Origin of the sequence: Streptomyces sp. NPDC001406, assembly GCF_042895285.1 — a bacterium.
Classification (GTDB): Bacteria; Actinomycetota; Actinomycetes; order Streptomycetales; family Streptomycetaceae; genus Streptomyces.
Window position 1 is genome coordinate 1 of the sequence record NZ_JBIAWG010000002.1, and the last position, 56,950, is coordinate 56,950.

Below are 56,950 nucleotides of genomic sequence, written 5' to 3' on the forward strand. Positions count from 1 at the left end.
AAACGCCCGGTTACATTCCGAACCCGGAAGCTAAGCCTCACAGCGCCGATGGTACTGCAGGGGGGACCCTGTGGGAGAGTAGGACACCGCCGAACTAATTTTGAAAGGGTCGGTCCCCGAACTTCGGTTCGGGGACCGACCCTTTTCTGGTATGCGTAACTTGACGTTCACGTTCCGGCCGGAGCATCCACAGCATGGGTACTGCTGCAATGCTCAGGGCCGCCGGCGTCGGAGTCGGTGACGAGGTCGTCGTGCCGGCCTTCGGGAACGTGGAAGTCGCCGAGGCCGTGACGCTGGCCGGCGCGCTCCCGGTGTTCGCCGACATAGACCCGGTGACGTACTGCCTGGACGTGTCGGCCGTCGAAGCGGCCATAACTCCCCGCTCCGCGGCCGTTGTTGTCGTCCACCGCTTCGGACGGCGGGCCGACATCGCGCGGTTGCACGGTGTCGGGCAGCGGCACGGGCTCCTGGTGCTGGAGCAGGGGGAGTCCGAGGCGCCGTACGACGAGATCGCGCAGCGCAGGGAGCGTGCCGCGTTCCTGGACGGCAAGCTGCGGGGCGTATGGACCCCCGACGGCGGTGACGGACACACGTACCAGCAGTACGTCGTGCGGGTGCCCGGGAACGGGCGGCCGGACCGTGACGCCTTCGCGCGCGCCGTGCGGGCCAAGGGAGTTGAATGCCGGGTGCCGGTCAAGACGCCCGTGCACCGGCTGCCGGAGTACCGGCGGTGTGTGTCGCTGCCGGAGACCGAGCGGGCCGCGGACGAGACGCTGGCGCTGCCCGTGGACGCGTCGTTGACGAAGCGGGAAATGCAGCGGGTCGTATCCGCGTGCAATGCCCTCGGGGGACTTCTTCAGCCCGCCTTCTGACGATCACTGAACGGGTTTGGGAACACGGCTCTGTTCGGGGTATGATCTATTCCGTTGCCGCGAGGGAAACCTCAAAAGGTGACAGGCCCCTATAGCTCAGTCGGCAGAGCGTCTCCATGGTAAGGAGAAGGTCAACGGTTCGATTCCGTTTGGGGGCTCAGCCAAAAGGTCCCGCCCACATGGGCGGGGCCTTTTTCATGCCCCGGTGCGGCCCTGGTCCTAGTCCACGTGGAGGCCGGGTACCCGCATCGCCAGGATTGCCATGTCGTCGGACGGGGCGTCGGAGGCGAAGCGCTCCACCGCGCGCATGATGCGTGCCGCGACCGCTCCCGCCGTGAGGCCGGTGCACGTGGTGAGGACGTCGGCGAGGCCGTCGTCGCCCAGCATGCGGCTGCCCTCGCGGCGCTCAGTGACACCGTCCGTGACGCAGAGCAGGACATCTCCCGGGTCGAGGGTGACCGTCTGCTCGTACAGCTCCAGGTCCTCGATGACACCGAGCAGTGGCTGGGGTTCGGCCGCGGCCTCCACCGTGCCGTCCTGGCGCAGGCGCAGCGGCAGCGGGTGGCCGGCGCAGACGACCTTCAGTTCCGCGCTGCCGTCCTCCTGGGGGCGCATCTCGCCGTACAGGAGCGTCAGGAAGCGGCTGCGGGCGCCCTCGTCGAGGATCGCGGAGTTCAGGCGCTCCAGGACGGCCGGGCCGCTGAGGCCCTCGCGGGCCAGCAGGCGCAGGGCGTGCCGGGCCAGGCCCGTCACCGCCGCCGCGTTGGGGCCCGTACCGCAGACGTCGCCGATGGCGAAGCCGTAGGCGCCGTCGCGGATCGGGAAGACGTCGTAGAAGTCACCACCGACCTCGTTGCCCTCGCCGGCCGCGCGGTAGATGACCTCGACCTCGACGCCCTCGATGGTCGGGAGTCCCGGTGGCAGGAGGCTGCGCTGGAGGGACTGGCTGATGGCCGTGCGCTCCGAGTAGAGGCGGGCGTTGTCCAGGGCCAGGGCGGCCCGGCGGGACAAGTCCTCTGCCAGTTCCAGGATTTCCTGGCGGAAGTGTTCGTCGGTCGGCTTGCCGAGCGTCAGCATGCCGATGACGCGGTTGCGGGCGACGAGCGGCAGGACGACCGTCTCGCCGCCGACCGCGGAGGCCGTCGCGAGGGTCGGGCCGATGCCCGAGGCGACCTGGTGGGTCGGGCCGCCGGTCAGGCCGAGGCTGCGCATCGAGCTGCGCAGGGCGGCTTCGTGGGCGGCCTCGCCGGGAGCCGTCCAGACGCGGGCACCGGGCGTGGGTACCGGGTCGGGCGGGGAAATCTTGGAGAGCAACGACTTGATGCCGTCGATGAGTTCCTCGTCCTCGTGCAGGACGTACGACAGATACGGCTCGGAAGCCTGGTCGGCGATGGTGTAGACGGCGCACCAGGTGGCGAGGGTGGGGACCGTCATCTGGGCCATCAGGGCCAGGGTCTGGTCGCGGTCCAGGGTTCCGGCGAGCAGGTCGGAGGCCTCGACGAGGAAGCTGAGCGAGCCGCGGCGCAGGCGCTCCAGCTCGCCGAGGCGGGCCGATTCGACGGCCAGGGCGATGCGGTCGGCGGCGAACTGGAGGCGCAGCGCCTCCTCGTTGGAGTATCTGCTGGGGGCCTCGGCCGCGACGCCGAGGGAGCCGGTCAGACGGCCCTCGACCTTCAGTGGAACCGTGACGACCGAGCGCATGCCCGTGGCGTTCAGCAACGGGACGGCGCCCGGTACGGCCGCCAGGTCGTCGTGTACGGCCGGCATCCGGGCGGAGCCGTAGCGGCCGGGGCCGGCCTCGACGGGGACTCGGGCGAAGCGCTGGCGGGCGGAGGGCAGGCCGGTGGAGGCGCGGACCTCCAGCTCCGTTTCGTCGTCCGTGGCCAGCAGGAGGAACGCGGAGTCGCCGTCGAGCATGTCCCGGGCGCGCTCCACCGTGCGCTGGAGGAGGCCGTCGAGGTCGTCCGGGGCGGGGGAGCCGATGAACACCTCGAAGGGGTCGGTGCTCTGTCCATCGGAGGAGGCGGGCGCGTCGGAGGCCGGGACGCGCAACGGCGTCTGGAGGACCGCGCGTTCGTGGTCCCGTACCAGGAGGCAGACCGTGGAGGGCTCGCCGCCGGTGTCGCGGACGCGGAGGTGGGAGGCGTACACCGGCGTCACCCGGCCGTCCGCGCCCCGGATTCCGTAACTGCCCTCCCAGCGCGAGAGTTGGAGCGCCTCCGCGATGCCGGTGCCGGTGCCCGGGGTGTGCGGCCAGGCCGCGAGGTCGGTGAGCGGCCTGCCGGTGACCTGGTCGGCAGGATGGCCGAAAAGTTCCTCGGCGTCCTCGTTCCAGGCGCTGACGGAGCCCTTGCGGTCGATCTGGACGACCGCGACGCGGACCCTGCCGTCGGCGAGCGGGAGGAGGTCGGCGGGGAGGGACGGGCCCGCGGCCCGGGTGCCCAGCGGGCGCTCCGGGAGGTCGAGTTGGAACCAGACGTTCTTGTGGGTGGGCGTGTACTCCACGCCCCAGCGGCCGGCCAGGGCGGCGCAGAGCTGCAGGCCCCGGCCGCCCTCGCGGTCGGGGCTGCCCATGTTGACGGCCGAGCTCTGGAGCGGGACCTCGCGTTCCGGGTAGCGGTCGGCCACTTCGATGCGTACGCCGTCCTCGCTGCGCAGGCACAGGACGTCGGCGTGGGTGCCCGCGTGCACCACGGCATTGGTCACCAACTCGCTGGTGAGGACCACGGCGTCGTCGACGATGTCGGCGAATCCCCATCCCTGGAGGGTGTCGCGGACGAAGGACCGGGCGGTCGCGACCGACCGTCCGACGGGCTCGAAGTTGGCGGCCGCGCGCGCGGTGATCACAGAACTCCTCGACCGGTTGTCGATGTGGTGGGCGCCGTGTCCGACCTGCTCGTGCCGCTGGTGCGGCATCTGCGTGCCCGTCGGACGCGGCTCCGGGGACTGTCCCCCGGGGATCACTCCCGTGGTCATGGTCTGCGGCCGCCCCTCCGATGCGCGCTCGTTCTCGTGCCACCGCCCAGGCCGGACGGACCGGTGCGGCTGGACAGCCGCATGCAAGGTTACTTACCTTCGCCGTCCGATCGGATGCCGGTCGTCGGTGTTTACGCCCTCAGAGTGTGCGGACGATGTGCGAAGCTGCCGAACTGTTATGGCCGGGTTCAGCAGGGGTGAAACACTGGGCAAGCTTCTGGTGAAGGTCCGGCCAGACTGAGTGTGTTCCGTGTACGGAGGGCAGCAGCCCCTGGTGTGGCCGGAACACATCTGGCAGAAATACGCAGCAGTAACCGGTACGCCGAGGTAACCGGTACACCGAGCAGAAGTGCCCGAGCACGGCAGTAACGGTCGACCCCTGCGGGAGGGACACAGTGGAGTCTGGCGAAGCGACGCGTGGAACGAAGACGCGCGCGAAAGGCGGACAGTCCCTGAGCAAGCAGCGCAACGGGACGACGGTGGTGGACACGGCTGCCCTGAACCGTCTGCTGGTCGCTCTCGTCGCGATGCGTGACGGGAATTTCCGCAAGCGGCTCACGGTGTCCGGTGACGGCGTGATGTCGGAGATCGCCGCGGTTTTCAACGAGGTCGCCGACCGCAACCTGCATTTGACGGGTGAGGTGTCGCGCGTGCGGCGCATGGTCGGACGTGAGGGAAAACTCACGGAGCGGCTGGAGACGGGGGCCTGTGAGGGCTCCTGGGCGGCCGCCATCGACGCCTCCAACGCGCTCGTGGACGATCTCGTACGGCCCGTCTCCGAGGTCGGCCGGGTGCTGACGGCGGTGGCAGAGGGCGATCTGTCGCCGCGGATGGAGCTGCGGACGCAGGCGCCGGACGGGACCGGGCATCCGCTGCGCGGTGAGTTCCTCAGGGTCGGGCGGACCGTCAACAATCTGGTCGACCAGCTGTCGACGTTCACCGACGAGGTCACGCGTGTGGCCAGTGAGGTCGGCACCGAGGGCAAGCTGGGCGGTCAGGCCCGGGTGCGCGGTATGTCCGGTTCGTGGAAGGACCTGACGGAATCCGTCAACACGATGGCGAACCGGCTGACCGCGCAGGTCCGCGACATCGCCCTGGTGACCACCGCGGTCGCCCGGGGTGATCTGTCACGCAAGGTCACCGTCCATGTGGCCGGCGAGATGCTGGAGCTCAAGAACACCGTCAACACGATGGTGGAGCAGCTGTCCTCCTTCTCCTCCGAGGTGACGCGGGTCGCGCGCGAGGTCGGCACCGAGGGCATTCTGGGCGGTCAGGCGCAGGTGCCCGGGGTGGCCGGTGTGTGGAAGGAGCTCACCGACTCCGTCAACACGATGGCGGGCAACCTCACCGCCCAGGTGCGCGGAATCGCCCAGGTCACCACGGCCGTCGCCAGCGGTGACCTGTCGCAGAAGGTGACCGTCCCGGCACGTGGCGAGGTCGCTCAGCTCGCCGAGACGATCAACCAGATGACCGAGACGCTGCGGATCTTCGCGGACGAGGTCACGCGCGTGGCCAACGAGGTCGGTGCCGAGGGACGGCTCGGCGGTCAGGCCAATGTGCCGGGTGCCGCGGGCACCTGGAAGGACCTGACGGACTCCGTCAACACGGTCTTCCGGAACCTGACCACGCAGGTGCGGGACATCGCCGCCGTGACGACGGCGGTTGCCAGTGGTGATCTGTCGCAGAAGGTCACGGTCGACGTGGCCGGCGAGATGCTGGAGCTGAAGAACACCGTCAACGGGATGGTCGACCAGCTGTCGTCGTTCGGTGCCGAGGTCACGCGCGTGGCGCGGGAGGTCGGTGTCGAGGGTGAGCTGGGCGGTCAGGCGCAGGTGCCGGGCGCGGCCGGTACCTGGAAGGACTTGACGGACTCCGTCAACACTGCATTCCGCAACCTCACCGGCCAGGTCCGCAATATCGCCCAGGTGACCACGGCGGTGGCCAACGGTGATCTGTCGCAGAAGGTCACGGTCGACGTCTCCGGCGAGATGCTCCAGCTGAAGAACACCGTGAACACGATGGTGGACCAGCTGTCGAGCTTCGCCGACCAGGTCACGCGCATGGCCCGGGACGTGGGCACGGAGGGCCGGCTGGGCGGTCAGGCCCGGGTGGACGGCGTCTCGGGCACATGGAAGGAGTTGACCGACTCCGTCAACTTCATGGCGGGGAATTTGACCTCGCAGGTGCGGCAGATCGCCCAGGTGACGACGGCGGTGGCCCGGGGCGACCTGTCCCAGAAGATCGACGTCGACGCGCGCGGCGAGATCCTCGAGCTGAAGAACACGATCAACACGATGGTCGACCAGCTCTCCGCCTTCGCCGACCAGGTGACCAAGGTGGCCCGCGAGGTGGGCACGGACGGCCGTCTCGGCGGGCAGGCGCAGGTGCCCGGTGTGGCCGGTGTGTGGCGTGACCTGACGGACTCCGTGAACGGCATGGCGGGCAACCTCACCGCCCAGGTGCGCAACATCGCCCAGGTCGCGACGGCGGTGGCCCGGGGTGACCTCTCCCAGAAGATCACCGTGGACGCGCGCGGGGAGATCCTGGAGCTCAAGAACACCCTGAACACGATGGTCGACCAGCTGTCGTCGTTCGCCCAGGAGGTCACGCGGGTGGCCCGCGAGGTGGGTACCGAGGGCATCCTGGGCGGTCAGGCCGAGGTGCAGGGGGTCGCGGGCACCTGGAAGGACCTCACGCAGTCCGTGAACTTCATGGCGAACAACCTGACCATCCAGGTCCGCAACATCGCCGAGGTCACGACCGCGGTCGCCAAGGGCGACCTGTCCAAGAAGATCACTGTTGACGCGAAGGGCGAGATCCTTGAGCTCGTCACGACGGTCAACACCATGGTTGATCAGCTGTCCAGTTTCGCCGAGCAGGTGACCCGGGTGGCCCGTGAGGTGGGCACGGAGGGCATCCTGGGCGGTCAGGCGCACGTTCCGGGTGTCACGGGCATCTGGAAGGACCTCAGCAACAACGTGAACCTGATGGCCAACAACCTGACCATGCAGGTGCGCAACATCTCCCAGGTCTCGGCGGCCGTCGCCAACGGCGATCTGACGCGGCAGGTGACGATCGAGGCGCGGGGCGAGGTGGCCCAGCTCGCCGACACCATCAACACCATGGTCAAGACGCTGAGTTCGTTCGCGGACCAGGTCACCAAGGTGGCCCGTGAGGTGGGCACGGACGGCATCCTCGGCGGTCAGGCGCATGTGCCGGGTGTGGCGGGCACCTGGAAGGACCTCACCGAGTCGGTGAACCAGATGGCGTCCAACCTGACCGGTCAGGTGCGCAACATCGCCATGGTGACCACGGCCATCGCCAAGGGCGACTTGACGAAGAAGATCGACATTGACGCCCGTGGTGAGATCCTCGAACTCAAGACGACGATCAACACCATGGTTGATCAGCTGTCCAGCTTCGCCGAGGAGGTCACTCGGGTCGCCCGCGAGGTGGGCACGGAGGGACAGCTCGGCGGCCAGGCACGGGTGCGTGACGTGGACGGCACCTGGCGCGACCTCACCGAGTCCGTGAACGAGATGGCCGGAAACCTGACCCGGCAGGTGCGCGCCATCGCGCGCGTGGCGACCGCGGTGACCCGCGGCGACCTGAATCTGAAGATCGACGTGGACGCGTCCGGCGAGATCCAGGAGCTGCAGGACTACATCAACAAGATGATCGCCAACCTGCGCGACACCACCATCGCCAACAAGGAGCAGGACTGGCTCAAGGGCAACCTCGCCCGCATCTCCGCGCTGATGCAGGGCCGCCGCGACCTGGACGACGTGGCCTCGCTGATCATGAGCGAGCTGACCCCGGTGGTCTCCGCGCAGCACGGCGCGTTCTTCCTCGCCATGCCGCTGGTCGACGGCAAGGACCCGAGTACGGAGGGCGAGGACGCGTACGAGTTGCGCATGCTCGGTTCGTACGGCTACTCGATGGGCTCCATGCCGACGTCGTTCCGGCCCGGTGAGGCGCTGATCGGGACGGCCGCCCAGGAGAAACGCACGATCCTGGTGGAGAACGCGCCCAGCGGCTATCTGAAGATCTCCTCCGGGCTCGGCGAGGCCCCGCCCGCACAGGTGATCGTGCTGCCGGTGCTGTTCGAGGGCAAGGTGCTCGGCGTCATCGAACTGGCCTCCTTCACGCCGTTCACGCAGATCCAGAAGGACTTCCTCAACCAGATCGCCGAGATGATCGCGACCAGCGTCAACACCATCTCCGTCAACACCAAGACGGAGGTGCTGCTGAAGCAGTCGCAGGAGCTGACCGAGCAACTGAGGGAGCGGTCGGCCGAGTTGGAGAACCGGCAGAAGGCGCTCCAGTCGTCCAACGCCGAACTGGAGGAGAAGGCCGAGCTGCTGGCCCAGCAGAACCGCGACATCGAGGTGAAGAACACCGAGATCGAGGAGGCGCGGCAGGTCCTGGAGGAGCGCGCGGAGCAGCTCGCCGTGTCGATGCGCTACAAGAGCGAGTTCCTCGCCAACATGTCGCACGAGCTGCGTACGCCGCTCAACTCGCTGCTGATTCTGGCCAAGTTGCTCGCCGACAACGCCGAGGGCAACCTCTCCCCGAAGCAGGTCGAGTTTGCCGAAACGATCCACGGCGCCGGCTCCGACCTGCTCCAGCTGATCAACGACATCCTCGATCTGTCGAAGGTCGAGGCGGGCAAGATGGACGTCTCCCCGACGCGTATCGCGCTGGTCCAGCTCGTCGACTACGTGGAGGCCACCTTCCGGCCGCTGACCGCCGAGAAGGGCCTGGATCTGTCCGTGCGGGTGTCGCCGGAGCTGCCGGCCACGCTGCACACCGACGAACAGCGCCTCCTGCAGGTGCTGCGCAACCTGCTGTCCAATGCGGTGAAGTTCACCGACTCCGGGTCGGTGGAGCTGGTGATCCGGCCGGCCGGCGCGGGTGTGCCGATGGCGATCCGGGAGCAGCTGCTGGAGGCGGGGTCGGTCAACGACCCGGACGCGGAGCTGATCGCGTTCTCCGTGACCGACACCGGTATCGGAATCGCGGCGAGCAAGATGCGGGTGATCTTCGAGGCCTTCAAGCAGGCGGACGGCACGACCAGCCGCAAGTACGGTGGCACGGGCCTCGGGCTGTCGATCTCGCGGGAGATCGCACAGCTGCTCGGTGGTGAGATCCATGCGCAGAGCGAGCCGGGACGAGGTTCGACGTTCACGCTGTATTTGCCGCTGCACCCGAGCGAACTGCCGCCGCAGGGCTATCAGCAGCCGGTGCCCGCGCTGGAGACGGGCGACCTGGTCGCCTCCGCGGCGCAGCTGGCCGAGTTGGCCCATGCGGACGTCGAGACGCCGGCCGAGGTGAAGTCGTACCAGGAGACGCAGAACGGCGCCGCCGCCCTCTTCCGGCGCCGCCGGCGGGGCGCTCCGGGGGCCGAGGAGCGGACGGAGGCGTGGACGGTCGGCGATCAGCTCGCGGCGCCCAAGGCGCACCGCGTGGTGCGGTTCGGCGGCGAGAAGGTGCTGATCGTCGACGACGACATCCGCAATGTGTTCGCGCTCACCAGTGTTCTGGAGCAGCACGGCCTGTCCGTGCTGTACGCCGAGAACGGCCGCGAGGGCATCGAGGTACTGGAGCAGCACGACGACGTGGCGGTCGTGCTGATGGACATCATGATGCCCGAGATGGACGGGTACGCGACGACCACGGCGATCCGCAGGATGCCGCAGTTCGCCGGGCTGCCGATCATCGCGCTGACCGCGAAGGCCATGAAGGGCGACCGGGAGAAGGCAATCGAGTCGGGTGCATCCGATTATGTGACGAAGCCGGTCGATCCCGACCACCTGCTGGCGGTGATGCGGCAGTGGATGCGAGAGGAGTGACGGGGGCGCGCGGGCTCGGGGCGAACGCTGTGGGAACCTTCGGTGTACGAGCGGAGTTGTTGACTCAGGGTGGCCGAACCCGTGTAGAAGTGCGAGATTCGGGGAACCTTCTGGTCTCCCGCTGCGTTTCTGCTACGTGCACAGTGACATCGCGGTGACAGGGTGTGGCGACGGTCGGGGTGCGGCTACGATGACCGGCACAAGGACGGGCGGCGATAGGGAGTCGTCCCCTGGGGCGGCGCCCGGTGTACCGCCGGGGCGAGGAGGGCGGGCCATGGTGCAGAAGGCCAAGATCCTCCTGGTCGATGACCGGCCGGAGAATCTGCTGGCGCTGGAGGCCATCCTCTCTGCGCTCGATCAGACGCTGGTGCGGGCATCGTCCGGGGAGGAAGCGCTCAAAGCACTGCTCACGGACGACTTCGCGGTCATTCTGTTGGACGTTCAGATGCCGGGCATGGACGGTTTCGAGACCGCCGCGCACATCAAGCGGCGGGAGCGGACCCGGGACATCCCGATCATCTTCCTCACCGCGATCAACCACGGCCCGCACCACACCTTCCGCGGATACGCGGCGGGCGCGGTCGACTACATCTCCAAGCCGTTCGACCCATGGGTGCTGCGCGCGAAGGTGTCCGTGTTCGTCGAGCTGTACATGAAGAACTGCCAGCTGCGGGAGCAGGCGGCGCTGCTGCGGCTCCAGTTGGAGGGCGGCGGCAAGGGCGCGGTCGGCGCCGGCAAGGAGTCGGCGGGGCTGCTCGCCGAACTTTCCGCGCGTCTCGCTGCCGTCGAGGAGCAGGCCGAGGCGCTGTCCAAGCAGCTGGACGACGACTCCGCGGACGCGGCCGCGGTGGCCACTGCGGCCCATCTCGAACGCAAACTCACCGGGTTGCGCCGCGCACTCGACGCCCTGGAACCGGGCACGGGCACCGGTGCCCCCTCGGTCCCCACGCAGAACTGACGCCCGCCTCGGCCGCAGTTGCGCATGAGGGCGCGTCAGTTTTGCGCCCCGGAAAGGGCGACACGATCGGGTGAAGCACCCGGCACGCGTGTCCACTGTCGTCTCCACCGGTAATCTCACTTCCATGGCCTCACGTCCCTCCGCAGCCAAGAAGCAGCCAGCCAAGAAGGCGGCCGCTCCCGCGAAGGCACCGGCGAAGAAGGCCGCCGCGAAGAAGGCCGCGGCGAAGAAGTCGGCCCCGCCGCCGAAGCCGGCGCCGAGCCCCACCGGGGGCATCTACCGGCTCGTGCGCGCCCTCTGGCTCGGGCTCGCGCATGCCGTGGGCGCCGTCTTCCGCGGCATAGGGCAGGGCGCGAGGAACCTCGACCCGGCGCACCGCAAGGACGGCGTGGCACTCCTGCTGTTCGGCATCGCGCTGATCGTCGCCGCCGGCACCTGGGCCGATCTGCGCGGTCCCGTCGGCGACCTCGTCGAGATCCTGGTGACCGGCGCCTTCGGGCGTCTCGACCTGCTCGTGCCGATACTGCTCGCGGTCATCGCGGTGCGCTTCGTCCGCCACCCCGAGAAGCCCGAGGCCAACGGCCGCATCGTGATCGGCCTGTCCGCGCTCGTCATCGGCGTGCTCGGCCAGGTCCACATCGCCTGCGGTTCACCCGCACGCAGTGACGGCATGCAGGCGATAAGGGATGCCGGTGGCCTCATCGGCTGGGGCGCGGCGACCCCGCTGACGTACACGATGAGCAAGGTCCTCGCCGTACCGCTGCTGGTCCTGCTCACGGTCTTCGGGCTGCTCGTCGTCACCGCCACCCCGGTCAACGCCATCCCGCAGCGGCTGCGGGCCCTCGGCGTGCGGCTCGGTGTCGTACACGATCCCGTGGAGGACGACCTCACCGAGGACGACGAGCGCTACGAAGACCAGTGGCGCGAGTCGCTGCCCGCGCGCCCCCGCAGGCGCCGGAGCGCCCCCCAGGACTACGACCCCGACGGCGCCGAGCACGAGGCCCTCGCCAAGCGCCGCGGCCGCCCCAGGCGTTCCGCGGTGCCGCAGCCCGCGATGGACCGGCAGCTGGACGCCGTGGACATCGCCGCGGCGGCCGCCGCCGACCTCGACGGCGCCGTGCTGCACGGCATGCCGCCCTCTCCACTGGTGGCCGACCTCACCCAGGGCGTGAGCATCGGCGACCGCGAGGACACGACACCGACACCGACCCCCACCCCCGTCCCGGCCCCGGCGCGGCGGCCCCGGCAGGAGAAGCTCGCGGTCGAGCAGGCCGTACCCGACCTGACCAAGGCGGCCCCCGAGGAGGCGCGCGACCTGCCGCCGCGCGCCGAGCAGCTCCAGCTGTCCGGCGACATCACCTACTCCCTGCCCTCGCTCGACCTCCTCGCCCGCGGCGGACCCGGCAAGGCGCGCAGCGCCGCCAACGACGCGGTCGTCGACTCCCTGCGCCAGGTCTTCGCCGAGTTCAAGGTGGACGCCGACGTCACGGGCTTCACGCGCGGACCGACGGTCACCCGTTACGAGGTCACGCTCGGCCCCGCGGTGAAGGTCGAGCGGATCACCGCGCTCACCAAGAACATCGCGTACGCCGTCGCCAGCCCGGACGTGCGGATCATCAGTCCGATCCCCGGCAAGTCGGCGGTCGGCATCGAGATCCCGAACACCGACCGGGAGATGGTCAACCTCGGTGACGTGCTGCGCCTGGCGGACGCGTCCGAGGACGACCACCCGATGCTGGTCGCGCTCGGCAAGGACGTCGAGGGCGGCTATGTCACCGCCAACCTCGCGAAGATGCCGCACATCCTGGTCGCCGGAGCCACCGGTTCCGGTAAGTCCTCGTGCATCAACTGTCTGATCACGTCCGTCATGGTCCGCGCGACCCCCGAGGACGTCCGGATGGTCCTCGTCGACCCCAAGCGCGTCGAACTGACCGCCTACGAGGGCATTCCGCACCTGATCACGCCGATCATCACCAACCCGAAGCGGGCCGCCGAGGCGCTCCAGTGGGTCGTACGGGAGATGGACCTCAGGTATGACGACCTGGCCGCGTTCGGCTTCCGGCACATCGACGACTTCAACGAGGCGATCCGCAACGGCAAGGTGAAGCTGCCCGAGGGCAGTGAACGGGAACTCCAGCCGTACCCGTACCTGCTGGTGATTGTCGACGAGCTCGCCGACCTGATGATGGTCGCGCCGCGGGACGTCGAGGACGCGATCGTGCGTATCACGCAGCTCGCGCGCGCTGCCGGTATCCACCTGGTGCTGGCCACGCAGCGCCCCTCGGTCGACGTCGTCACCGGTCTGATCAAGGCCAACGTGCCCTCGCGGCTCGCCTTCGCGACCTCGTCCCTGGCCGACTCCCGCGTCATCCTCGACCAGCCCGGCGCCGAGAAGCTCATCGGCAAGGGCGACGGTCTGTTCCTGCCGATGGGCGCGAACAAACCGACCCGTATGCAGGGTGCGTTCGTGACCGAGGAAGAGGTCGCCGTCGTCGTCCAGCACTGCAAGGACCAGATGGCGCCGGTCTTCCGGGACGACGTCACCGTGGGCACCAAGCAGAAGAAGGAGATCGACGAGGACATCGGCGACGACCTCGACCTGCTGTGCCAGGCGGCCGAACTGGTGGTCACCACGCAGTTCGGCTCGACGTCCATGCTCCAGCGCAAGCTGCGCGTCGGCTTCGCCAAGGCCGGGCGGCTGATGGACCTGATGGAGTCCCGGAACATCGTCGGACCCAGCGAGGGCTCCAAGGCGCGCGACGTTCTGGTGAAGCCCGATGAGCTGGACGGCGTCCTCGCTGTGATACGCGGGGAGTCTGAAGGGTAGGGATATGTCCGCCCGGCGGAACGGTTGGAGCCGGGTGGAGACACGGTCGTGATCCACCCGTTAGTGATCCGCGGGCAACCGTTTCCCTGCAACGTACGTCAAGTTGAGCGAAAGGACAGGCGCGGGTACCACACTGGGTTCGTGCCTGGCCCGTCATCGGGATGACCGGCCATACCGATGGCGTACAAAGTCATACCGCCCGGTTGCCTCACCCTTTCGTACCCCCCCTAGACTGAACCTCCAGCACAGGTGGCTAAAACGCTCGAAAGGCGCCCCCGTGTCCATCGGCAACTCCCCTGAAGACGAGCGTCCGTTCCACGACGTATCCGAGGAAGCCCGCACCTCGGTCGGGCGCGCCCTCCAGCAGGCGCGCATCGCGGCCGGGCTCACCGTCGACGACGTCAGCAGTGCCACTCGCGTCCGTATCGCCATCGTGCATGCCATCGAGGCCGACGACTTCGTTCCCTGTGGCGGAGACGTCTACGCCCGCGGGCACATCCGGACCCTGGCCAGGGCCGTGCACATCAACCCGGCCCCGTTGATCGAGCAGTACGACGCCGAGCACGGCGGGCGTCCCGCGCCGACCCCGGCCGCCCCGCTGTTCGAGGCGGAACGTATCCGCCCCGAGCGTCGCGGACCGAACTGGACCGCGGCGATGGTCGCCGCGATCGTCGTCGTGATCGGCTTCGTCGGCTTCACCGTGTTCAAGGGCGGCGACGACGGCAGCAACGCCAAGGACGAGGTGGCCCAGGGCGCCTCGCCGACGGCCGACAAGTCCGCCTCGCCCACACCGAAGAAGAGCAAGCCCGCCGGCAAGCCCGAGCCGTCGGACAGTGCCATCGCGGCCGCGCCGCAGGACAAGGTCACGGTCCAGGTGAGCGCCGTCAACGGGCGCAGCTGGATCTCGGCCAAGGACCACAACGGCCGGATGCTCTTCGACGGGCTCCTGAAGAAGGGCGACTCGAAGACCTTCCAGGACAGCTCGAAGATCAACCTCATCCTGGGCGACGCCGGCGCGATCCAGCTCTACGTCAACGGCAAGAAGATCGAGGACGCCTTCCAGCCGGGCGCCGTGGAGCGCCTGACGTACACGAAGGGCGACCCCGAGGTCGGATAAGAGGTTCGATCGGTCGAGAACGCACGGGGTTGGCCAAGATCGGCCAACCCCGTCGACGTGGGCTGTCAGTGGGACGAAGTAGTCTTGAGCCCATGCCTGAACGCCGTACCGTCGCACTCGTCACTCTCGGCTGCGCCCGTAACGAGGTGGACTCGGAGGAGCTCGCAGGCCGTTTGGAGGCGGACGGCTGGCAGCTCGTGGAGGACGCCTCGAACGCCGATGTCGCCGTGGTCAACACCTGTGGTTTCGTCGAGGCCGCCAAGAAGGACTCCGTCGACGCCCTCCTGGAGGCCAACGACCTCAAGGAGCACGGCAGAACCCAGGCCGTCGTGGCGGTGGGCTGCATGGCCGAGCGGTACGGCAAGGAACTCGCCGATGCCCTCCCCGAGGCCGACGGCGTGCTCGGCTTCGACGACTACGCGAACATTTCCGACCGCCTGCAGACCATTCTGGGCGGCGGCATCCACGCCGCCCACACCCCGCGCGACCGGCGCAAGCTGCTGCCGATCAGCCCGGCCCAGCGCCAGGACTCGGCGACCGAGGTGGCCCTGCCGGGTCACGGCGCTCCCACGGACCTCCCCGAGGGCCTGGCCCCGCAGTCCGGCCCCCGTGCGCCCCTGCGCCGCCGGCTGGACGGCGCCCCGGTCGCCTCGGTGAAGCTTGCCTCCGGCTGTGACCGGCGCTGCTCCTTCTGCGCCATCCCGTCCTTCCGCGGCTCCTTCATCTCCCGCCGCCCGAGCGATGTGCTGAACGAGACGCGCTGGCTGGCCGAGCAGGGCGTCAAGGAGATCATGCTGGTCTCCGAGAACAACACCTCGTACGGCAAGGACCTGGGCGACATCCGTCTCCTGGAGTCCCTGCTGCCCGAGCTCGCCGAGGTCGACGGCCTGGAGCGGGTGCGCGTGAGCTACCTCCAGCCGGCCGAGATGCGCCCGGGTCTGATCGACGTGCTGACCTCCAACCCGAAGATCGCCCCGTACTTCGACCTGTCCTTCCAGCACTCCGCGCCCGACGTGCTGCGCTCGATGCGCCGCTTCGGCGACACCGACCGCTTCCTGGAGCTCCTCGACACCATCCGCGGCAAGGCCCCGCAGGCCGGCGTGCGCTCCAACTTCATCGTCGGCTTCCCCGGCGAGAGCGAGGCCGACCTGGCCGAGCTGGAGCGCTTCCTGAACCATGCGCGCCTGGACGCCATCGGTGTTTTCGGCTACTCCGACGAGGAGGGCACGGAAGCGGCGACGTACGACGACAAGCTCGACGAGGACGTCGTCGCCGAGCGGCTGGCCCATATTTCGCGGCTGGCCGAGGAGCTCGTCTCGCAGCGGGCCGAGGAGCGCCTCGGCGAGACCGTGCACGTGCTCGTCGAGTCCGTCGACGAGGAGGAGGGCGTCCACGGCCGTGGGGCGCACCAGGCCCCGGAGACGGACGGCCAGGTTCTGCTCACGAGCGGCGAAGGTCTGTCCGTCGGTCGTATGGTCGAGGCGAAGGTGGTCGGTACGGAGGGTGTCGACCTCGTGGCCGAGCCCCTGCAGGGCTCGTTCGCGTGCAGTGAGGAGGCGGGCAGATGACCGGAGTACCGGCATCCGCCGCGGGCGGTTCCCCGGGCGCGCAGGGCGCCACCGGCTCCGCCGCCGCTTCCGGTGCCGCCCCCGGCTCTGCTTCTGCCTCTTCCGCTTCCGGTGAGGGCGCCGAGCCGCAGGGCGGGGCGAGGCCCGCGCGCGGCGGGAAGCTGGCGGCCGCGGCCGTCAACGAGGCCAGCCTGTGGAACGTGGCGAATCTGCTGACCATGCTCCGGCTGGTTCTCGTCCCCGGCTTCGTGGCGCTCATGCTGGCGGGCGGTGGCTATGACCCGGCGTGGCGCTCGCTGGCCTGGGCCGCCTTCGCCATCGCCATGATCACCGATCTGTTCGACGGCCATATCGCGCGCACGTACAACCTCGTCACCGACTTCGGGAAGATCGCCGACCCCATCGCCGACAAGGCGATCATGGGAGCGGCGCTGATCTGTCTCTCCGCGCTGGGCGATCTGCCGTGGTGGGTGACGACGGTCATCCTCGGCCGGGAACTGGGGATCACGCTGCTGCGCTTCCTGGTCATCCGGTACGGCGTCATTCCGGCGAGCCGCGGCGGCAAGCTCAAGACCCTCACCCAGGGCGTGGCCGTGGGGATGTACGTGCTGGCACTGACGGGGTGGCTGGCGACCCTGCGGTGGTGGGTGATGGCCGCGGCGGTCGTCCTGACCGTGGTGACCGGCGTCGACTATGTGAGACAGGCCATTGTGCTGCGCAGGCAGGGAATCGCCGAACGCAAGGCGGCGTCGGAGGAGACGGAAGCGTGAATTCTCCGGCCGCCGAACTGGTGCGACTACTCACGGTGAGGGGCGAGACGCTCGCCGTCGCCGAGTCGCTCACCGGCGGTCTGGTCGCGGCGGAGATCACAACGGTCCCCGGGGCCTCCAAGGTCTTCCGTGGGTCGGTCACCGCCTACGCCACCGAACTGAAGCATGAGCTGCTGGGCGTCGACGCCACCCTGCTGGCCCAGTTTGGTGCGGTGGATCCGCAGGTCGCGGCCCAGATGGCGGCCGGAGTGCGGAAGGCGCTGGGGGCGGACTGGGGCCTTGCGACGACCGGTGTGGCCGGTCCCGAACCACAGGACGGCAAGCCCGTCGGGACGGTCTTCGTGGCCGTCGACGGCCCCTTCGGGGCGCACTCCGGTTCTGCCGGTGGCGGAAAAGTGGAGGCCCTGCGGTTGAACGGCGACCGCGCGGAAATTCGTATGGAGAGTGTACGGAGCGTACTCGCACTGCTCCTGAAGGAGCTCGCGGGCGAACAGACCGGGAATGAGCGGGCACAGGATACGGAACAGAACGGGGGGTTTTGATGTTTGCAGCCCTGAGTGAACACGACATCGCTCCCCGCACGGCCGCGGCGCGAGGCGGTACGGTGGGGCGTGAAGGATGCGGCTACGCGGTCCGAGGAGGGAGCCACCGATGATTCTGCTCCGTCGCCTGCTTGGTGACGTGCTGCGTCGGCAGCGCCAACGCCAGGGCCGTACTCTGCGCGAAGTCTCCTCGTCCGCCCGAGTCTCACTCGGCTATCTCTCCGAGGTGGAGCGGGGGCAGAAGGAGGCTTCCTCCGAACTGCTCGCCGCCATCTGCGACGCGCTGGACGTACGGATGTCCGAGCTCATGCGGGAAGTGAGCGACGAGCTCGCCCTCGCCGAGCTGGCCCAGTCTGCCGCGGCCACCGAGCCCGTACCCACGCCGGTTCGCCCGATGCTGGGTTCCGTCTCGGTGACCGGTGTGCCACCGGAGCGGGTGACCATCAAGGCGCCTGCCGAAGCGGTGGACGTGGTCGCCGCGTGACATTCACGCGCGTGGCTCTGTGACGCAACACGTGTGAGGCCCCGGCCGGGGCTTCTCCGGGGAGACCCGGGGGAGTGCCGCCGGGGCCTTCGTGTGGTGCGCCACACCTTCTGGTGGTCCGGTTTGCGTCCATTTGCCGGTATGGGGTGGGGCCGTCATGGTGGAGGGACGTGGCGGGGCGGAGCCAACGGAGGATGCGCATGTACGTCGTGAAGAGCACGTTGTCCGACGCGGACCGCAAGACCGTGTCCGAGGCACTGCAGGGTGCGCTCGTCGACCTGGTGGACCTCTCGCTGGCCGCGAAGCAGATCCACTGGAACATCGTCGGTCCCCGCTTCCGGTCGATCCACCTCCAGTTGGACGAGGTGGTCGACTCCGCCCGCACCCACTCCGACACGGTGGCGGAGCGGGCGTCCACACTGGGAGTCCCGCCCGACGGACGCGCCTCCACGGTGGCGGCCGGGAGCGGCATCGGGGCGACACCCGCAGGCTGGGTCAAGGACACGGACGCGGTGGGGACGCTCGTGGATGCACTCGGACGGGTGATCACACGGATGCGGGAGCGGATGGAGGCGACCGGGAAGGCGGACCCGGTGTCGCAGGACATCTTCATCTCGATCACGGCGGATCTCGAGAAGCACCACTGGATGTTCCAGGCGGAGAACGCATGAGCGTGCCCTTGACGACGGCTGCCGCCCGGACATCCAGCCGTGTTGTCGCCCTGTGTTGCATCGATGAGCCCTTGGTGCGCCTCCCCGGAGCGTGAGGCGGCGTTCTAGCGTCCGGCTGGAGGTGGCGGCCATGGTGGGGCGGATAGTGCGGTGGGGGGCTGCTCTGGGGCTCGGGGTGGTGTGGTGGTGGGCCGTGCTGCGGCTCGCGTCGGGGGCGGACACGGGGGTGCTGGAGGCAACCGTGGTGGCAGGCGGGTGGGGGCTGAGCCTGCTGCCGGTGCACTGTGTGCCCAAGATGCGGGCACGGAGGGCCGTGGGCCCGGGGCGATGGGTGGCGGCCTGGCGGACGGGGAGTGTGACGACCGCTACCACGGCATCGCCACACCCCCGTTCGGGCGCAGGATCTGACCCGTCGTGAACGACGACGCGTCGCACGCCAGGTAGAGCACGGTATGCGCGATGTCGTCCGGCTCGCCGACCCTGCCGAGCGGTGACATGCGGGCCATCCGCGACTCGACATGCGTCTGCGTCTCGCGGTCGTGGCGCTCGGTCATGGGCGTGCGGACCCAGCCCGGTGCGACGGCATTGACGCGAATGCCGTGCCGGCCGACCTCGTTCGCGAGGGTCTTCGTCAGCTGGACCACGGCCGCCTTCGCCGCGCCGTAGCAGAGCAGCCCCGGTCCGCCGGTGTCTACGGCGCCCGAGGCCATGGTGATGATGCTGCCCGCGGTGCCCTGGGCGAGCATCAGCCGGGCCGCCTCCTGGCAGGCGTGCAGCACACCCTTGAAGTTGACGTTCAGCACCCGGTCCAGATCCTCGTCCCGGGTCTCCAGGACCGGGCTGCTGTGCATGATCCCGGCGATCGCCGCCATCACGTCCAGGCGCTCGCAGGACCGCACGGCCTGCGCCAGCTGCGCCCGGTCGGTGACGTCGAGGGGATGGGTGCGGGCGCTGCCGCCCCGGTCCTTGATCAGGGTGGCCGTGCCGTGCAGCCCGTCCGCGTCAAGGTCGGCCAGGTGCACGGTCGCACCCGCCTCGGCGAGCAGGACGGCGGAGGCCCGGCCGATGCCCCCGGCGGCGCCGGTGACGAAAGCGGTGCGTCCGGTGAGGTCGTACGCCTTGACGGGCATGAAGCGACGGTACGAGCGTTTCTGACGGGTCGTCAATTACCTGTACGGGGGCGGATTCGACGGGCCTGCGGAGAGCCTTGCGCCGGGGCGGGGCCCTGCTGGCAGCCCGGGCACCAGTAGGTGGGGCGCTCCCGGGAGCCGTCGCCCTGGTCGGCCGCGCGGACCGGGGTGTGGCAGCGCAGACAGGGGCGGGGTGCGCGGCCGTACACGAACAGGTCCTGGCCGCGCCGGCCCGTGGTGCTGCGCACCGGGCGGTCGCGGTTCGCCTCCAGGAGCTTCTTGGCGAGTGCGGGCAGCTTGGCGGTCCGGTCGGCGGGCAGCGCGCCCACCGGGAGCCAGGGGGTGGCGCCGAGCAGGAAACAGAGCTCGCTCTTGTAGATGTTGCCGATGCCTGCCAGATTGCGCTGGTCGAGCAGGGCCTCCCCGAGGGGGCGGGCGGGGTCCGCGAGGAGATTGGCCAGGGCCTGGTCGGGGTCCCAGTCCGGGCCCAGGAGGTCGGGGCCGAGGTGTCCGACGGCGCGGGACTCGTCGGTGGTGCGCAGGAGGTGGAGGACCGGGAGGCGGTATCCCACGGCGGTGCGCTCCGCGTTGCCGAGGATCACGCGGATCTGGTGGGCCGGGCCACCGCTCCAGCGCTGGGCGTTGCCGTAGACCTTCCAGGAGCCGTCCATCATCAGGTGCGAGTGCAGTGTCAGGCCGCCCTCGACGCGGGTGAGCAGGTGCTTGCCGCGCGGGGCGACCTCCAGGACCGTACGGCCGGTGAGGTCGACCGTGGCGTACTTGGGCACCCGCAGGTCGCTGCGGGTCAGCACCCGGCCCGCGAGCGCTTCGTGCAACCGCCTCGCGGTCTGCCAGACCGTGTCACCCTCGGGCATGGCTCAAGGGTGACATGCCGGTCGTCGCGCCGTTGCCCCGCGGATCATGCTCTGAGCCGCAGTCCGCGCGGGGTCGCGATGAAGCCCGCTCCTTCCAGGAGGGCGCCGATGGGGGAAGTCAGGGCCGAGGCGCCGTTGACCCGCTCCACCGTGACCGTGCCGAGGGTGCCCGCGCGGGCGGCCGCCGCCAGGGCTTCCGCGGCTGTCCGCAGGCGGGGGTCGTCGCCCGCCTCGGTGTCCGGGGCGGAGGGCCAGGCCAGCAGCGTCTTGCCGCCGCGCTCCATGTAGAGCGTCAGCTCGCCGTCCACCAGCACCACCAGCGAGCCCGCCTTGCGCCCCGGCTTGTGCCCGGCCCCGGTCGGCGGCTCGGGCCAGGCGAGGGCGGCGCCGTAGGCGTTGGCGGGGTCGGCCGCGGCGAGTACGACGGCCCGCGTGTCGGCGGCGGGCGTACGGGTACGCCGGTCGCCGTAGCCGTAAGGGGTGGCCGGACCGCCCCGAAGGCCGCCGTAACCGGGCGCGGCGAAGTCCCGGGGGGAGACGTAGTCGCCCGGTGCGGTGCGGTGGTCCGCCGGCCGGTCGAGGTCGCTGTCGAAGTCGGCGTCGAGGGCGGTCAGGTCGAATCCGGTGTCGGCCTGGCCGAAGGGGGCGGGGAATGCGGTGTCGTCCGGTAGCCCGAAGCCCGGTGAGCCGCCGTTTCCGGGGCCCGTACCGGGCAGGCCCTCGCCCCGCTCGCGGGCATTGGCCACCGCGCGCAGGCGGTCCACCGCCCCGTCCATCGCGAACTGGGCCGCACCGAGCCCCTCCACGACATAGCCGCGTCGTGCCTGGCCGCTCTCCTCGAAGGCGGACAGGATCCGGTACACGGCGGAGAAGCCGCCCTCGACGCCCTCCGCCGAGACCGCTCCCCGGGTGACCACGCCGTGCCGGTCGAGGAGCGTGCGGGCCAGGGCGTGGGCGCGCACGGTGGCGTCCTGCTCACGCTGGGGGAGTAGCGACCAGCGGCCGGCCACGGTCGGCGGGCCGGTGCGCGAGGCGGTGCGGGCGGCCGCGGTCAGGGAGCCGTAACGCCCGCGCGGGACCGTGCGCTTGGCGCGATGGGCCGTGGAGCCCGCGGTGCGGCCGGAGCCCAGGACGGAGCGCATCGGGGCGAGGGTGTCGTTCGTGAGCCGTCCGGACCAGGCCAGGTCCCAGATGGCGTCGGCCAGTTGCGGGTCGGTGGCGTCGGGGTGCGTGGTGGCCCTTACCCGGTCGGCGATCTGACGGAAGAACAGGCCGTAGCCACCGGACAGCGCGTCCAGGACGGACTGGTGAAGTGCGGTCAGCTCCAGGGGATGGGGCGGTGGCAGGAGCAGCGGAGCCGCGTCCGCCAGGTGGAGGGAGACCCAGCCGTCCTTGCCGGGCAGCGCGCCCGCGCCTGCCCACACCACCTCGCCCGCGGCGGTGAGTTCGTCGAGCATCGCCGGGGTGTAGTTCGCGACGCGGGACGGCAGGACCAGCTTCTCCAGGGCGGACGCGGGCACGGACGCACCTTGCAACTGCTCGATGGCACGCACCAGTCCGTCGATGCCGCGCAGCCCGTGGCCCTTGCCGATGTGCTGCCACTGCGGCAGGAACTGCGCCAGCGCGGCGGGCGGCACCGGCTCCAGCTCGTGCCGCAGGGCGGCCAGCGAGCGGCGGCGCAGTCGGCGCAGCACGGCCGCGTCGCACCACTCCTGGCCGATCCCCGCCGGGTGGAACTCGCCCTGCACGACACGGCCGCCCGCGGCGAGCCGCTGCAGGGCGCCCTCCGTGACCGCCACGCCCAGGCCGAAGCGGGCCGCCGCCGTGGCCGACGTGAACGGGCCGTGTGTGCGGGCGTATCGGGCCAGGAGGTCGCCCAGCGGGTCCTTGACCGGCTCGGTGAAGGCCTCCGGGACGCCGACCGGCAGCGCCGTGCCCAGGGCGTCGCGCAGCCGGCCCGCGTCTTCGACGGCCGCCCAGTGCTCGGCGCCGGCGATCCGCACCCGGATGGCCCGGCGGGCTCCGGCCAGCTCCCGGGCCCACTGCGGTTCGGCACCCCGCTCGGCCAGCTCGGTGTCCGTGAGCGGCCCCAGCATCCGCAGCAGATCGGCGACGCCTTCGACGTCCTTGGTGCGGCGGTCCTCGGTGAGCCACTGGAGCTCCCGCTCCAGTTCGGTCAGCACCTCTGCGTCCAGCAGCTCGCGCAGCTCCGCCTGGCCCAGCAGCTCGGCCAGCAGCCGTGAGTCCAGGGAGAGCGCCGCGGCACGGCGCTCGGCGAGCGGGGAGTCGCCCTCGTACAGGAACTGGGCCACATACCCGAACAGGAGGGAGCGCGCGAAGGGGGACGGCTCGGGGGTGGTGACCTCGACCAGGCGCACCTTGCGGGATTCCAGGTCGCCCATCAGCTCGACGAGGCCGGGGACGTCGAAGACGTCCTGGAGGCACTCGCGGACCGCCTCTAGGACGATCGGGAACGAGCCGAACTCGCTGGCCACCTGGAGCAGCTGGGCCGCGCGCTGGCGCTGCTGCCACAGCGGGGTGCGCTTGCCGGGGTTGCGGCGCGGCAGCAGCAGCGCGCGGGCGGCGCACTCGCGGAACCGGGACGCGAACAGGGCCGAGCCGCCGACCTGGTCGGTGACGATCTGGTCGACTTCGCCCTTGTCGAAGGCGACGTCCGCCGCGCCGACCGGAGCCTGGTCGACGTCGACCGCCGTGTGGAAGGGGGCGCCGGCCTTCCGCGGCTCCTGGTCGAGCAGGTCCAGGCCCATCAGGTCGACGTCGGGTAGTCGCAGCACGATGCCGTCGTCGGCGTGCATGACCTGCGCGTCCATGCCGTACCGCTCGGAGAGGCGGGCGCCGAGGGCGAGCGCCCACGGGGCGTGGACCTGCGCGCCGAACGGGGAGTGCACGACGACGCGCCAGTCGCCCAGTTCGTCGCGGAAGCGCTCCACGACGATCGTCCGGTCGTCCGGGACGTGGCCGCAGGCCTCGCGCTGCTCGTCGAGGTAGGACAGGACGTTGTCCGCGGCCCAGGCGTCGAGGCCCGCGGCGAGGAGACGCAGGCGGGCGTCGTCCTTGGGCAGCGAGCCGACCTCGCGCAGGAACGCGCCCACCGCGCGGCCCAGTTCGAGCGGGCGGCCCAGCTGGTCGCCCTTCCAGAAGGGGAGGCGGCCGGGCACTCCGGGGGCGGGCGAGACCAGGACGCGGTCGCGCGTGATGTCCTCGATGCGCCACGAGCTGGTGCCGAGCGTGAACACGTCACCGACCCGGGACTCGTAGACCATCTCCTCGTCGAGCTCGCCGACCCGCCCGCCACCCTTCTTGGGATCCGCCCCGGCGAGGAAGACCCCGAACAGACCGCGGTCGGGAATCGTGCCGCCGGAGGTGACGGCGAGGCGCTGGGCGCCCGGGCGGCCGGTGATCGTCCCGGTCACGCGGTCCCACACCACGCGCGGGCGCAGCTCGGCGAAGGCGTCGGACGGGTAGCGGCCCGCGAGCATGTCGAGGACCGCCGTGAACGCCGATTCGGGGAGCGAGGCGAAGGGCGCGGCGCGGCGGACCGCGGCGAGCAGGTCGTCGAACTGCCAGCTGTCCAGGGCCGTCATCGCGACAAGCTGCTGCGCGAGCACGTCCAGGGGGTTGGCGGGCACCCTCAGGGACTCGATGGAGCCGGAGCGCATCCGCTCGGTGACCACCGCGGCCTGCACGAGGTCGCCCCGGTACTTCGGGAATACCACGCCGGTGGAGACCGCGCCCACCTGGTGTCCCGCACGGCCGACCCGCTGCAGGCCGGAGGCCACCGACGGCGGGGACTCGACCTGGACGACCAGGTCCACCGCACCCATGTCGATGCCCAGTTCGAGGCTGGAGGTGGCCACCACGGCGGGCAGGCGGCCCGCCTTCAGGTCCTCCTCGACCAGGGCGCGCTGCTCCTTGGAGACGGAGCCGTGGTGCGCGCGGGCGATCACCGGCGGCGCGCCCTGGGCCGCGCCCGAGCCGCCCATCAGCTCGGCGGGGGAGTGGTGCTCCTCCAGGGGCTCGCCGGTCGCGCGCTCGTAGGCGATCTCGTTGAGCCGGTTGCACAGCCGCTCCGCGAGGCGGCGGGAGTTCGCGAACACGATCGTCGAGCGGTGGGCCTGGACCAGGTCGGTGATCCGCTCCTCGACATGCGGCCAGATCGAGGGCCGCTCGCCCTCCTTGTTGCCGTCGGCCACCGGGGAGCCGCCCAGCTCGCCCAGGTCCTCGACCGGGACGACGACGGAGAGATCGAACTCCTTGCCGGACTTCGGCTGGACGATCTCCACCTTGCGGTGCGGGGAGAGATAGCGGGCCACCTCGTCCACCGGGCGGACCGTCGCGGACAGGCCGATGCGGCGGGCGGGTCGCGGCAGCAGCTCGTCCAGCCGCTCCAGGGAGAGCGCCAGATGCGCGCCGCGCTTGGTGCCCGCGACCGCGTGCACCTCGTCCAGGATCACCGTCTCCACGCCGGTCAGCGCATCGCGCGCGGCCGACGTCAGCATCAGGAACAGGGACTCCGGGGTGGTGATCAGGATGTCCGGCGGGCGCGTGGACAGGGCGCGGCGCTCGGCGGCCGGGGTGTCGCCGGAGCGGATGCCGACCTTGACCTCGGGCTCGGGCAGGCCCAGGCGCACGGACTCGTGGCGGATACCGGTCAGCGGGCTGCGGAGGTTGCGCTCGACGTCGACCGCGAGGGCCTTCAGCGGGGACACGTACAGAACGCGGCAGCGCTTCTTCGGGTCGGCCGGCGCGGGCGTCGAGGCGAGCTGGTCCAGCGCGGCGAGGAAGGCGGCCAGCGTCTTGCCGGAGCCGGTCGGGGCCACCACCAGCACGTCCGAACCCTCGCCGATGGCCTGCCACGCGCCCGCCTGGGCCGCGGTGGGCGCGGAAAAGGCCCCCGTGAACCAGCCGCGGGTCGCGGGGGAGAAGCCGTCGAGGGCTCGATGTGCGGAGCTGACCATGCGTCCATCCTGCACCCGCGCACTGACAATCCCGCTGACCTGGGAAAACCCGACCGAACCCGATGGCCCGGCCCGGCCGTGGGCGGCCGCCGGTCCGCCGGGGTGCAGGAGAATGACCCCATGGCGGGTTCGGGTGAGCGGGCGAGGCACTGGCAGTATGAGGAGCTGCCCGGCGTCGACCTGCTGCGGGCGCGGTACATCCGCAAGACCTTCGTCCGGCACACCCACGAGAACTTCGTGATCGCCGCCATCGCCGACGGCGTCGAGGTCTTCCACCACGGCGGGTCCGACGTCCACGCCGGCGCGGGAGCGCTCGCACTGGTCAATCCGGACACCCCGCACACCGGGCGGGCCGGCGTTCCGGAGGGCTGGCGGTACGGGGCGGTGTACCCGTCGCCCGAGGTGGTGGGCGCCATCGCGGCCGAGACCACCACGATCCGCGGCACCCCTGGCTTCGTCAGTCCCGTGCTCGACGATCCGTACACCGTCGGCCTGGTGCACCAGGTGCTGCGCGCCACCGACGAGGGCAACGCGCTGGCCGCCGACACCCTGCTGCGGCTGGCCGTGACCCGGCTGCTGCGGCTCAACGGCGGACCGCTGCCGCGGCGCGAGGTACGCACGGCCGGGGCCCGTACCGCGGCACGGGCGCGTGCCGTGCTGGAAGAGCGGATGACGGAGCCGCCCACCCTCAAGCGGCTGGCCGCCGACCTGGGGACCAGCCCCTTCGCGCTGCTGCGGGCGTTCCGTGACACCTACGGCATGCCGCCCCACGCCTGGCTGACCGACGCCCGGGTGCGCCGGGCACGGCACCTGCTGGACGCCGGGACCGCACCCGCGGAGGCGGCCGTCGCCGTCGGCTTCACCGACCAGCCGCACCTCAACCGGCACTTCGCCCGGATCGTCGGCGTGCCCCCCGGGGCGTACCAGCGGGAGCGCAAGAACGTACAAGACCGGGGACCCCGACTGCTCGTAACGTCCGACGCGTGGCACAACAGACAGCTCTCGCAGACATACGCGCCGACGACGGAGGAAAACCGGACGCCGCCGTCGTACGGGACGCCCTCGGAGTCGGGGTCGCCGTAGGACTGTCCGGGTTCGCCTTCGGGGTGACCTCGGCCGGCAGCGGGCTGAGCCTGCTGCAGACCTGTGCGCTCAGCCTCCTGGTGTTCACCGGCGCCTCACAGTTCGCCCTGGTGGGAGCGCTGGCCGCGGGAGGCAACCCGCTCACGGCGGCCGCGGGCGCCTTCTTCCTCGGGGTGCGCAACGCGTTCTACGGGCTGCGTCTGTCGCAGTTGCTGGCCCTCCCGCGCGCGGTGCGTCCGTTCGCCGCCCAGTGGGTGATCGATGAGACGACGGCGGTGGCGCTGGCGCAGCCGACCCGGCGCGCGGTGCGGATCGGCTTCACCGTCACAGGGCTCAGCCTGTACCTGCTGTGGAACCTCACCACGCTGCTCGGCGCCCTGGGCGCCAAGGCCATCGGCAACACCGAGGCGTGGGGCTTGGACGCAGCCGGGCCCGCCGTGTTCCTGGCGCTGCTCGCCCCCATGGTGAAGACCGCCACCGAGCGCGCCGTCGCGGCCCTGGCGGTGTTGCTCGGACTCGGCCTGCTGCCCGTCCTGCCCGCCGGTGTGCCCGTCCTGGTGGCCGCGCTCGCGGCGCCGGTCGCCCTGTGGGCGGAGGGCCGCCGCAGGGGCCGTACCCGAAACGGCGCACCCGACGACGCACCGCACGACATACCCGACGACGCACCAGAGGAAGACCGTTGAACACCTGGATCGCGATCGGCGCGACCGCCCTCGGCTGCTACGCCGTCAAGCTCGCCGGACTGCTCGTGCCCGCGGGCGCCCTGGAGCGCCCGCTGGTCAAGCGGCTCGCCGCCCTGCTGCCCGTCGCCCTCCTCGCCGCCCTCACGGCCCAGCAGACCTTCGCCCACGGGCACGCGCTGGTGCTGGACGCCCGGGCCGCCGGGCTCGCGGCCGCAGGCGTGGCGCTGGTGCTGCGCGCCCCGTTCCTGCTCGTCGTCGCGGCGGCCGTGGTGGTCACGGCGGGGGTGAGGGCCGTCGGAGGCTGACGGCGCCCCGGCTCAGCCCACGAACCGGCCGTACGCCCTGAGGGTGCGCAGGGCCTCGATCGTCACCATGGGGCGGGCCTCCAGGGCCGTGCCGGGCGCCCACTGACGCCAGCGCACCGGCCAGCCGCCGTCCTCCTGCTGCTCGGCCGCGAGGAAGTCCAGGGAGCGTGTCATCTCCTCGTCCGTGAACCACGCGCGCGCGAGGGACTGCGGTGTCCTCGCGAAGTCGTGCGGGAAGTGGTGCTCGCCAGGGGCGTAGCCGGGCGCGACGGGGTACTCGTCGAGTCGCTCCGGGTCCAGTGCCGCGAGCCGTTGCTCGCGCACCAGGCGGCCCAGGCGGTCGGCGGCCGCCTCCGCGCGCGGGCGGTCGGGCACCGAGTCCAGGAAGGCCACCGCGGCCTCGACCTCGTAGGGGTGGGACTTCTCCAGGCCGTTCACGGCCTGCCAGCAGAAGTCGGTGGCCCGGAACAGCCAGGCGTGCCACACCTCGTTGCGGTGCAGCAGGCCCACCACCGGTCCGGTGGCCAGGAGCTCGCTGGGCGGGTTGTCCACGATCGGGATGAACGGGGCCGCCGGATAGCCGCGTTGGCTGGGATGGATCGCCGGCAGGGCGCCGTCGGAGGTGGAGACAGAGGTCAGATAGCGGCACACGCGCTCCACCCGCTGCCCGCCGCACCGTCCCACGGCGTCCAGGACGCGCAGCGCGTGGCCCGTGTGCAGCGGCTGGCTCACCGGGCCGCGCAGATCGGGCTCGAGAGCATGGCCGTACCCGCCGTCCTCGTTGCGATAGGCGTCCAGCGCCGTCTCCACCGGATCGGCGCCGCCGTTCAGGAAGTGGAAGGCGAACAGGCGCTGCTCCAGCACGCGCGCGGTGAGCCAGACGAACTGTTCGGCGCGGAAGAGCGGGGTGCGCGCCGGGGACACAGAGGGGAGCGGAGAAGCTCCTGTTTCGGGCATGCGTCAGACCGTAGGACGGAAAGCGGTCTCGCAAGGCGGTGCCCGGCAGGGCCCACTCCAAGGGGCGGGATACTGGTGTCATGCGGTTGACGGTCTTCTGGCAGCGGATGGCGGAACACTTCGGTGCGGGGTACGCCGAGACATTCGCGCGCGATCATGTGATGTCGGAGCTGGGCGGACGCACGGTGCGCGAGGCGCTGAACGCCGGCTGGGAGGCCAAGGACGTGTGGCGGGTGGTCTGCACCGTCATGAACGTGCCGGGGGAGAGGCGCTGACCGGTAACGAAGATCGCAGGCCGATAGTGGGCTGTCAGCGGCGTGGGTGACACTTGCTCCGTGGCACCCACTGACGACACCGGGCAGCTCGCCCAGCACGCATCCCCGTTCGGTACGACGCCGCCCGCCCGGCCCCCGGCCGAGGGCGCCGCCGGGCCGGGCGCCCGCATGCCGCGCTGGCTGCCGCGCGCCATGGTGCTCGCGCTCGCCCTCGTCGCCGTGTTCCAGCTCGGCAGCTGGGCCTTCCACCAGCTGACCGGCCTGCTGATCAACATACTCATCGCGTTCTTCCTGGCCCTCGCGATAGAACCCGCGGTGAGCTGGATGTCCGCCCATGGGATGCGCAGGGGGCTGGCCACCTTCCTGGTCTTCCTCGGCCTGATGATCGTGACCGCGGGCTTCATCACGCTGCTCGGGTCGATGCTCGCGGGCCAGATCGTCAAGATGGTCGAGGGGTTCCCTGGCTATCTCGACTCGTTGATCAACTGGGTCAACCAGACGTTCCGTACCGATCTCAGACGCGTGGACGTCCAGGAGGGGCTGCTTCACTCCGACTGGCTGCGCAAGTACGCGCAGACCAGCGCGGCCGGTGTGCTCGATGTCTCCGCCCAGGTGCTCGGCGGTCTGTTCCGGCTGCTGACGGTCACCCTCTTCTCGTTCTACTTCGCCGCCGACGGGCCGCGGCTGCGCCGCACCCTGTGCTCGGTCCTGCCGCCCGCCCGGCAGGCCGAGGTGCTGCGCGCGTGGGAGATCGCCGTGGACAAGACCGGCGGTTACCTGTACTCGCGCGGCCTCATGGCGCTCATCTCCGGGATCGCGCACTACATCCTGCTCCAGGCCCTGGGTGTGCCGTACGCACCCGTGCTGGGCGTCTGGGTGGGTCTGGTCTCGCAGTTCATCCCCACCATCGGCACGTATCTCGCGGGCGCGCTGCCCATGTTGATCGCGTTCGCGGTCAACCCCTGGTACGCGCTGTGGGTGCTGGCCTTCGTCGTGGTCTACCAGCAGTTCGAGAACTATGTGCTGCAGCCCAAGCTGACCTCGAAGACCGTCGACATCCACCCGGCGGTCGCCTTCGGGTCCGTCATCGCGGGCACCGCACTGCTCGGTGCCGTCGGCGCCCTGATCGCCATCCCCGCGGTCGCCACGCTGCAGGCCTTCCTGGGCGCGTATGTGAAGAGGTACGAGGTCACGGACGACCCCCGGGTGCAGGGGCACCGCACACGCGGGGCGTCCGGCCCCGGCCTGATCGCGCGTGCGCGTCGGCTGTGGGCGGGGCAGCCGGGTGCGGCCGAGCCCGGGGCGGGGCTCCCGGAGGAGACTTCCTGAGGCACGGGTTCAGTACGTGAGGACCGCCCACACCCCGGCACTCGCCACGGCGGCCGCGTAGCAGCCGACCGCGACGGCGACGATGCGCGTCCGCGTCCGCTCGCTCCAGGACGTGCGCGACAGCAGCCACGCCAGCGCCGGCAGGACCAGGACGGCGTGCAGGCTCACTCCGTGCAGCGGCTTGAGCGGGGCCGTCGAGTGGTACGCCGCCTCCTGGTGGCCGGTCCGGGTGAGCACCACCCCGCGGGCGATCATCGCGGCGCCCGAGGCCAGCGCCACGAGCAGGATCGCGAACCCGGAGCGCACCGCGAGCGGCATGCCCGCCGGGCCCGTCGGCCGGTGCCGGAAGGATGCCACCGCGAAGACGGTGAGCAGCACCACGAGCACACCGCCGCCCACCGCGAGCGTCATGGACACAGCCGTGTCGAAGGGGGTCTCCATGTCGAGGTGCGAGGGCACCCTGCGCCACGCCTGAAGGGTGATGCCGCCGACCTCCACCACACAGTCGGCGGCGAACACGACGAGCAGCACGGTGCGCAGCCGCTGCCCGACGCGCAGATACGACGTGACCCAGGTGACCGCGATCAGCGTCATCCCGAAGGAGAGCCCGAAGGTGACGGGCTTGCGCCAGGAGACGGGACCGTCCCAGGGGCCGCCGTCGACCGCGAACACCACCAGGTGCGCGAGACCGGAGGCGACGAGGAGCAGTCCGATCGCGTGACAGAGACGCTCGGCGGCGTGCTGGGTGTCGACGGACGGCGGATCCATCACGGACCGCGGGCTTCTCAGGGGTTGTGCCGGGGACCGAAGCATGGCTCAAGGCTCCCGGGGGCGCCCCGTGCGGTCGTCGTCCGGTCGAAGACACCCGTCGTACGCCGACCGGAGTAGCCGCACGCCGGACCGCCGTTGGGCCGGCGTCGGGCGCGTCGGCAGGGGCATCGGCCGGGGCCGCGGCGAAGCATCGCAGGTGTCGCCCGGTGCGCTTGACACGAAAATCGAACATCCATTCTTATGGAGGCTCGGGCGAGGCTCTCGACGGGGATTTCGACACGGTTTGGGTGGAGAAGTACCCGAGTTGTCCACAGGCCGGGCCGGCGTCGGGGCGCATTGTCAGTGGCAGGCGTTAGCGTCTTTGACGTGAAGCGATCGACTCAAGCAAACCGGGTGGAACCCATGGCAGGAACCGACCGCGAGAAGGCGCTCGACGCCGCACTCGCACAGATTGAACGGCAATTCGGCAAGGGCGCGGTCATGCGCATGGGCGAGCGGTCGAGGGAGCCCATCGAGGTCATCCCGACCGGGTCGACCGCGCTCGACGTGGCCCTGGGCGTCGGCGGACTGCCGCGCGGCCGCGTCGTGGAGATCTACGGCCCGGAGTCCTCCGGTAAGACGACCCTGACCCTGCACGCCGTGGCGAACGCACAGAAGGCCGGCGGTCAGGTCGCGTTCGTGGACGCGGAGCACGCCCTCGACCCCGAGTACGCGCGCAAGCTCGGCGTCGACATCGACAACCTCATCCTCTCCCAGCCCGACAACGGCGAGCAGGCCCTGGAGATCGTGGACATGCTGGTCCGCTCCGGCGCCCTCGACCTCATCGTCATCGACTCCGTCGCCGCGCTCGTCCCGCGCGCGGAGATCGAGGGCGAGATGGGCGACAGCCACGTCGGTCTGCAGGCCCGTCTGATGAGCCAGGCACTGCGGAAGATCACCAGCGCGCTCAACCAGTCGAAGACCACCGCGATCTTCATCAACCAGCTCCGCGAGAAGATCGGCGTGATGTTCGGCTCCCCGGAGACCACGACCGGTGGCCGGGCGCTGAAGTTCTACGCCTCGGTGCGCATCGACATCCGCCGCATCGAGACCCTGAAGGACGGCACGGAGGCGGTCGGCAACCGCACCCGCTGCAAGGTCGTGAAGAACAAGGTCGCGCCGCCCTTCAAGCAGGCCGAGTTCGACATCCTCTACGGCCAGGGCATCAGCCGTGAGGGCGGTCTGATCGACATGGGCGTGGAGCACGGCTTCGTCCGCAAGGCCGGCGCCTGGTACACGTACGAGGGCGACCAGCTCGGCCAGGGCAAGGAGAACGCGCGCAACTTCCTCAAGGACAACCCCGACCTGGCCAACGAGATCGAGAAGAAGATCAAGGAGAAGCTGGGCGTCGGAGTGCGGCCGGAGGAGCCCGCCGCCGAGCCGGGCGCCGACGCCCCGGCCGCGGCCGGTACGGACGCCGGGAAGACGGTGCCTGCCCCGGCAGCCGGCAAGGCCGCCAAGCCCAAGGCCGGCGCAGCCAAGAGCTGACCCGTGACACGACGAACCGACTGGGCCGAGTACGCGTACCCCGACGCTCCGCGGGAGCGGCGGGGGAGAGGCGGCGCGGGTCCTGCCCGGACGGGCGGCGGTACGGGGGGCGACGGCGCGTTCGCGGACACCGGGCCGTACGAGGGCGGCGGGTCCTACGGAGGTGACGGGTCGTACGGGGGCGATCCGGGCCATGACCCGGACGGCCCGTACGGCGACGAGCCGCGCGGCGGTTCGCGGCGTGGTGGCCGTGGGACGCGCGCCCGGGCCGGCTCGCGCGGGCGCGGTGGCTTCGGTGAGGCGTCCGGTGCGGCGCCTGATGAGGACGGGGACTCCTTCTCCTCGTCGAGGGCCGAGAAGAAGGAGCACCCGGGGGACCCGGCTGAGCAGGCGCGAGCGATCTGTCTGCGCCTGCTCACCGGGACCCCGCGCACGCGGAAGCAGCTCGCGGACGCCCTGCGCAAGAGGGAGATCCCGGACGACGTCGCCGACGAAGTGCTGTCGCGGTTCGAGGAGGTCGGCCTGATCGACGACAGCGCGTTCGCCGACGCCTGGGTGGAGTCCCGGCACCACGGCCGGGGTCTGGCCCGGCGTGCGCTCGCGCGTGAGCTGCGGACCAAGGGCGTCGACTCGACGCTGATCGACGAGGCCGTCGCCCAGCTCGACTCGGAGCAGGAGGAGGCGACCGCCCGCGAACTCGTCGCCCGCAAGCTGCGCGCCACCCGCGGCCTCGACCGCGACAAACGGATACGGCGCCTCGCGGGGATGCTCGCCCGCAAGGGGTACTCCGAGGGCATGGCTCTCCGGGTCGTCCGGCAGGCGCTGGAAGAAGAGGGCGAGGACACGGAGTTCCTTCAGGGCGAGGAGTTCTGAGCCGGGGGCCTTCGTGAGGGCCTTTTGATCCTGCGCGCCGACCGGGCGTACCGCTTCCCGGCGGCCATCGCCCGCTCGTCCCCGGCGACGCCTGCCGGGCCCCCTTCCATGGACGGGGTGGGGTTAACCCCCGTCCGAAGAGGCCGGAGCACCGCAGTGCACAGGCACCTGTGCACAGACGACTGTGTACGCATGCCCGTACCGCCCGCTCCCGTCGAGCTTTCCGACCTCGCCGCGCTCAAAGCGCTCGGCCACCCGCGTCGGCAGCGCATGCTCCAGCACCTCACCCTGCACGGCCCGGCGACCTCCGCCACCCTCGCCCGCGCGCTGGGGCTGAACACCGGATCGACCAGCTACCACCTGCGTGAACTCGCCCGGTACGGCTTCGTCGAGGAGACCACCGCGGCCGCCGGCCACGGCCGGGAACGCTGGTGGCGGGCCGTCCCCGGCGACCTGCGATTCCCGCCGCGCAGTCGGCAGAGCGCGGAGTTCCGGCACGTCATGGACGAGCTGAACCATCACGCCTATGCCGCCGATCTGGAGCTGTTCGAGCAGCTCCAGCTGGACACGGACGAGGGCGACCCATGGGCGGACGCCTTCCCCTACTCGCGCGGCACCATCCGGCTGACCCTGCCCGAACTCCTTGAGTTCTTCGAGGAGTACATCGCCCTCCTCAACCGCTACAAGCGCCCCGAGGCCGACACCCCGCCCGACGCCCGCACCGTACTCACGCGCCTGCTTGCCTTCCCTGCCCCGGCCGACCACCACACCCGGACCGACAACAGAAAAGAGACCCGGCCCTCATGATGCTGCGCTACGCCCTTCGGACCGTCCGCGCCCGCAAGGCCGGATTCCTCGGCGCCTTCCTCGCCCTGATGTGCGCGGCCGCACTCATCACCGCCTGCGGCACCCTGCTCGACACCGGCCTGCGCGGCACGATCCGCACCGAGCGCTATGCGGCGGCCCCGGTCGTGGTCTCCGCCGACCAGAACGTCCACCACACCACCGTCAAGCACAAGAAGGGCAAGACCAAGATCAAGCACAAGGCGAAACCCATCGCCGAACGTGCTTGGCTCCCGGCCGGTCTGGAGCGCACCCTCGCCGGCACCCCGGGCGTCGCCCGGGTCGTCCCCGAACTGACTTTCCTCGCCGAGCCGTTGACCCCGGCCGGAACCGACGGCCGTACCGCCTACGGACACGCCTGGGGCTCCGCCGCGCTCACGCCGTACCGGCTGACTGCCGGCACCGCCCCCAAGGCCGCCACCGACCTCGTCGTCGACCGCTATCTGGCCGCACGCGCCCACCTTCGGCCCGGTGACCACCTCACCGTGCAGTCGACGCGGTCCCCGCGCAGCTACCGGATCTCCGGCATTGCCGCTCCCGCGACAGACGTACGCCATCAGACGTCGCTGTTCTTCTCCAGCGCCGAGGCCCGCCGACTGGCCGCGCACCCCGGGCAGGTGACCGCATACGGCGTGCTCCCCGCCAAGGGCACGGACCCGGACCGGCTGCGACAGTCGGTGGCGCGGGCGCTGCACGGCACCACCGCCCAGGTCAGCAGCGGAGACGCCCGTGGCCCCGTCGAGTTCCTGGACGCGGCAGCCGCTCGGACCCGGCTCGTCAGCATGGGCGGCGCGATGGGCGGAACCTCGCTGCTCGTGGCCGTCCTCGTGGTCGTCGGCACCTTCGCGCTCTCCGTCCAGCAGCGCCACCGCGAACTCGCCCTGCTCCGCGCCATCGCCGCCACGTCCGGCCAGATCCGCAAGCTGCTCGGCCGCGAGGCCCTGGTCGTTGGCGCGGCCGCAGGCACGGTCGGCGCGCTCCTCGGGCTTCCCCTGGGCGGTCTGCTGCACGATCGGTTCGTCGCCCTGGGCGCCGTACCCGACACACTGCAGCACACCGCCGGCGTCTTCCCGCCCCTTGTGGCACTCGCGGCGACCCTGGTCGGGGCGTGGGCCGCGGCCCGTATCGCCTCGCGCCGGATCGCCCGGATCCGGCCGGCCGAGGCACTGGCCGAGGCCAGGGCCGAGCGTGCCCGCACCGCCTGGGGGCGGATCTTCGCCGGTCTGCTGCTGCTCGCCGGCGGAATCGTCCTCGTCGTCGTCCTCACCTCCTTGCGCACCGAGCCCGCCTCGACTCCCGTGACCTTCCTCGCCGTCGTGGTCCTGTCGACCTCCGTCGCCCTGCTCGGTCCCCTGCTGGTCAGGGCGGCCGCGCTGCTGCTCGCCGGCCCGCTGCGGCTCACCGGTCACAGCGGTCGGCTCGCGATCGCCAACCTGCGCGGGAACGCCGCCAGGATGGCCTCCGCAGTCACCCCCCTCACTCTTCTCATCGGTATGACCTGCACCGTCCTGTTCGTCCAGTCGACCCTCGGCGGTGCCGCCCGCGCCCAGGCCCGCGAGGGCGTCACCGCGGACTGGGTCGTCGCCGCCCAGGGGCCGGGCGTCCCGGCCGAGGCCGCGCGGCAGCTGCGCACCCACCACGACGCCGTCACCGAAGTGGTCCGCACGACCGTCCGCGTCGGCCTGGACAAATACGCCGCCCAGGGCGTCACCCCTGAGGGCCTCACCCGCACCTGGGACCCGAAGGTCACCGCCGGCTCCCTCGACCGGCTGACCCAGAACACGGTCGCGGTCAGTGAACTCGCCGCGGATCAGCGCCACTTGAAGCCCGGTAGCACCCTGGAACTCACGCTCGGCGACGGCACGCCCGCCACGCTCACCGTCGCCGCCGTCTACGCCAGGGGTCTCGGCTTCGGCGACATCACCTTCGCCCGCGACCTCGTCGCCCGACACGTCGACAACCCGCTCGCCTCCTCCGTCCTCGTCAGCACGACCCGTACACAGACACAACTCGCGACTACTCTCCGTAAGTTCCCGGGACTCCGAATTCTTTCCCCGGCCGCCGCCGACACGCTCCAGGCGGACCGGCAGCAGGCGAACGCCGAGGTCAACTATCTGGCCATGGGGCTCGTCCTGGCCTTCACAGCCATCGCCGTGGTCAACACGCTCGCCATGTCGGTCTCCGAGCGCGTCCGCGAGTTCGCGCTGCTCCGCCTGGCCGGGGCGACCCGGCGCCAGGTGCTCCGGATGCTGCGCACCGAAGCGCTGTCGGTCCTGCTCCTCGCCACGGCACTCGGCAGCGGCATCGCCCTCGCGGTGCTGACCGCGTTCGGCATCGGTATGACGGGCCGGGCCGCGCCCACGGTCACGCCGTTGCTGTACGTCACCGTCGTCGCGGTCGCCGCCGTCCTCGCCCTCCTGGCCACCGCGCTCCCGGGACGCGTGGCGCTCAGGGTGCGCGCGGTGACGGTGGCGACCGCGAAGGAGTAGCACCGGCGCCCGAGCGCCTCGCCGACCACGGACATGGCCCCGCGGTACTGCCCGCCCGAGGGGTGACCGTGTATCAGGAGGTGACCGCGTGTCAGGAGGTGACCGGCAGCCCTGCCGCCTTCCACGCCTGGAAGCCGCCGACCAGGTCCGTCGCCCGGTGCAGGCCCAGCCGGTGCAGGGAGGCCGCCGCCAGGCTGGACGCGTAGCCCTCGTTGCAGACCACCACGACGCGCAGGTCGTGGCCGGTCGCCTCGGGGGCGCGATGGCTGCCGCGGGGATCCAGGCGCCACTCCAGTTCGTTGCGCTCCACGACGAGCGCGCCGGGGATCAGTCCGTCCTTCTCGCGCAGGGCCGCATAGCGGATGTCGACCAGCAGGGCCTTGCCGGCCTGCACCGCGTCGTACGCCTCCAGCGGCTCGATCCGCCGGTAGCCGTCGCGCACCCGCTCCAGCAGTTCGTCGATGCCCACCGGCTGTTCTTCCGGCCGCTCTTCCGTCCCGCTCACTGCCAGTCCTCCGGCCGCTCGACCTGTTCCAGGCGCAGTACCGGGCCCGTGCGGCTGTAGCGGCGGATCCGCGGCAGGGGCGGGTAGTAGGCGTGCACGGAGACGGCGTGCCGGTCGGTGGACTCGTTGAGGACCTCGTGGACGTGGTGCCGGCCGAAGGAGCGGCCCTGTCCGGCCGGCAGCTGCCGCTCGCGGTCCACGTCGTCGGTCAGTTCCAGGGTCTTCCAGCCGTCGGCCGGCAGCCGGACGGCGAGGGAGTTCTCCTTGAGTTCGCCCGTCGCGGTGATGAAGGCGCCGACGGACTCGGCGTGGTCGTGCCAGCCGGTGCCGGTGCCGGGCGGCCAGCCGATCAGCCAGGCCTCGCTGCCGCCGGGGCCCTCCAGTCGCACCCAGGTGCGGCCTTCCGGGTCGAGCGGGAGCGAGGCGATCAGTTCGGCGTCGGCGGCCACCTGCCGTACGAAGCCGAGGAGGTCCGCCTGCGTGGGCGCGGAAGCGGACCCCTGGGCGGGGGGAGTGGGGGAAAGAGAGGGAGAGACAGACACGTACACCGTCCTGAGGTGCGTTCGCTGAGGTGACGCGCGGCGATGCGGGGACGACGCGCGACGGGAGGAGAAGAAGCGGGATGGCGAATTCAGCGATGCGAATTCAGCAGGACGTGCGACACACGCAGCCCGCATAGCGGACCAGGTCCATATGGACCCTCCGCCACAGGCGCACATCGGTGTCGGTCACGATCCGGAGTACACCATGCCGGTGCATACCGGTCAACCGACCGTCACTATGTGGACCGGAGGGTGACCGCACTCACGGTCAACGCACGCTGGAGCCCGCCCCGGCTCCGGCCTCTGCCTGCGCCTCCGATTCCTTCTCCTTCTCCGCCTTCACCGCCCCGCCGAGAGTCGCCTCCGCCGCCGCGTACAGGTCGGCCGGCCGGACCCCGCTCAGCGCGGTGACCAGGTGACCGTCGGGGCGCACGAGCAGCACGGTGTGCGCCGGCGCGCCCGGGTACTCCTCGGCGACCAGCAGCTCCGCGGGGTACGGCAGCGCGGTCACCGCGGCGGCCAGCCGGGGCATGAGCCCCGCGGAGACCCAGTGCTTGCGGTCCCACACACCCGTGCCCGGCGCGATCAGCACGACCAGCAGCGCGCCACGCCCGAGCCGGTCCCGCAGCCGTACGAAGGAGCCGTCCTCCGCCGTGACCCGCACATCGGTCACCGGTGTGCCGGGAGGGGTGTCGACGGAGACCTCCCCTTCCAGGTGCCGGGGCGCGAGCGGTGAACCGGCGTACGAGCCCGGCGCGCCCAGCGTCCCGCGCCCCAGGTGACCGTCCGTGAGCAGCGCCTCTTGGCCCCGGCCCGAGCCGGGGACGTACGAGCGCAGCCCGCCACTGCCGCGCAGCACCGGCAGTACCTGGTCGGCGGCGCGCAACCGGGCGGCCACCACCGCACGCCGCTCCGCCTGGTAGCTGTCGAGCAGCGCCTCGTGCGGCCCATGGTGCCAGGCCACGGCCAGCTTCCAGGCGAGGTTGTCGGCGTCCCTGAGCCCCTCGTCCAGCCCCTGAGTGCCCAGCGCGCCGAGCAGGTGCGCCGCGTCCCCGGCGAGGAAGACCCGGCCGGCGCGCCACCGGCGGGCGAGGCGGTGGTGCACCGTGTGGACTCCGGTGTCGAGGAGTTCGTACGTCGGTGTGGGGCCGTCCGTCCAGCCCGCGAGGGTCTCGCGGACACGGGCCACCAGGAGGTCGGGCGTGACCAGGTCCTTGCCCGGCGGCAGCAGCCAGTCCAGGCGCCACACGCCGTCCGGGAGGGGGCGGGCGGTCACCTCCCCGGCCGAGGGCCCGGACGTCCGCCACGGCGGCATCCGATGGAGCAACGCCTGACCGGGCCATGGAAGTTCCACACGCAGCGCGGCGACGGCGTGTCGCTCCACCGCCGTACGGCCGGGGAAGCGGATGTCCTGCAGTTTGCGCACGGTCGAGCGCGGGCCGTCGCAGCCGACCAGATAACTGCCCCGCCACCAGGTGCCCTTGGGGCCACGGGTGTGCGCGGTGACTCCCGAGCGCTCCTGCTCGATGGTGTCCAGCCGGCTGTCGAGGGCGATCCTGACCAGCGGCTCGTCGGCGAGGGCGGTGCGCAGGGCGTGGGTCAGCACGTGCTGTGCCAGGTGCAGCGGGGCGGGTTCGGTGTCGTCGAAGACGAGCTCGCGCATCACCTGCTTGCGCCGCAGAGACCGCCATCCGGCCCAGCGCGCACCCCGCTCGGCGAGCGGGACGCCGGTCAGCCGCTCCATCAGGGCGGCGGTCTCCTCGCGCAGTACGACCGTGCGCGCGGCGCGTGGTTCGTCCTTGCCGGGGCCCTCGTCGAGGACGACGGACGGCACCTCGTGACGGGCCAGCGCCAGGGCCGTCGTGAGCCCGACGGGCCCCGCACCGACGATGATCACCGGGTCCACGGCGCGACGCCCCCTGCCCGCGGCTGTGCCCTGACGGACATGTGTGAACAAGAAGTTGGGGCAGGGTGCACGATCACAGAACGTATGCAACCCATTGGCGGGGTTTGCGTCAAGTGACGGGGGCAGTGGCGATCATGCCACTGCCCCCATGATGCTCAACCGGCTTGACCGATCATCAGATCGAGCCGCCCTCACTGGCCCCGAAGCTCCCCCTGACCTGGGCCGGGTTGAGTTCCACCGCGTCCTCCGCGCCCAGTACGGCGCCGGTGCTCCGCTTGCTGCGCCGCAGCCTGCCCTCCAGCCAGCTCGCGAAGGTGGTGAGGACGAAGTTGACCACGATGTAGATGATCGCCACCACGACGAAGCTCTGGATGACGTTGGCGTAGACGGCGGCCATCGTGCTGCGGGTGTTGAGCAGCTCGGTGTAGCCGATCATCACGCCGCCCAGCGCGGTGTCCTTCACGATGACGACGAGCTGGCTGACGATGGCCGGGAGCATGGCCGTGACCGCCTGCGGGAGCAGGATGGTGGTCATCGTCTGGCCCTTGCGCAGACCGATCGCCTTCGCGGCCTCCGTCTGTCCCTTGGGGAGCGCGTGGATGCCCGCCCGGACGATCTCCGCGAGGACGGAGGCGTTGTAGAGGACCAGGCCGGTGACGACCGCGTACAGCGGCCGGTCGTCGCTGGTCACGTTCGTGTAGCGGGCGTAGTACTCGTTGGCGAACAGCATCAGCAGCAGGACCGGGATCGAGCGGAAGAACTCGACCACGACGCCGGCCGGTATGCGGACCCACCGGTGGTCGGACATGCGCGCGATGCCGAGGAACGCACCCAGGGGCAGTGCGATGACCATGGCGAGTGCTGCGGCCTTCAGGGTGTCGGCGAGGCCGGGCAGCAGATAGGTCGTCCACGCCTCGGATGTGGTGAACGGCTGCCACATGGCCCACTTCAGCTGGCCCTTGTCGTCCAGGGTCCGCCAGACCCACCACAGCAGCAGGGCGAGCAGGACGACGAAGAGCCCCGTGAAGACGAGGTTGCGCTGTTTGGCCCGGGGGCCGGGGGTGTCGTAGAGAACGGAGCTCATCGCTTCACCGCCAGTCGCTTGGCCAGCCAGCCGAGGAACAGGCCGGTGGGAAGGGTCAGAACCACGAACCCGAAGGCGAAGACGGCGCCGATGGCCAGGGTCTGGGCCTCGTTCTCGATCATCGACTTCATCAGGTAGGCGGCCTCGGCCACGCCGATCGCGGCCGCCACGGTGGTGTTCTTGGTCAGTGCGATCAGTACGTTGGCCAGTGGGCTGATCACCGCACGGTAGGCCTGGGGCAGCACGATCAGCCGGAGCGTCTGGCTGAAGGTCAGCCCGATCGCCCGGGCCGCCTCGGCCTGTCCCAGGGGCACGGTGTTGATGCCGGATCGCAGCGACTCGCAGACGAAGGCCGCGTGGTAGGCGATCAGACCGAGCACCGCCAGCCTGAAGCCCTGGACCTTGAAGTCGGAGGCGCCCATCGTCACGCCGAAGATGTCGGCGAGGCCGAGCGACGTGAAGAGGATGATGACCGTCAGGGGGATGTTCCGGACGATGTTGACATAGGCGGTTCCGAACCCGCGCATCAGCGGGACCGGGCTGACCCGCATCGCGGCCAGCAGGGTGCCCCAGACCAGGGAGCCCAGGGCGGAGAGGGCGGTGAGTTTCACCGTCATCCAGAACGCCCCGAGGACGTCGTAACCATCAAGAAAGTCGAACACGATCTCCCGCGCTTCCGGGTGTGTGGCGTATGGGAAGGGCATGGCGCGCCGCCGCCGTGATCGCGGCGGGCGACGGCGCGCCCGGGGAACCCTGCGGAGCTGGGGTCGGCCTTACTTGACGATCTGACCGATCTTCGGCGCCTGCTCGTTCTTGTAGTCGGCCGGGCCGAAGTTCTTGTCGACCGCCTTCTGCCAGGAGCCGTCGCTGACCATCGACTCCAGCGCCTTGTTGATCTTGTCCATGGTCGTGGCGTCGCCCTTCTTCACACCGACGCCGTAGTTCTCGTTGCTGAGCTTGAGCCCGGCGAGCTTGAACTGGCCCTTGTACTTGTCCTGCGCGGCGAAGCCCGCGAGGATCGAGTCGTCGGTGGTCACGGCGTCCACCGCGCCGCTCTGCAGAGCCGCGATGCACTCCGAGTAGCCGCTGTACTCCTTCAGGTTGGCCTTCGGGGCGATCGTGTCGTGGATGTTCTGCGCCGACGTGGAGCCGGTCACGGAGCACAGCTTCTTGCCGTTGAGGTCCGTGGCCTTGCTGATGTCCGCGTCCTTCTTGACCAGCAGGTCCTGGTGGGCCAGCAGGTAGGGGCCGGCGAAGTCGACCTTCTGCTTGCGCTCGTCGGTGATCGAGTAGGTGGCCGCGATGAACTTGACGTCGCCACGGGAGAGGGCGTTCTCGCGGTCGGCGCTCTTGGTCTCGACGAACTGGATCTGGTTGGGCTTGTAGCCGAGCTTGCCGGCCACGTAGGTCGCCACGTCGACGTCGAAGCCGGAGAAGGAACCGTCCGGCTCCTTCAGGCCGAGGCCGGGCTGGTCGTACTTGATACCGATCTTGATCTTGCCGCCGCCGCTGGAGGAGGAGCCGCCGTCGTCCTTCTTGCCGCCGCCGCACGCGGTGGCGGACACGGCGAGAGCGAGTACGACGGCCGAGGCGGCGGTGACCTTGCGGAGCTTCATCGTGAACATCCTTTGTCTGGTGAACAGGGGAGCCGTCAGGCGGGTGACGCAGGTCGGTCGTCCGCGGCGCGGACGCGCGCCGTCAGTGGTGCAGGATCTTCGAGAGGAAGTCCTTGGCCCGGTCGCTGCGCGGATTGCTGAAGAACTGGTCGGGCGCAGCTTGTTCGACGATCCGGCCGTCGGCCATGAAGACCACCCGGTTTGCAGCCGATCGTGCGAATCCCATCTCATGGGTGACGACGATCATCGTCATCCCGTCGCGGGCGAGTTGCTGCATGACCTCGAGGACCTCGTTGATCATCTCGGGGTCCAGGGCCGAGGTCGGCTCGTCGAAGAGCATGACCTTCGGGCCCATGGCCAGAGCGCGCGCGATGGCGACGCGCTGCTGCTGGCCGCCGGAGAGCTGTGCCGGGTACTTGTCGGCCTGGGTGCCCACGCCGACCCGGTCGAGCAGGGCGCGGGCCTTGTCCTGGGCCTGCTTCTTGTCGGTCTTGCGGACCTTGATCTGGCCCAGCATCACGTTCTCGAGCACGGTCTTGTGCGCGAAGAGGTTGAACGACTGGAAGACCATCCCGACGTCCGCCCGCAGCCGGGCCAGCTCCTTGCCCTCCTGGGGCAGCGGCTTTCCGTCGATCGTGATGGTGCCCGAGTCAATGGTCTCCAGGCGGTTGATGGTGCGGCACAGGGTGGACTTCCCGGACCCGGAGGGCCCAATGACCACCACGACCTCACCGCGGGCGATCGTGAGATCGATGTCCTGGAGTACATGCAACGCGCCGAAGTGCTTGTTGACGCTCTCCAGGACGACCAAGTCGCCGGTCGCGGCCATGTCCTGCTTGGCCACCGATACTTCGGTCATCGCTTTCGGGCTCCGTCCTCCTCGGTTTCGGAGGAATGTAGTAACCCCGAATGACCAGCGTCATTACATCTGAGGGGAATCTGAGCATCACGATCCGATAGCAATCGGACACGTGTCGTAGCAGCTGCGGCCGGGGCACGTATCGGCCGGGTAACGGAACCCGCATGGAACCGGAACCGTCTTGACGTCATCATCATCCATCGGCGTGACTGCCTTGGTGCACGCGCGCGTGTGCGCGTTTTGTACAAGCCGAGAACGAACCAGAACCGTACGACCACTGAACCGGAGGGGGCCGGGATGAGACTGCTGCTCGTCGAGGACGACAATCACGTTGCCGCGGCGCTTTCCGCGGTCCTCGCGCGACACGGGTTCCATGTGACCCATGCCCGAAGTGGCGAGGAGGCGCTTCAGGCGCTCGTTCCCGAGGGCCCCGGATTCGGCGTGGTCCTGCTCGACCTCGGCCTGCCCGACCAGGACGGATACGAGGTCTGCGGCAAGATCCGCAAGCGCACCAGCACCCCGGTGATCATGGTCACCGCCCGCTCCGACGTGCGCTCCCGCATCCACGGCCTCAACCTCGGCGCCGACGACTACGTGGTGAAGCCGTACGACACCGGGGAACTGCTCGCCCGGATCCACGCCGTCAGCCGGCGCACCGCCCACGAGGACGCCGTGCCGGGCACCGAGGACGCGCTGCGCCTGGGGTCCGTGTGCATCGAGCTGCCCACGCGCCAGGTCAGTGTCAACGGTTCGGTCGTCCAACTGACCCGCAAGGAGTTCGACCTTCTCGCGCTGCTCGCCCAGCGCCCCGGCGTCGTCTTCCGGCGGGAGCAGATCATCAGCGAGGTGTGGCGCACCAGCTGGGAGGGAACGGGACGCACCCTTGAGGTGCATGTCGCCTCCCTGCGCGCCAAGCTGCGCATGCCCGCGCTGATCGAGACCGTACGCGGCGTCGGCTACCGACTCGTCGCCCCGGCCGCGTAGCGGGGACGGGTGCGCACACGTCTCCTGCCGCTGCTCATCGTCCTGATGGCGGCCGTGCTGCTCGCACTGGGCCTCCCGCTCGCCGTCAGCGTGGCCGCGGCCCAGCAGCAGACGGTGGTCGTCGACCGGATCGACGACACGGCGCGCTTCGCGGCGCTCGCCCAGTTCGTCACCGACGGCACCGGGTCCCCGCGCACGACCGAGGACGACCGCAAGGAGACGCTGCGCCGCGAACTCGCCAGCTACTACGGGGTCTACGGCATTCGCGCGGGCGTCTTCTACCGCAACGGTGCGGCGATGGCCAACGCCCCCGACGACTGGATCCTGCCCCAGAGCGGGGAGGCGCGGGACGCCTTCGACGAGGCGCTGCTCAGCCGGCGCAGCCATGACCCCGAACAGGTGTGGCCCTGGCAGCGCAGCCGCCTCATCGTCGCCTCGCCGGTGATCCGGGACGGGGACGTCGTCGCGGTCGTGCTCACCGACTCGCCCACGGGGCCCATGCTGTCGCGGACGCTGCGCGGCTGGCTGCTGATCGGGGCCGGTGAGATCGCCGCGATGCTGCTGGCCGTGGGCGCCGCGCTACGGCTGACCGGCTGGGTGCTCAAGCCGGTACGCGTGCTCGACGCCACCACCCATGACATCGCCACCGGGCGGCTGAAGTCCCGGGTCGCGGTGGCCGGCGGGCCGCCGGAACTCCGCAGGCTCGCCCGGTCGTTCAACGAGATGGCGGACAACGTCGAGGACGTGCTGGAGCAGCAGCGCGCCTTCGTCGCCGACGCCTCGCACCAGCTGCGCAACCCGCTCTCTGCGCTGCTGCTGCGCATCGAACTGCTCGCCCTCGAACTGCCCGAGGGCAACGAGGAGATCGCCTCGGTCCGTACCGAGGGCAAGCGGCTCGCGCAGGTCCTGGACGACCTGCTCGACCTCGCGCTGGCCGAGCACGCCGAGGCCGACCTGCGCCTGACGGACGTCGGACAGCTGGCCGCCGAGCGGCTGGCCGCGTGGACGCCGACGGCCGAGGCCAAGGGGGTCCGGCTGACCGGCGACTGCCCGCCGACCACCGGCTGGGCCGACCCGATCACGCTGTCCAGCGCGCTGGACGCGGTGATCGACAACGCCGTGAAGTTCACACCGCAGGACGGCACCGTCACGGTGACCGTCGCCTCCAACGGCGAGTCCTCGACGGTCGTGGTCACCGACACCGGCCCCGGCCTCACCGAGGAGGAACTCGCCCGCGTCGGCGACCGCTTCTGGCGCAGCGGCCGCCACCAGAACGTCAAGGGATCCGGCCTCGGCCTCTCCATCACCCGCGCCCTCCTCGCGGCGGGCGGCGGCTCCATCGAGTACGAGCACCATGCGCCGCACGGCCTGAGCGTGACGGTGCGGGTGCCGAGGAGCGAGACGGTGGCGTAGGGCGGGGGCGCGCACGCTCCCCGTTACGGCTTCACCGACCGGTAGTACCGCCGTGCCCCCTCGTGCAGCCTGAGCGGGTCCGTGTAGATGGCGGTGCGGAGGTCCACCAGTTGCGCGGAGTGGACGTGCGCGCCGATGTCGTCGCGGCTCTTGATGACGGTTCGGGTGACCCACTCGATCAGCCGGGGGTCCATGTCCGTTCGGGTCATCAGCAGGTTGGACACCGCGATGGTCGCCACGGTCGACCCCTGCTGGACGGACGGGTACGCCGACTCGGGCATGTTGGTGGCCCGGTAGTAGCGGGCGGTGTCCCCCTCGGCGTGGAGCTTGTCGACCACGTCGCCGTCGATCGGGACGAACCTGAAGTCGAACGTCCTGGTGAGCTGGACCAGCCCGTTCGTGGGCAGCCCGCCGGACCAGAAGAACGCGTCGATCTTCCCCTGTTCCAGCCTGTCGGGCCCGGTGTCGATGCCGTCGGACACCGGCGTGATGTCCTTCTTGGGATCGATCCCCGCGGCCTTGAGCAGCCGGACGGCGATCAGCCGCACCCCCGAGTTGGGCAGCCCTATGGCCACCCGCTTGTGCTTCAGGTCGGAGATGGACCGGACATGCGAGTCGCGCGGCACGATGAGCTGGACGTAGTCGTCGTACAGCCGGGCCACACCGCGCAGCCGCCCGGCACCGCTGAGGTGCTGGAGCTCGTACGACTCCACCGCGTCGGCCGCCGCGATGGTGAAGTCGGCCTTCCCGGTCGCCACCCGCCGCACGTTCTCCTGCGAACCGGCGCTGTTCAGCAGCTTCACCGACAGACCCGGCATGTCCCTGTCGAGTTCGGTGCGCAGCCGCTCGCCGTACTCCTGGTAGACCCCTCGGGGCGTGCCGGTGCTGAAGACGATCGTCCCGCTCGGCGGCTCCTCGCCGAGCGGCAGCAGCCACCACAGCAGCAGCCCGAACGCGACGAAGCCGGCGGCCGCGCCCTGGAGCGCGCGGCGCCTGCCGATACCGGGGAAGACCTTGGACATGCGCGCGATCCTGCCAGCCGTCCGCGGTCCTGACCAGCGCCGGGCTCGCCGCGGGGGGTTGTCGGTGGCGGCCGCTACAGTCGCCGTATGAGCAACTCCTCGCCCGCCGGCCTCGTCCGTGAGTTTCACGTCGCCTTCGGCCTCGACGCCCGCAGCAGACCGACGGAGGTGCCCGCCGAGCTGGCCGCGCACCGCGGGGAACTGCTCGCCGAGGAGGCCGCGGAGGTAGCCGAGGTCGCGGTGGCCGGCCCGCTGGACCGGCTCGCGCACGAACTGGCCGATGTCGTCTACGTGGCCTATGGCACGGCCCTGGTCCACGGCATCGACCTGGACGCGGTGATCGCCGAGGTGCACCGCTCCAACATGAGCAAGCTGGGCCCCGACGGCGAGGTCGCCCGCCGGGTCGACGGCAAGGTCCTCAAGGGCGAGCACTACGCGGCGCCGGACGTGACGGCCGTCCTGCGCCGCCAGGGATGGGTACCCGGCGGCGCCTGACGTCGCTCAGACCGAGTCGCCCGCCAGCTGCCACTCACGGTGCAGCGCGCCCAGCGGGATGCTCCGCTGGAGGATGGGGGTACCGAAGATCGACAGCTGGAGGCGCAGGGTGCCGGACAGGTCCACGCCGCCGTACAGACCCCACTTGCCGGTGGTCTTCGCGCCGGTGGTGTCCGACGAGGCCTCCACCGTCCCCGAGGCCTCGCCGCGCAGGTACGGTGCCAGGTCGGCGGTGACGCCCACGGTGCCGTAGAGACCGACCGACGCCTCGGCGCCGAGCGCGGTCTTCACGTTCCCGGCGGCGGTCACCGACGTCCGTACCGGTGTGCTCGTCATGTCGGAGGCGCTCACCGGGGTCCAGCCCTTGCCCGCGCCGAAGGTGCCGCCGGCCTTGAAGTCGCCCTTGAGGCTCTGCTGTACGTCGACGGTGACCTTGCCGTCGGCGCTGATCTGGAAGTAGCAGGTCAGGTCGAGGTTGACGACGACCGGGACGGGGCCGACCTGCAGCACCGGGTCGGCGTGCAGCTTCGCGAACGGGATGCGCAGCGGTGTGGCGGAGGCGGCGGCGCGGCCCTTGACGGCCCAGCCCGAGGTCCAGTCGCCGGACACGCCCAGGTAGGCGGAGCCGGGCGCGGTGTCGGTGCCCTGGCCCCCGTACTTGAAGTCGACCTGCGGAGCGACCTGCACGAAGCCGGACACCGAGGCGGCTGCCGAGACCGGGGCGCCCTCGGGCGTGGGCACCTCGGCGGAGACGTCGAGCCGCAGGCTGCCCAGCGGGACCGTGGCGGCCTTGGGGCCGACGTGCACATCACCGGTCCTGGACCAGGAGACCTTGACATCGGGCAGCAGCTTGTCGATGTCGAAGGAGGCCGGGTCGACGGGCACGGTGCCCTTCGCCGTGTCGTCGCCGAGCAGGGCGTTGAGCGCGGCGGGCTCGGTCTGCACCTCCGTGCCCTTGTCGGTCTCGCCGATCACCTTGGTGACCTTGGCGAGCAGACCGTGCGGCGCACCGGGTGCCGGGGCGCTGGCGATGACGTCACCGACGGCGGCCTCGGGCCGGCCGGCGGAGGCGCCGGGGGAGGGGGAGGACGCCGAGGGCGAGGGGGAACCGGGCTTCTTCCCCTGGGAGATGACGGCCCGTCGGGTCTTGCTGTTGTACGAGCTGACGGTGAGTGTGGTCTTGTGTGCCGGCCTGCCCGAGCCGTCCGGGCCCGCGGCCGCGGTCGGGGTGGCGGCGGGAGCGGCGGCGACGGTGAGCGAGTGGTCCGCGGCGGTCGCGGCGGTGCCGTCCGGGCCCTGGGTCTGCCGGCTGTGACCCGCGGCGGGCTGCTCGGCCTGCGGTGAGGAAGAGGAGCAGCCGACGGCGAACAGGAGGGCGGTCACGGCGAAGGCGGGCATGAGGGCATGCGTGTGCCTCGTGCGTCTGCGCAAGGTGATTCCTGAGGGTGGGGGGTGGCAAGGAGGTACCGGCGGACAGCGGCAATGCGCCGTACTGGCCGGTAACTCGGCGACGAGCCATGAGCATGCCATGGCCGTGCGCACGCGACGTCCACAATCCGGCCACATCCGAACGTGACCTGAACCACGGCGATTTCAGGCCGCGGCGCAGGCCGGATCACCCACCTGTATCTCCGTACGCCCCCGCCGCTACGCCGACGGCTTCTCCTCACCCTGTGCGGCCCGCAGATCGGCGAGGAGCTCGGCCTGTCCGGCAAGGACGCCGGACAGGATGGTGCGGGCCACCCGCAGGAGCTCGGCGACGTGCGGACTAGTCAGCGAGTAGTACACGTTCGCGCCCTCCTTGCGGGTCCTGACCAGGTTGGCGCGCCGCAGCACCGCCAACTGCTGGGACAGATGCGCGGGCTCGATGCCCACCTCGGGCAGCATTTCGGCGACCGCGTGCTCGCGCTCGCTCAGCAGCTCCAGGACGCGGATGCGTGCCGGGTGGCCGAGTGTCTTGAAGAACTCGGCCTTCAGTTGGTACAGCGGCGCGCTCACGGTCTCGCCCCTTCCCCGGCATGGCGGCACGGCACCGCCTGCCGGACCTCGGTGCATCGTGTCCGCCTACTCGTCAGGAACATGCGGCCATCCTCTCGTGCGACCGCGTCGGATCCGAACACGGTGACCAGCGCACCCGGAATCAGTTAAGTAATTGCTAAATTTCGCAATTGCGCAGCTCTATCCCTCAGGGAGGGGGTGCTCCGGGAACCCCCTACCCTTGTCACATGAGCAGCATCGACCGGAGCCGGCCCGTGGGCGTGAAGACCTACGAAGTACGCACCTACGGGTGCCAGATGAACGTCCACGATTCCGAGCGATTGTCCGGGCTGCTCGAAGAGGCCGGTTATGTACGCGCCCCCGAGGGGTCGGACGGGGACGCGGACGTCGTCGTCTTCAACACCTGCGCCGTACGGGAGAACGCCGACAACCGGCTGTACGGCAACCTCGGTCGCCTCGCGCCGAAGAAGGCGGCCCGGCCCGGGATGCAGATCGCGGTCGGTGGCTGTCTGGCGCAGAAGGACCGCGACACCATCGTGAACAGGGCGCCCTGGGTGGACGTCGTCTTCGGCACGCACAACATCGGCAAGCTGCCGGTCCTGCTGGAGCGCGCCCGCGTCCAGGAGGAGGCGCAGGTCGAGATCGCCGAGTCCCTGGAGGCGTTCCCCTCCACGCTGCCGACGCGGCGCGAGAGCGCGTACGCGGCCTGGGTCTCGATCTCCGTCGGCTGCAACAACACCTGCACCTTCTGCATCGTCCCGGCCCTGCGCGGCAAGGAGAAGGACCGCCGCCCCGGCGACATCCTGGCCGAGGTAGAGGCGCTGGTCGGCGAGGGTGTCTCCGAGATCACGCTGCTCGGGCAGAACGTCAACGCGTACGGCTCCGACATCGGTGACCGCGAGGCCTTCAGCAAGCTGCTGCGCGCCTGCGGCTCCGTCGAGGGCCTGGAGCGCGTCCGCTTCACGTCCCCGCACCCGCGCGACTTCACCGACGACGTGATCGCGGCCATGGCCGAGACGCCGAACGTGATGCCGCAGCTCCACATGCCGCTCCAGTCCGGCTCGGACACCGTCCTGAAGGCGATGCGCCGCTCGTACCGGCAGGAGCGCTACCTCGGGATCATCGAGAAGGTCCGCGCCGCCATCCCGCACGCCGCGATCACCACGGACATCATCGTGGGCTTCCCGGGCGAGACCGAGGAGGACTTCGAGCAGACCCTCCACGTCGTCCGCGAGGCGCGTTTCGCGCAGGCCTTCACCTTCCAGTACTCCAAGCGGCCCGGCACCCCGGCCGCCACCATGGAGAACCAGATCCCCAAGGAGGTCGTGCAGGCGCGCTACGAGCGTCTCGTCGCCCTCCAGGAGGAGATCTCCTGGGAGGAGAACAAGAAGCAGGTCGGCCGCACCCTGGAGTTGATGGTCGCCGAGGGCGAGGGCCGCAAGGACGGCGCCACGCACCGCCTGTCCGGCCGCGCCCCCGACAACCGCCTGGTCCACTTCACCAAGCCGGAGCCGGAGGTACGCCCCGGCGACGTGGTCACCGTCGAGGTCACCTACGCCGCCCCGCACCACCTCCTCGCCGAGGGCGCCGTTCTCGGCGTGCGCCCCACGCGCGCGGGTGACGCCTGGGCGAAGCGCAACGCGGCGGAGGCGGCGAAGCCGGCCGGCGTGATGCTCGGCCTGCCGCAGATCGGCGCCCCGGCGCCGCTGCCGGTGGCGACGAGCGGGTGCGGCTGCGACTGACGCTGATCGATCCGGCCTCGATCCGGCCGCCGTGCTCGACGAGGAGTGACGTCAGGGCCGCCGTACGGCGTTACCCTGCCGATCATGCTTGTCGCCGCAGCAGTCTGCCCCTGTCCGCCGCTCCTCGTGCCCCAGGTCGCCTCGGGTGCCGCAGCCGAGCTGGACGCCGCACGCGCCGCGTGCACGGACGCGCTCGGGGTGCTCGCCGCCGCCCGTCCCGACCGGCTGGTGGTGGTCGGGCCCGCGGGGGAGAGCGGAAGCGGGCCCCATCCCCAGGGCGCCCGGGGTTCCTTCCGCGGTTTCGGCGTCGACCTCGACGTACGGCTCGGCCCGGGGCGGGCCCCGGAGTCCGAGCGGGAGCTGCCGCCGTCGCTCGCCGTCGCCGCATGGCTGCTGGAGCGGACCGGCTGGGCGGACGCCCCGATCGAGGGACTCGGTGTGGAGGAATCGCTCACGCCCGAGCGGTGCACGGCGGTCGGAAGGGACATCGGAGCGCGGGCCGATCGGGTGGCACTGCTGGTGATGGGCGACGCCAGTGCCTGCCGCACACTGAAGGCACCGGGCTACCTCGACGAGCGGGCGGCACCCTTCGACGCGCAGGTCGCGCGTGCGCTGGGCGCGGCGGACGTGGCGGCACTGAAGGCCCTGGACGACGAGCTGGCGTACGAGCTGAAGGTCTCCGGCCGAGCCCCCTGGCAGATCCTCGCGGGCGCGGCCGAGGGCGCGAACCTCACCGGCGCGCTGCTCTACGAGGACGCGCCCTATGGGGTGGGGTACCTGGTCGCCGCCTGGTCCTGAACACGACCCGGAAACGGCGGACGGCCGGGAGCCCCCACGCTCCTCGGCCGTCCGCCGATCCACCCGCCGGGCCACCGCCCCGACCGCTCAGGACGCCGGTGGCGGCGCCTCGGGCGGTGTAGCCGTGCCCTCACCCGGCTCGGTGCCGCTCTTCTGCACGAAGCGGTCCATGGCGCCCTTGGCCTTGTCGGTGCCCGCATGGATCTTTTCGCTGTACTTGCCCTTGGTCTTCTCGTCGACGGCCTTCGCGACCTTGTCGAGACCGTGCTCAAGTTTGTCGATCTTGTCCTCGTGATGGTGCGCGAGGTCCGACACCTTCTCCTTGGCCGGGGCGAGCTTGGCCTTCAGGGTGTCCAAGAGATGCATGGTCCACCTTCCCTCGCGGGTCAGCTATTACGGACGCCCTCACCGGCGTCGTTGTCGGCGGCCTTCTCGGCCGACTGCTGCTTGGGAATGTCGGCGCTCTCCGCGGCGACACCCTTGGCGGCGTCGGCCGCGGTCGCCGCCGCACTCTCGTCGCGGTCTCCCGCCGGTCCCTCTGCCTCCGACGATCCCTTCGCCGCGTCCTCGGCCGTCACCTTCGCCAAGTCCTCCGCCGCGTCCTCCGCCTCGGCCGCGGCCGGTTCCGCGCCGGTCCGCGCCTCGGCGGCGGAGGATCCCTTCGTCGCCTTCGACTTCCCAAGAAGCCGTGCAAAAACGCCCATATCCACTCCATACGTTACTCGTGCGGGCGAAATCCCGCGTCACCCGGAGCGTCCGTTTGCGTCGCCCGGGTCACCGCCCCTCGAAACCGGCGGCCGGATCCTCGCAACGGGCAACGACGCCGAACCCGACGCGTCACGTAACCCGTTCGAGACGTGGTCGCGAGGTTTGCGAGACTGGTGCGGTGAGCAGCGCACCCTCCGCCCCCCGCGTCATCGCCGTCGTCGGTCCCACCGCGGCCGGAAAGTCCGATCTGGGCGTCTTCCTGGCCCAGCAGCTCGGCGGTGAGGTCGTCAACGCCGACTCCATGCAGCTCTACCGCGGGATGGACATCGGCACCGCCAAGCTGACGCCCGACGAGCGCGGCGGCGTCCCGCACCACCTGCTGGACATCTGGGACGTGACCGTCACCGCCTCCGTCGCCGAGTACCAGAAGCTGGCCCGCGCCAGGATCGACGACCTGCTCGCCCGGGGGCGCTGGCCGATCCTCGTCGGCGGCTCCGGCCTCTACGTCCGCGGAGCCGTCGACAACCTGGAGTTCCCCGGCACCGACCCCGAGGTCAGGGCCCGGCTGGAGACGGAGCTCGCGCTGCGCGGCTCCGGGGCGCTGCACGCGCGTCTCGCCGCCGCCGACCCCGAGGCCGGGCGGGCGATCCTGCCCAGCAACGGCCGCCGTATCGTCCGGGCCCTCGAGGTGATCGAGATCACCGGCCAGCCCTTCACCGCCAACCTGCCGGGTCACGACTCCGTCTACGACACCGTCCAGATCGGGGTCGACGTCGCCCGTCCCGAACTCGACGAGCGCATCACGCGCCGGGTCGACCGGATGTGGGACGCGGGTCTGGTGGAGGAAGTGCGCGCACTGGAGGCGAAGGGCCTGCGCGAGGGGCGTACGGCGTCGCGCGCGCTCGGCTACCAGCAGGTGCTCGCCGCGCTCTCCGGGGAGTGCACCGAGGAGGAAGCACGGGCCGAGACCGTGCGCGCCACCAAGCGCTTCGCGCGCCGTCAGGATTCATGGTTCAGGCGCGATCCCCGTGTGCAGTGGTTGAGTGGGGCCGCGACGGATCTCACAGAACTTCCGCACCTCGCACTGGCGTTGGTCGAACGACCGGTTACAGCCTGATCACGTGATGGCATCGGGATGCGCCGCCGGTCATCGAGGCCTCCGACGCCGTGCCATCATCGAGCTTCGATCGACCAAGTGGAGTCCTAGTTGGGAGGGCGCGTGGCGATGGAGGCCGGCCCTCGCGACACCGCACAGGCGGAACAAGACACCGAGCACATCGGCGTCGGCGGCGTAGAACCGGAACCGGGTGAGGGCCCTCTGAGCTCCGACGGGCCCGACGAGACCGCGGGCGGTGTGACCGACGACGGTCCCGAGCCCGAGGAGATGTTCGTCGGCGGACCGGAGGTCGAGGTCGAGCTGCGCCCACAGCGCCGGCTGCGCATCTGGCAGCTCGCGCCCATCGTGGGCCTGGCCGCGGTCGGCTCCCTGATGTTCGCCTTCCCCCTCGCCTTCGACTTCGGCGACAGCGGCGCGGTGATCGCCATGCTGGGCCTGCTGATCTGCTGCTGCGCCGCGGGCTGGGGCATGATGGCCGCCCGCCGCGTGGGCTACACCTTCCCCGGCCTGCCCCCGCGGGGCTCCGGCCGCCGCCCGGACTGGCGGGTCGTCATCGGCTACGTCCTGCTGGTGGCGGTGATCGCGGTCCTCGCCGTGTGGCGCGTGGCCCGGCTGCGCTAGCCGGTCCGTCGTACCCACCCCGTACGTCCCGTCCCACCCCGTACGTCCCGTACGGCTGTCGTAGCGACCCCGTACGATCGAGGAATGAGCACGCGGATCGCCTTCCTCAAGGGTCACGGCACCGAGAACGACTTCGTGATCGTTCCGGACCCCGAGAACGTCATCGACCTGACCCCGGCCGCCGTGGCCGCCCTGTGCGACCGCCGCGCCGGCATCGGCGGTGACGGCGTGCTGCACGTCGTGCGCTCCGCCGCGCACCCGGAGGCCAGGGACATGGCGCCCGACGCCGAGTGGTTCATGGACTACCGCAACAGCGACGGCTCGATCGCGGAGATGTGCGGCAACGGCGTCCGTGTGTTCGCGCGCTACCTCCAGCACGCCGGACATGTGGCCGAAGGGGACCTCGCGATCGCCACGCGCGGGGGAGTGAAGGCCGTCCACATCGCCAAGGACGGTGACGTCACCGTCGGCATGGGCAGAGCGCGTCTCCCCGAAGGGGACGTCACGGTGAGCGTCGGCGAGCGCAGCTGGCCCGCGCGCAACGTGAACATGGGCAACCCGCACGCGGTCGCCTTCGTCGACGACCTCGCGCACGCCGGCAAGCTGCTCGACCCGCCGCCCTTCAGCCCCGCCGCCGCCTACCCCGACGGGGTCAACGTCGAGTTCGTGGTGGACCGCGGGCCCGGCCATGTCGCGATGCGCGTGCACGAGCGCGGCTCCGGCGAGACCCGCTCCTGCGGCACGGGCGCGTGCGCCGTCGCCGTGGCCGCCGCGCGCCGGGACGGCGCCGACCCGACCGCCACCGGAACCCCGGTGACGTACACCGTGGACGTGCCCGGCGGACGTCTGGTCATCACCGAGCGACCCGACGGCGAGGTCGAGATGACCGGTCCGGCAGTGATCGTCGCCGAGGGCGGGATCGACGCCGAGTGGCTTGAAAACGCGGTTCGCTGACCGCGAGAAACGCAGCTCCCGCAGCCCGTGGCGCATGGATCCGTGAATCCCGGCGTCCGGGGTGGTGCGAAACGACGGCAGCGCGCGGGGCACTTGGCGCAAAACCGTAAACCTCCAAATCGTCGCTCGAATGGGTGATCCGTTTCACGCTCGGCGAGAGCGGGTCTGTCGGGCGTGATGGGCTCGGTAGCATCAAGCACCGGCACGGACGGGGGAACGTCGCCAACCCTGAGCCGCGTATGCCCTGGGGCCCCGTCCGCCGGTCCACGAGCCGGAGGTGCCCATGAGTGCGGAGGCCACGAACCCTGCGACCCCAGGCCCTGTAGCCCCTACAGCGGCCCGCAGGAAGGCCCGCCCCCGGATCGACCTGCGTCGACTCGGCCGCGTCGCGCTGCTCGGTCCCGCCGGCCGCGACCGCTTGCCGGACGCCATCGGCCATGTCGCCGAGGCCCACCGCGCCCACTACCCCGACGCCGACCTCGAACCGCTGCGCCGGGCCTACGTCCTGGCCGAGTCCTCGCACCGCGGCCAGATGCGCAAGAGCGGCGAGCCGTACATCACCCATCCGCTCGCCGTGACCCTGATCCTGGCCGAGCTCGGTGCCGAGACCACCACCTTGACGGCCTCTCTGCTCCACGACACCGTCGAGGACACCGACGTGACGCTGGATCAGGTGCGGGAACAGTTCGGCGAGGAAGTGCGCTATCTCGTCGACGGCGTCACCAAGCTGGAAAAGGTCGACTACGGAGCCGCGGCGGAACCCGAGACGTTCCGCAAGATGCTCGTCGCCACCGGCAGCGACGTCCGTGTGATGTCGATCAAACTCGCCGACCGGCTGCACAACATGCGCACCCTCGGCGTCATGCGCCCCGAGAAACAGGCCCGCATCGCCAAGGTCACCCGCGACGTCCTCATCCCGCTCGCCGAACGGCTCGGCGTCCAGGCCCTGAAGACCGAACTGGAGGACCTCGTCTTCGCGATCCTCCACCCCGAGGAGTACGAACACACCCGCCGTCTGATCGCCGACAACGCGGCACGCCCCGACGACCCGCTCGCGGAGATCGCCGACGAGGTGCGCACGGTCCTGCGCGACTCCGACATCCAGGCCGAAGTCCTCATCCGCCCGCGCCACTTCGTCTCCGTCCACCGGGTGGCCCGTAAACGCGGACAACTGCGCGGGGCGGACTTCGGCCGGCTGCTGGTCCTGGTCGGCGAGGACGCGGACTGCTACGGCGTCCTGGGCGAGCTGCACACCTGTATGACGCCCGTCGTCTCGGAGTTCAAGGACTTCATCGCCGTACCGAAGTTCAACCTGTACCAGTCGCTGCACACCGCCGTGGCCCACCCGGACGGCCAGGTCGCCGAAGTCCTCATCCGCACCCACCAGATGCACAAGGTCGCCGAGGCCGGGGTCGTCGCGCTCGGCAATCCCTACGCTCCTCCTTCGGAGGAGCAGTCCGCGAGCGACGGCGAGCGCGCCGACCCCACCCGCCCCGGCTGGCTCTCCCGCCTCCTCGACTGGCAGGAGGCCGCGCCCGACCCCGACACCTTCTGGTCCACCCTGAGGGAGGACCTGGCCCAGGACCGCGAGATCACCGTCTTCCGGCCCGACGGCGGCACGCTCGGCCTGCCCGAGGGCGCCACCAGCGTCGACGCCGCCTACGCCCAGTACGGCGAGGACGCGCACGCCTGTATCGGCGCCCGCGTCAACGGCCGCCTCGCCACCCTGAGCACGGTCCTCCGGGACGGCGACAGCGTCCAGCTCCTCATGGGCCAGGACCCGGCCTCCGAGCCCTCCAGGGAGTGGCTGGAGCACGCGCACACCCCGGC

The 56,950-nt window shown here is 70.8% G+C and carries 48 protein-coding genes, 1 tRNA gene and 1 rRNA gene (1 of these 50 cut by a window edge); 31 read left to right on the top strand and 19 right to left on the bottom strand.

From position 1 onward, the window contains the following. From rrf to ACFY1J_RS04145, 3 genes are all read left to right on the top strand, one after another. Positions 1-95 (top strand): 5S ribosomal RNA (gene rrf / locus ACFY1J_RS04135); the annotation flags it as partial. A 114-nt stretch (positions 96-209) separates the two neighbouring features. After that, the gene (locus tag ACFY1J_RS04140; RefSeq protein ID WP_390730836.1) at positions 210-872 is read left to right on the top strand and encodes a DegT/DnrJ/EryC1/StrS family aminotransferase; all 663 of its coding nucleotides are present in this window, start codon (positions 210-212) and stop codon (positions 870-872) included. Between the two features lie 85 nt (positions 873-957). Continuing rightward, positions 958-1,030: transfer RNA gene (locus tag ACFY1J_RS04145), tRNA-Thr, on the top strand. Between the two features lie 61 nt (positions 1,031-1,091). Here the strand turns inward: ACFY1J_RS04145 and ACFY1J_RS04150 are convergent. Beyond that, entirely contained in the window at positions 1,092-3,848 is a 2,757-nt protein-coding gene (locus tag ACFY1J_RS04150) for a SpoIIE family protein phosphatase (protein WP_390707587.1), read from the bottom strand. 395 nt (positions 3,849-4,243) lie between these two features. On the opposite strand from ACFY1J_RS04150, the gene ACFY1J_RS04155 reads away from it, so the two are divergent. From ACFY1J_RS04155 to ACFY1J_RS04200, 10 genes are all read left to right on the top strand, one after another. Then, a complete protein-coding gene (locus ACFY1J_RS04155) occupies positions 4,244-9,700 on the top strand; it encodes a HAMP domain-containing protein (protein ID WP_390730569.1) in 5,457 nt (1,818 codons plus the stop codon). Positions 9,701-9,974: 274 nt separating this feature from the next. Next, positions 9,975-10,658, top strand: coding sequence for a response regulator (locus ACFY1J_RS04160; protein WP_363299495.1), 684 nt, complete (start codon positions 9,975-9,977; stop codon positions 10,656-10,658). A gap of 124 nt (positions 10,659-10,782) precedes the next feature. Next, a complete protein-coding gene (locus ACFY1J_RS04165) occupies positions 10,783-13,485 on the top strand; it encodes a DNA translocase FtsK (RefSeq protein WP_390730570.1) in 2,703 nt (900 codons plus the stop codon). Between the two features lie 277 nt (positions 13,486-13,762). Continuing rightward, positions 13,763-14,602, top strand: coding sequence for a helix-turn-helix domain-containing protein (locus ACFY1J_RS04170; protein WP_390707584.1), 840 nt, complete (start codon positions 13,763-13,765; stop codon positions 14,600-14,602). A gap of 92 nt (positions 14,603-14,694) precedes the next feature. Beyond that, positions 14,695-16,170: a 30S ribosomal protein S12 methylthiotransferase RimO gene (gene rimO / locus ACFY1J_RS04175; protein ID WP_390707583.1), complete on the top strand. Its 1,476-nt coding sequence runs from the start codon at positions 14,695-14,697 to the stop codon at positions 16,168-16,170. Next, positions 16,167-16,940 (top strand): CDP-diacylglycerol--glycerol-3-phosphate 3-phosphatidyltransferase, encoded by a 774-nt coding sequence (pgsA, locus tag ACFY1J_RS04180; RefSeq protein WP_390707582.1) that lies wholly within the window; start codon positions 16,167-16,169, stop codon positions 16,938-16,940. The genes rimO and pgsA overlap by 4 nt, the downstream gene beginning before the upstream one ends. Beyond that, positions 16,937-17,482 (top strand): CinA family protein, encoded by a 546-nt coding sequence (locus ACFY1J_RS04185; protein WP_390707581.1) that lies wholly within the window; start codon positions 16,937-16,939, stop codon positions 17,480-17,482. Before pgsA ends, ACFY1J_RS04185 begins: the two co-directional genes overlap by 4 nt. A gap of 109 nt (positions 17,483-17,591) precedes the next feature. Further along, positions 17,592-17,966 carry a helix-turn-helix domain-containing protein gene (locus ACFY1J_RS04190; protein ID WP_053666341.1) on the top strand — a complete coding sequence of 125 codons (375 nt, stop codon included), beginning with the start codon at positions 17,592-17,594 and terminating at the stop codon, positions 17,964-17,966. A 200-nt stretch (positions 17,967-18,166) separates the two neighbouring features. Then, positions 18,167-18,637 (top strand): Dps family protein, encoded by a 471-nt coding sequence (locus ACFY1J_RS04195; protein ID WP_390707580.1) that lies wholly within the window; start codon positions 18,167-18,169, stop codon positions 18,635-18,637. A 130-nt stretch (positions 18,638-18,767) separates the two neighbouring features. After that, a complete protein-coding gene (locus tag ACFY1J_RS04200; RefSeq protein WP_390707579.1) occupies positions 18,768-19,055 on the top strand; it encodes a hypothetical protein in 288 nt (95 codons plus the stop codon). On the opposite strand, the gene ACFY1J_RS04205 is transcribed toward ACFY1J_RS04200, so the two are convergent. From ACFY1J_RS04205 to ACFY1J_RS04215, 3 genes are read right to left on the bottom strand one after another with little or no spacing between them, the layout of a single operon-like run. After that, positions 19,003-19,767: an SDR family NAD(P)-dependent oxidoreductase gene (locus ACFY1J_RS04205; protein ID WP_390707578.1), complete on the bottom strand. Its 765-nt coding sequence runs from the start codon at positions 19,765-19,767 to the stop codon at positions 19,003-19,005. The genes ACFY1J_RS04200 and ACFY1J_RS04205 overlap by 53 nt on opposite strands. Before the next feature lie 32 nt (positions 19,768-19,799). Continuing rightward, positions 19,800-20,642, bottom strand: coding sequence for an Fpg/Nei family DNA glycosylase (locus ACFY1J_RS04210; RefSeq protein ID WP_390707577.1), 843 nt, complete (start codon positions 20,640-20,642; stop codon positions 19,800-19,802). A gap of 44 nt (positions 20,643-20,686) precedes the next feature. After that, a complete protein-coding gene (locus ACFY1J_RS04215; RefSeq protein WP_390707576.1) occupies positions 20,687-25,621 on the bottom strand; it encodes an ATP-dependent helicase in 4,935 nt (1,644 codons plus the stop codon). Between the two features lie 120 nt (positions 25,622-25,741). Between ACFY1J_RS04215 and ACFY1J_RS04220 the strand changes: the two genes are divergently transcribed. Genes ACFY1J_RS04220 through ACFY1J_RS04230 form a run of 3 tightly spaced genes read left to right on the top strand, consistent with a single transcriptional unit; the run spans position 25,742 to position 27,692 of the window. After that, positions 25,742-26,704 (top strand): AraC family transcriptional regulator, encoded by a 963-nt coding sequence (locus tag ACFY1J_RS04220; RefSeq protein ID WP_390707575.1) that lies wholly within the window; start codon positions 25,742-25,744, stop codon positions 26,702-26,704. Beyond that, positions 26,605-27,387 (top strand): AzlC family ABC transporter permease, encoded by a 783-nt coding sequence (locus ACFY1J_RS04225; protein ID WP_390707574.1) that lies wholly within the window; start codon positions 26,605-26,607, stop codon positions 27,385-27,387. The genes ACFY1J_RS04220 and ACFY1J_RS04225 overlap by 100 nt, the downstream gene beginning before the upstream one ends. Beyond that, positions 27,384-27,692, top strand: coding sequence for an AzlD domain-containing protein (locus ACFY1J_RS04230; RefSeq protein ID WP_390707573.1), 309 nt, complete (start codon positions 27,384-27,386; stop codon positions 27,690-27,692). Before ACFY1J_RS04225 ends, ACFY1J_RS04230 begins: the two co-directional genes overlap by 4 nt. A gap of 12 nt (positions 27,693-27,704) precedes the next feature. On the opposite strand, the gene ACFY1J_RS04235 is transcribed toward ACFY1J_RS04230, so the two are convergent. Continuing rightward, positions 27,705-28,649 (bottom strand): hypothetical protein, encoded by a 945-nt coding sequence (locus ACFY1J_RS04235; protein WP_390707572.1) that lies wholly within the window; start codon positions 28,647-28,649, stop codon positions 27,705-27,707. An 80-nt stretch (positions 28,650-28,729) separates the two neighbouring features. On the opposite strand from ACFY1J_RS04235, the gene ACFY1J_RS04240 reads away from it, so the two are divergent. Both ACFY1J_RS04240 and ACFY1J_RS04245 read left to right on the top strand, forming a co-directional pair. Then, positions 28,730-28,924 (top strand): DUF3046 domain-containing protein, encoded by a 195-nt coding sequence (locus tag ACFY1J_RS04240; RefSeq protein WP_363299480.1) that lies wholly within the window; start codon positions 28,730-28,732, stop codon positions 28,922-28,924. Positions 28,925-28,984: 60 nt separating this feature from the next. Further along, positions 28,985-30,253, top strand: a complete 1,269-nt coding sequence (locus ACFY1J_RS04245) for an AI-2E family transporter (protein WP_390707571.1) — start codon at positions 28,985-28,987, stop codon at positions 30,251-30,253. 9 nt (positions 30,254-30,262) lie between these two features. Here the strand turns inward: ACFY1J_RS04245 and ACFY1J_RS04250 are convergent, their stop codons facing one another. Further along, the gene (locus ACFY1J_RS04250) at positions 30,263-31,021 is read right to left on the bottom strand and encodes a hypothetical protein (protein WP_390707612.1); all 759 of its coding nucleotides are present in this window, start codon (positions 31,019-31,021) and stop codon (positions 30,263-30,265) included. A gap of 405 nt (positions 31,022-31,426) precedes the next feature. Here ACFY1J_RS04250 and recA point away from each other — a divergent pair, with 405 nt between their 5' ends. The 4 genes from recA (at position 31,427) to ACFY1J_RS04270 (ending at position 36,756) form a co-directional block, all read left to right on the top strand. After that, positions 31,427-32,551, top strand: coding sequence for a recombinase RecA (gene recA / locus ACFY1J_RS04255; protein ID WP_390707570.1), 1,125 nt, complete (start codon positions 31,427-31,429; stop codon positions 32,549-32,551). Between the two features lie 3 nt (positions 32,552-32,554). Further along, entirely contained in the window at positions 32,555-33,424 is an 870-nt protein-coding gene (gene recX / locus ACFY1J_RS04260; RefSeq protein ID WP_390707569.1) for a recombination regulator RecX, read from the top strand. A 192-nt stretch (positions 33,425-33,616) separates the two neighbouring features. Beyond that, positions 33,617-34,231 (top strand): ArsR/SmtB family transcription factor, encoded by a 615-nt coding sequence (locus ACFY1J_RS04265; RefSeq protein WP_390707568.1) that lies wholly within the window; start codon positions 33,617-33,619, stop codon positions 34,229-34,231. Further along, positions 34,228-36,756, top strand: a complete 2,529-nt coding sequence (locus ACFY1J_RS04270; protein ID WP_390707567.1) for an FtsX-like permease family protein — start codon at positions 34,228-34,230, stop codon at positions 36,754-36,756. The genes ACFY1J_RS04265 and ACFY1J_RS04270 overlap by 4 nt, the downstream gene beginning before the upstream one ends. A gap of 91 nt (positions 36,757-36,847) precedes the next feature. Here ACFY1J_RS04270 and ACFY1J_RS04275 read toward each other — a convergent pair whose 3' ends face one another. From ACFY1J_RS04275 to ACFY1J_RS04310, 8 genes are all read right to left on the bottom strand, one after another. After that, positions 36,848-37,267, bottom strand: coding sequence for a rhodanese-like domain-containing protein (locus ACFY1J_RS04275; RefSeq protein WP_390707611.1), 420 nt, complete (start codon positions 37,265-37,267; stop codon positions 36,848-36,850). Continuing rightward, on the bottom strand, positions 37,258-37,803 hold the full coding sequence (locus ACFY1J_RS04280; RefSeq protein ID WP_390707566.1) for a cysteine dioxygenase: 546 nt from the start codon (positions 37,801-37,803) through the stop codon (positions 37,258-37,260). The genes ACFY1J_RS04275 and ACFY1J_RS04280 overlap by 10 nt, the downstream gene beginning before the upstream one ends. 103 nt (positions 37,804-37,906) lie before the next feature. Further along, the gene (locus ACFY1J_RS04285; RefSeq protein ID WP_390707565.1) at positions 37,907-38,020 is read right to left on the bottom strand and encodes a putative leader peptide; all 114 of its coding nucleotides are present in this window, start codon (positions 38,018-38,020) and stop codon (positions 37,907-37,909) included. Between the two features lie 51 nt (positions 38,021-38,071). Then, positions 38,072-39,709 carry an FAD-dependent monooxygenase gene (locus tag ACFY1J_RS04290; protein WP_390707564.1) on the bottom strand — a complete coding sequence of 546 codons (1,638 nt, stop codon included), beginning with the start codon at positions 39,707-39,709 and terminating at the stop codon, positions 38,072-38,074. A 175-nt stretch (positions 39,710-39,884) separates the two neighbouring features. Next, positions 39,885-40,793 carry an amino acid ABC transporter permease gene (locus ACFY1J_RS04295; RefSeq protein ID WP_390707563.1) on the bottom strand — a complete coding sequence of 303 codons (909 nt, stop codon included), beginning with the start codon at positions 40,791-40,793 and terminating at the stop codon, positions 39,885-39,887. Further along, positions 40,790-41,455, bottom strand: coding sequence for an amino acid ABC transporter permease (locus ACFY1J_RS04300; RefSeq protein WP_390707610.1), 666 nt, complete (start codon positions 41,453-41,455; stop codon positions 40,790-40,792). Before ACFY1J_RS04300 ends, ACFY1J_RS04295 begins: the two co-directional genes overlap by 4 nt. A 111-nt stretch (positions 41,456-41,566) precedes the next feature. Next, complete coding sequence (locus ACFY1J_RS04305) at positions 41,567-42,409, bottom strand: glutamate ABC transporter substrate-binding protein (protein WP_390707562.1); 843 nt, start codon at positions 42,407-42,409, stop codon at positions 41,567-41,569. An 82-nt stretch (positions 42,410-42,491) separates the two neighbouring features. Next, positions 42,492-43,268: an amino acid ABC transporter ATP-binding protein gene (locus tag ACFY1J_RS04310; RefSeq protein WP_390707561.1), complete on the bottom strand. Its 777-nt coding sequence runs from the start codon at positions 43,266-43,268 to the stop codon at positions 42,492-42,494. Between the two features lie 297 nt (positions 43,269-43,565). On the opposite strand from ACFY1J_RS04310, the gene ACFY1J_RS04315 reads away from it, so the two are divergent. Together ACFY1J_RS04315 and ACFY1J_RS04320 are read left to right on the top strand one after the other, a co-directional pair. Further along, positions 43,566-44,252 (top strand): response regulator transcription factor, encoded by a 687-nt coding sequence (locus tag ACFY1J_RS04315; protein ID WP_390730571.1) that lies wholly within the window; start codon positions 43,566-43,568, stop codon positions 44,250-44,252. Between the two features lie 9 nt (positions 44,253-44,261). Then, on the top strand, positions 44,262-45,665 hold the full coding sequence (locus tag ACFY1J_RS04320) for an ATP-binding protein (protein WP_390707559.1): 1,404 nt from the start codon (positions 44,262-44,264) through the stop codon (positions 45,663-45,665). 23 nt (positions 45,666-45,688) lie between these two features. On the opposite strand, the gene ACFY1J_RS04325 is transcribed toward ACFY1J_RS04320, so the two are convergent. Beyond that, complete coding sequence (locus tag ACFY1J_RS04325; RefSeq protein ID WP_390707558.1) at positions 45,689-46,687, bottom strand: TAXI family TRAP transporter solute-binding subunit; 999 nt, start codon at positions 46,685-46,687, stop codon at positions 45,689-45,691. A gap of 87 nt (positions 46,688-46,774) precedes the next feature. Between ACFY1J_RS04325 and ACFY1J_RS04330 the strand changes: the two genes are divergently transcribed. Next, positions 46,775-47,182, top strand: a complete 408-nt coding sequence (locus ACFY1J_RS04330; protein ID WP_390707557.1) for a MazG nucleotide pyrophosphohydrolase domain-containing protein — start codon at positions 46,775-46,777, stop codon at positions 47,180-47,182. 6 nt (positions 47,183-47,188) lie between these two features. On the opposite strand, the gene ACFY1J_RS04335 is transcribed toward ACFY1J_RS04330, so the two are convergent. Both ACFY1J_RS04335 and ACFY1J_RS04340 read right to left on the bottom strand, forming a co-directional pair. Further along, positions 47,189-48,580, bottom strand: coding sequence for a hypothetical protein (locus ACFY1J_RS04335; protein ID WP_390707556.1), 1,392 nt, complete (start codon positions 48,578-48,580; stop codon positions 47,189-47,191). Between the two features lie 249 nt (positions 48,581-48,829). Beyond that, positions 48,830-49,180: a metalloregulator ArsR/SmtB family transcription factor gene (locus ACFY1J_RS04340; RefSeq protein ID WP_363299458.1), complete on the bottom strand. Its 351-nt coding sequence runs from the start codon at positions 49,178-49,180 to the stop codon at positions 48,830-48,832. A 227-nt stretch (positions 49,181-49,407) separates the two neighbouring features. Here ACFY1J_RS04340 and miaB point away from each other — a divergent pair, with 227 nt between their 5' ends. Both miaB and ACFY1J_RS04350 read left to right on the top strand, forming a co-directional pair. After that, the gene (gene miaB, locus ACFY1J_RS04345) at positions 49,408-50,922 is read left to right on the top strand and encodes a tRNA (N6-isopentenyl adenosine(37)-C2)-methylthiotransferase MiaB (protein ID WP_390707555.1); all 1,515 of its coding nucleotides are present in this window, start codon (positions 49,408-49,410) and stop codon (positions 50,920-50,922) included. 84 nt (positions 50,923-51,006) lie between these two features. Continuing rightward, positions 51,007-51,720 (top strand): class III extradiol dioxygenase subunit B-like domain-containing protein, encoded by a 714-nt coding sequence (locus tag ACFY1J_RS04350; RefSeq protein WP_390707554.1) that lies wholly within the window; start codon positions 51,007-51,009, stop codon positions 51,718-51,720. An 87-nt stretch (positions 51,721-51,807) separates the two neighbouring features. On the opposite strand, the gene ACFY1J_RS04355 is transcribed toward ACFY1J_RS04350, so the two are convergent. Both ACFY1J_RS04355 and ACFY1J_RS04360 read right to left on the bottom strand, forming a co-directional pair. Beyond that, positions 51,808-52,086 (bottom strand): antitoxin, encoded by a 279-nt coding sequence (locus tag ACFY1J_RS04355; protein ID WP_363299455.1) that lies wholly within the window; start codon positions 52,084-52,086, stop codon positions 51,808-51,810. Between the two features lie 20 nt (positions 52,087-52,106). After that, a complete protein-coding gene (locus tag ACFY1J_RS04360) occupies positions 52,107-52,424 on the bottom strand; it encodes a hypothetical protein (protein ID WP_390730572.1) in 318 nt (105 codons plus the stop codon). 182 nt (positions 52,425-52,606) lie between these two features. Between ACFY1J_RS04360 and miaA the strand changes: the two genes are divergently transcribed. The 4 genes from miaA to ACFY1J_RS04380 all read left to right on the top strand — a co-directional run. Continuing rightward, entirely contained in the window at positions 52,607-53,545 is a 939-nt protein-coding gene (gene miaA, locus ACFY1J_RS04365; RefSeq protein WP_390707552.1) for a tRNA (adenosine(37)-N6)-dimethylallyltransferase MiaA, read from the top strand. A 108-nt stretch (positions 53,546-53,653) separates the two neighbouring features. After that, entirely contained in the window at positions 53,654-54,166 is a 513-nt protein-coding gene (locus ACFY1J_RS04370; RefSeq protein WP_390707609.1) for a hypothetical protein, read from the top strand. An 84-nt stretch (positions 54,167-54,250) separates the two neighbouring features. After that, entirely contained in the window at positions 54,251-55,120 is an 870-nt protein-coding gene (gene dapF / locus ACFY1J_RS04375) for a diaminopimelate epimerase (RefSeq protein ID WP_390707551.1), read from the top strand. A gap of 283 nt (positions 55,121-55,403) precedes the next feature. Continuing rightward, on the top strand, positions 55,404-56,950 hold the 5' portion of the coding sequence (locus ACFY1J_RS04380) for a RelA/SpoT family protein (protein ID WP_390707550.1). It continues 664 nt past the right edge of the window; 1,547 of the gene's 2,211 nt are visible here — the first part of the coding sequence; its start codon is at positions 55,404-55,406; its stop codon lies off the right edge, out of view.

Coding starts and splice junctions, on each gene's coding strand:
- ACFY1J_RS04140 (WP_390730836.1), top strand. CDS start 210: ATGCTCAGGGCCGCCGGCGTCGGAGTCGGTGACGAGGTCGTCGTGCCG.
- ACFY1J_RS04150 (WP_390707587.1), bottom strand. CDS start 3,848: ATGACCACGGGAGTGATCCCCGGGGGACAGTCCCCGGAGCCGCGTCCG.
- ACFY1J_RS04160 (WP_363299495.1), top strand. CDS start 9,975: ATGGTGCAGAAGGCCAAGATCCTCCTGGTCGATGACCGGCCGGAGAAT.
- ACFY1J_RS04165 (WP_390730570.1), top strand. CDS start 10,783: ATGGCCTCACGTCCCTCCGCAGCCAAGAAGCAGCCAGCCAAGAAGGCG.
- rimO (WP_390707583.1), top strand. CDS start 14,695: ATGCCTGAACGCCGTACCGTCGCACTCGTCACTCTCGGCTGCGCCCGT.
- pgsA (WP_390707582.1), top strand. CDS start 16,167: ATGACCGGAGTACCGGCATCCGCCGCGGGCGGTTCCCCGGGCGCGCAG.
- ACFY1J_RS04190 (WP_053666341.1), top strand. CDS start 17,592: ATGATTCTGCTCCGTCGCCTGCTTGGTGACGTGCTGCGTCGGCAGCGC.
- ACFY1J_RS04195 (WP_390707580.1), top strand. CDS start 18,167: ATGTACGTCGTGAAGAGCACGTTGTCCGACGCGGACCGCAAGACCGTG.
- ACFY1J_RS04200 (WP_390707579.1), top strand. CDS start 18,768: ATGGTGGGGCGGATAGTGCGGTGGGGGGCTGCTCTGGGGCTCGGGGTG.
- ACFY1J_RS04205 (WP_390707578.1), bottom strand. CDS start 19,767: ATGCCCGTCAAGGCGTACGACCTCACCGGACGCACCGCTTTCGTCACC.
- ACFY1J_RS04210 (WP_390707577.1), bottom strand. CDS start 20,642: ATGCCCGAGGGTGACACGGTCTGGCAGACCGCGAGGCGGTTGCACGAA.
- ACFY1J_RS04215 (WP_390707576.1), bottom strand. CDS start 25,621: ATGGTCAGCTCCGCACATCGAGCCCTCGACGGCTTCTCCCCCGCGACC.
- ACFY1J_RS04220 (WP_390707575.1), top strand. CDS start 25,742: ATGGCGGGTTCGGGTGAGCGGGCGAGGCACTGGCAGTATGAGGAGCTG.
- ACFY1J_RS04235 (WP_390707572.1), bottom strand. CDS start 28,649: ATGCCCGAAACAGGAGCTTCTCCGCTCCCCTCTGTGTCCCCGGCGCGC.
- ACFY1J_RS04240 (WP_363299480.1), top strand. CDS start 28,730: ATGCGGTTGACGGTCTTCTGGCAGCGGATGGCGGAACACTTCGGTGCG.
- ACFY1J_RS04250 (WP_390707612.1), bottom strand. CDS start 31,021: ATGGATCCGCCGTCCGTCGACACCCAGCACGCCGCCGAGCGTCTCTGT.
- recA (WP_390707570.1), top strand. CDS start 31,427: ATGGCAGGAACCGACCGCGAGAAGGCGCTCGACGCCGCACTCGCACAG.
- ACFY1J_RS04265 (WP_390707568.1), top strand. CDS start 33,617: ATGCCCGTACCGCCCGCTCCCGTCGAGCTTTCCGACCTCGCCGCGCTC.
- ACFY1J_RS04270 (WP_390707567.1), top strand. CDS start 34,228: ATGATGCTGCGCTACGCCCTTCGGACCGTCCGCGCCCGCAAGGCCGGA.
- ACFY1J_RS04285 (WP_390707565.1), bottom strand. CDS start 38,020: ATGCACCGGCATGGTGTACTCCGGATCGTGACCGACACCGATGTGCGC.
- ACFY1J_RS04295 (WP_390707563.1), bottom strand. CDS start 40,793: ATGAGCTCCGTTCTCTACGACACCCCCGGCCCCCGGGCCAAACAGCGC.
- ACFY1J_RS04305 (WP_390707562.1), bottom strand. CDS start 42,409: ATGAAGCTCCGCAAGGTCACCGCCGCCTCGGCCGTCGTACTCGCTCTC.
- ACFY1J_RS04310 (WP_390707561.1), bottom strand. CDS start 43,268: ATGACCGAAGTATCGGTGGCCAAGCAGGACATGGCCGCGACCGGCGAC.
- ACFY1J_RS04315 (WP_390730571.1), top strand. CDS start 43,566: ATGAGACTGCTGCTCGTCGAGGACGACAATCACGTTGCCGCGGCGCTT.
- ACFY1J_RS04325 (WP_390707558.1), bottom strand. CDS start 46,687: ATGTCCAAGGTCTTCCCCGGTATCGGCAGGCGCCGCGCGCTCCAGGGC.
- ACFY1J_RS04330 (WP_390707557.1), top strand. CDS start 46,775: ATGAGCAACTCCTCGCCCGCCGGCCTCGTCCGTGAGTTTCACGTCGCC.
- ACFY1J_RS04335 (WP_390707556.1), bottom strand. CDS start 48,580: ATGCCCGCCTTCGCCGTGACCGCCCTCCTGTTCGCCGTCGGCTGCTCC.
- miaB (WP_390707555.1), top strand. CDS start 49,408: ATGAGCAGCATCGACCGGAGCCGGCCCGTGGGCGTGAAGACCTACGAA.
- ACFY1J_RS04350 (WP_390707554.1), top strand. CDS start 51,007: ATGCTTGTCGCCGCAGCAGTCTGCCCCTGTCCGCCGCTCCTCGTGCCC.
- ACFY1J_RS04355 (WP_363299455.1), bottom strand. CDS start 52,086: ATGCATCTCTTGGACACCCTGAAGGCCAAGCTCGCCCCGGCCAAGGAG.
- ACFY1J_RS04360 (WP_390730572.1), bottom strand. CDS start 52,424: ATGGGCGTTTTTGCACGGCTTCTTGGGAAGTCGAAGGCGACGAAGGGA.
- ACFY1J_RS04370 (WP_390707609.1), top strand. CDS start 53,654: ATGGAGGCCGGCCCTCGCGACACCGCACAGGCGGAACAAGACACCGAG.
- dapF (WP_390707551.1), top strand. CDS start 54,251: ATGAGCACGCGGATCGCCTTCCTCAAGGGTCACGGCACCGAGAACGAC.